Origin of the sequence: Nostoc sp. PCC 7524 (genome assembly GCF_000316645.1) — a bacterium.
GTDB lineage: Bacteria > Cyanobacteriota > Cyanobacteriia > Cyanobacteriales > Nostocaceae > Trichormus.
Window position 1 is genome coordinate 980,416 of sequence record NC_019684.1, and the last position, 57,671, is coordinate 1,038,086.

Annotated in this window: 39 protein-coding genes, 1 pseudogene and 1 CRISPR repeat array (1 of these 41 running past the window's edge); of the genes and pseudogenes, 22 read left to right on the forward strand and 18 right to left on the reverse strand. The window is 41.4% G+C overall.

The features are described 5' to 3' along the window. Together NOS7524_RS04135 and NOS7524_RS04140 are read right to left on the reverse strand one after the other, a co-directional pair. Positions 1–1,476: the 5' portion of a glycosyltransferase family 39 protein gene (locus tag NOS7524_RS04135; RefSeq protein ID WP_015137215.1), read on the reverse strand. Its footprint begins 231 nt before the window's first position; 1,476 of the gene's 1,707 nt are visible here — the first part of the coding sequence; its start codon is at positions 1,474–1,476; its stop codon lies beyond the left edge, outside the window. 100 nt (positions 1,477–1,576) lie between these two features. Then, positions 1,577–2,803 carry a glycosyltransferase gene (locus NOS7524_RS04140; protein ID WP_015137216.1) on the reverse strand — a complete coding sequence of 409 codons (1,227 nt, stop codon included), beginning with the start codon at positions 2,801–2,803 and terminating at the stop codon, positions 1,577–1,579. A 314-nt stretch (positions 2,804–3,117) separates the two neighbouring features. Between NOS7524_RS04140 and NOS7524_RS04145 the strand changes: the two genes are divergently transcribed. Next, positions 3,118–4,746 (forward strand): glycosyltransferase family 39 protein, encoded by a 1,629-nt coding sequence (locus NOS7524_RS04145; protein WP_015137217.1) that lies wholly within the window; start codon positions 3,118–3,120, stop codon positions 4,744–4,746. Between the two features lie 296 nt (positions 4,747–5,042). Here the strand turns inward: NOS7524_RS04145 and NOS7524_RS04150 are convergent, their stop codons facing one another. Next, on the reverse strand, positions 5,043–6,737 hold the full coding sequence (locus tag NOS7524_RS04150) for a glycosyltransferase family 39 protein (RefSeq protein ID WP_015137218.1): 1,695 nt from the start codon (positions 6,735–6,737) through the stop codon (positions 5,043–5,045). A gap of 655 nt (positions 6,738–7,392) precedes the next feature. On the opposite strand from NOS7524_RS04150, the gene cofH reads away from it, so the two are divergent. From cofH to NOS7524_RS04170, 4 genes are all read left to right on the forward strand, one after another. Further along, a complete protein-coding gene (gene cofH, locus NOS7524_RS04155) occupies positions 7,393–8,565 on the forward strand; it encodes a 7,8-didemethyl-8-hydroxy-5-deazariboflavin synthase subunit CofH (RefSeq protein ID WP_015137219.1) in 1,173 nt (390 codons plus the stop codon). A 106-nt stretch (positions 8,566–8,671) separates the two neighbouring features. Next, positions 8,672–11,179 (forward strand): CPBP family glutamic-type intramembrane protease, encoded by a 2,508-nt coding sequence (locus tag NOS7524_RS04160; RefSeq protein WP_015137220.1) that lies wholly within the window; start codon positions 8,672–8,674, stop codon positions 11,177–11,179. Between the two features lie 752 nt (positions 11,180–11,931). Further along, the gene (locus NOS7524_RS04165) at positions 11,932–12,282 is read left to right on the forward strand and encodes a Mo-dependent nitrogenase C-terminal domain-containing protein (protein ID WP_015137221.1); all 351 of its coding nucleotides are present in this window, start codon (positions 11,932–11,934) and stop codon (positions 12,280–12,282) included. A gap of 22 nt (positions 12,283–12,304) precedes the next feature. Beyond that, a complete protein-coding gene (locus NOS7524_RS04170) occupies positions 12,305–12,577 on the forward strand; it encodes a cupin domain-containing protein (RefSeq protein WP_015137222.1) in 273 nt (90 codons plus the stop codon). A gap of 255 nt (positions 12,578–12,832) precedes the next feature. Here NOS7524_RS04170 and NOS7524_RS04175 read toward each other — a convergent pair whose 3' ends face one another. Then, a complete protein-coding gene (locus tag NOS7524_RS04175; protein WP_015137223.1) occupies positions 12,833–13,051 on the reverse strand; it encodes a hypothetical protein in 219 nt (72 codons plus the stop codon). A gap of 646 nt (positions 13,052–13,697) precedes the next feature. Between NOS7524_RS04175 and uvsE the strand changes: the two genes are divergently transcribed. Both uvsE and NOS7524_RS04185 read left to right on the forward strand, forming a co-directional pair. Then, positions 13,698–14,645, forward strand: a complete 948-nt coding sequence (gene uvsE, locus NOS7524_RS04180; RefSeq protein WP_015137224.1) for a UV DNA damage repair endonuclease UvsE — start codon at positions 13,698–13,700, stop codon at positions 14,643–14,645. A gap of 58 nt (positions 14,646–14,703) precedes the next feature. Then, entirely contained in the window at positions 14,704–16,302 is a 1,599-nt protein-coding gene (locus tag NOS7524_RS04185) for an Hsp70 family protein (protein ID WP_015137225.1), read from the forward strand. A 231-nt stretch (positions 16,303–16,533) separates the two neighbouring features. Beyond that, positions 16,534–18,899: direct repeats of the CRISPR family, unit length 37 nt; unit sequence GTTTCAATCCCTAATAGGGATTAAGTGAAATTGCAAT. 251 nt (positions 18,900–19,150) lie between these two features. Here the strand turns inward: NOS7524_RS04185 and NOS7524_RS04190 are convergent. The 3 genes from NOS7524_RS04190 to NOS7524_RS04200 all read right to left on the reverse strand — a co-directional run bounded on the left by NOS7524_RS04190 (position 19,151) and on the right by NOS7524_RS04200 (position 23,520). Beyond that, on the reverse strand, positions 19,151–19,915 hold the full coding sequence (locus NOS7524_RS04190) for a class I SAM-dependent methyltransferase (protein ID WP_235622434.1): 765 nt from the start codon (positions 19,913–19,915) through the stop codon (positions 19,151–19,153). Between the two features lie 50 nt (positions 19,916–19,965). After that, the gene (locus NOS7524_RS04195; protein WP_015137227.1) at positions 19,966–21,537 is read right to left on the reverse strand and encodes a metallophosphoesterase; all 1,572 of its coding nucleotides are present in this window, start codon (positions 21,535–21,537) and stop codon (positions 19,966–19,968) included. Positions 21,538–21,699: 162 nt separating this feature from the next. Beyond that, positions 21,700–23,520 (reverse strand): ABC transporter ATP-binding protein, encoded by a 1,821-nt coding sequence (locus NOS7524_RS04200; protein ID WP_015137228.1) that lies wholly within the window; start codon positions 23,518–23,520, stop codon positions 21,700–21,702. A gap of 61 nt (positions 23,521–23,581) precedes the next feature. On the opposite strand from NOS7524_RS04200, the gene NOS7524_RS04205 reads away from it, so the two are divergent. The 5 genes from NOS7524_RS04205 (at position 23,582) to NOS7524_RS04225 (ending at position 28,490) form a co-directional block, all read left to right on the forward strand. Continuing rightward, a complete protein-coding gene (locus NOS7524_RS04205) occupies positions 23,582–24,670 on the forward strand; it encodes a serine/threonine-protein kinase (RefSeq protein ID WP_235622394.1) in 1,089 nt (362 codons plus the stop codon). Next, entirely contained in the window at positions 24,663–24,875 is a 213-nt protein-coding gene (locus NOS7524_RS04210) for a M15 family metallopeptidase (RefSeq protein WP_041555146.1), read from the forward strand. The genes NOS7524_RS04205 and NOS7524_RS04210 overlap by 8 nt, the downstream gene beginning before the upstream one ends. A 91-nt stretch (positions 24,876–24,966) precedes the next feature. After that, positions 24,967–25,806 carry an alpha/beta fold hydrolase gene (locus NOS7524_RS04215; RefSeq protein ID WP_015137229.1) on the forward strand — a complete coding sequence of 280 codons (840 nt, stop codon included), beginning with the start codon at positions 24,967–24,969 and terminating at the stop codon, positions 25,804–25,806. A gap of 90 nt (positions 25,807–25,896) precedes the next feature. Then, positions 25,897–27,588, forward strand: coding sequence for a serine/threonine protein kinase (locus NOS7524_RS04220; RefSeq protein ID WP_015137230.1), 1,692 nt, complete (start codon positions 25,897–25,899; stop codon positions 27,586–27,588). A 32-nt stretch (positions 27,589–27,620) separates the two neighbouring features. Further along, entirely contained in the window at positions 27,621–28,490 is an 870-nt protein-coding gene (locus NOS7524_RS04225; RefSeq protein WP_015137231.1) for a hypothetical protein, read from the forward strand. A 9-nt stretch (positions 28,491–28,499) separates the two neighbouring features. Here the strand turns inward: NOS7524_RS04225 and NOS7524_RS04230 are convergent, their stop codons facing one another. From NOS7524_RS04230 to NOS7524_RS04245, 4 genes are all read right to left on the reverse strand, one after another. Further along, a complete protein-coding gene (locus NOS7524_RS04230; RefSeq protein ID WP_015137232.1) occupies positions 28,500–29,288 on the reverse strand; it encodes an ABC transporter permease in 789 nt (262 codons plus the stop codon). A gap of 15 nt (positions 29,289–29,303) precedes the next feature. After that, a complete protein-coding gene (locus NOS7524_RS04235) occupies positions 29,304–30,284 on the reverse strand; it encodes an ABC transporter ATP-binding protein (RefSeq protein ID WP_015137233.1) in 981 nt (326 codons plus the stop codon). Positions 30,285–30,439: 155 nt separating this feature from the next. Next, positions 30,440–32,083, reverse strand: coding sequence for an ABC1 kinase family protein (locus NOS7524_RS04240; protein WP_015137234.1), 1,644 nt, complete (start codon positions 32,081–32,083; stop codon positions 30,440–30,442). Between the two features lie 178 nt (positions 32,084–32,261). Next, on the reverse strand, positions 32,262–33,326 hold the full coding sequence (locus NOS7524_RS04245) for a mannose-1-phosphate guanylyltransferase (RefSeq protein ID WP_041555148.1): 1,065 nt from the start codon (positions 33,324–33,326) through the stop codon (positions 32,262–32,264). Between the two features lie 116 nt (positions 33,327–33,442). On the opposite strand from NOS7524_RS04245, the gene NOS7524_RS04250 reads away from it, so the two are divergent. The 4 genes from NOS7524_RS04250 to NOS7524_RS04265 all read left to right on the forward strand — a co-directional run bounded on the left by NOS7524_RS04250 (position 33,443) and on the right by NOS7524_RS04265 (position 39,202). Continuing rightward, positions 33,443–34,954 carry an LCP family protein gene (locus NOS7524_RS04250; RefSeq protein ID WP_015137236.1) on the forward strand — a complete coding sequence of 504 codons (1,512 nt, stop codon included), beginning with the start codon at positions 33,443–33,445 and terminating at the stop codon, positions 34,952–34,954. A 105-nt stretch (positions 34,955–35,059) separates the two neighbouring features. Beyond that, positions 35,060–35,566 carry a pentapeptide repeat-containing protein gene (locus NOS7524_RS04255; RefSeq protein WP_015137237.1) on the forward strand — a complete coding sequence of 169 codons (507 nt, stop codon included), beginning with the start codon at positions 35,060–35,062 and terminating at the stop codon, positions 35,564–35,566. 58 nt (positions 35,567–35,624) lie between these two features. Then, positions 35,625–37,229 (forward strand): murein biosynthesis integral membrane protein MurJ, encoded by a 1,605-nt coding sequence (gene murJ, locus NOS7524_RS04260; protein ID WP_015137238.1) that lies wholly within the window; start codon positions 35,625–35,627, stop codon positions 37,227–37,229. Positions 37,230–37,564: 335 nt separating this feature from the next. Continuing rightward, positions 37,565–39,202, forward strand: coding sequence for an IS1634 family transposase (locus NOS7524_RS04265; protein ID WP_083882639.1), 1,638 nt, complete (start codon positions 37,565–37,567; stop codon positions 39,200–39,202). Positions 39,203–39,320: 118 nt separating this feature from the next. Here NOS7524_RS04265 and NOS7524_RS04270 read toward each other — a convergent pair. The 3 genes and pseudogenes from NOS7524_RS04270 to NOS7524_RS04280 all read right to left on the reverse strand — a co-directional run bounded on the left by NOS7524_RS04270 (position 39,321) and on the right by NOS7524_RS04280 (position 42,334). Beyond that, positions 39,321–40,131: pseudogene (locus tag NOS7524_RS04270) on the reverse strand (IS5 family transposase). A gap of 86 nt (positions 40,132–40,217) precedes the next feature. Next, positions 40,218–41,681: a multicopper oxidase family protein gene (locus tag NOS7524_RS04275; RefSeq protein WP_015137239.1), complete on the reverse strand. Its 1,464-nt coding sequence runs from the start codon at positions 41,679–41,681 to the stop codon at positions 40,218–40,220. Between the two features lie 50 nt (positions 41,682–41,731). Next, the gene (locus NOS7524_RS04280) at positions 41,732–42,334 is read right to left on the reverse strand and encodes a DUF411 domain-containing protein (protein WP_015137240.1); all 603 of its coding nucleotides are present in this window, start codon (positions 42,332–42,334) and stop codon (positions 41,732–41,734) included. A 334-nt stretch (positions 42,335–42,668) separates the two neighbouring features. Here NOS7524_RS04280 and NOS7524_RS04285 point away from each other — a divergent pair, with 334 nt between their 5' ends. The 4 genes from NOS7524_RS04285 to NOS7524_RS04300 all read left to right on the forward strand — a co-directional run bounded on the left by NOS7524_RS04285 (position 42,669) and on the right by NOS7524_RS04300 (position 46,331). Further along, positions 42,669–43,196 (forward strand): hypothetical protein, encoded by a 528-nt coding sequence (locus NOS7524_RS04285; protein ID WP_015137241.1) that lies wholly within the window; start codon positions 42,669–42,671, stop codon positions 43,194–43,196. A 53-nt stretch (positions 43,197–43,249) separates the two neighbouring features. Further along, positions 43,250–43,762 (forward strand): flavodoxin FldA, encoded by a 513-nt coding sequence (gene fldA / locus NOS7524_RS04290; protein WP_015137242.1) that lies wholly within the window; start codon positions 43,250–43,252, stop codon positions 43,760–43,762. A gap of 70 nt (positions 43,763–43,832) precedes the next feature. Next, positions 43,833–44,252, forward strand: coding sequence for a hypothetical protein (locus tag NOS7524_RS04295; protein WP_144050837.1), 420 nt, complete (start codon positions 43,833–43,835; stop codon positions 44,250–44,252). Positions 44,253–44,270: 18 nt separating this feature from the next. Then, a complete protein-coding gene (locus NOS7524_RS04300) occupies positions 44,271–46,331 on the forward strand; it encodes a copper-translocating P-type ATPase (RefSeq protein WP_015137244.1) in 2,061 nt (686 codons plus the stop codon). Positions 46,332–46,779: 448 nt separating this feature from the next. On the opposite strand, the gene NOS7524_RS04310 is transcribed toward NOS7524_RS04300, so the two are convergent. Further along, positions 46,780–49,902 carry a CusA/CzcA family heavy metal efflux RND transporter gene (locus tag NOS7524_RS04310; protein ID WP_015137246.1) on the reverse strand — a complete coding sequence of 1,041 codons (3,123 nt, stop codon included), beginning with the start codon at positions 49,900–49,902 and terminating at the stop codon, positions 46,780–46,782. A 57-nt stretch (positions 49,903–49,959) separates the two neighbouring features. Beyond that, the gene (locus tag NOS7524_RS04315; RefSeq protein WP_015137247.1) at positions 49,960–51,621 is read right to left on the reverse strand and encodes an efflux RND transporter periplasmic adaptor subunit; all 1,662 of its coding nucleotides are present in this window, start codon (positions 51,619–51,621) and stop codon (positions 49,960–49,962) included. 157 nt (positions 51,622–51,778) lie between these two features. Between NOS7524_RS04315 and rppA the strand changes: the two genes are divergently transcribed. Both rppA and rppB read left to right on the forward strand, forming a co-directional pair. Next, positions 51,779–52,483, forward strand: coding sequence for a two-component system response regulator RppA (rppA, locus tag NOS7524_RS04320; RefSeq protein WP_015137248.1), 705 nt, complete (start codon positions 51,779–51,781; stop codon positions 52,481–52,483). Beyond that, on the forward strand, positions 52,470–53,825 hold the full coding sequence (gene rppB / locus NOS7524_RS04325; RefSeq protein ID WP_015137249.1) for a two-component system sensor histidine kinase RppB: 1,356 nt from the start codon (positions 52,470–52,472) through the stop codon (positions 53,823–53,825). The genes rppA and rppB overlap by 14 nt, the downstream gene beginning before the upstream one ends. Positions 53,826–53,831: 6 nt before the next feature. Here rppB and dndD read toward each other — a convergent pair whose 3' ends face one another. After that, a complete protein-coding gene (gene dndD, locus NOS7524_RS04330; protein WP_015137250.1) occupies positions 53,832–55,817 on the reverse strand; it encodes a DNA sulfur modification protein DndD in 1,986 nt (661 codons plus the stop codon). Between the two features lie 418 nt (positions 55,818–56,235). Further along, entirely contained in the window at positions 56,236–57,312 is a 1,077-nt protein-coding gene (acsF, locus tag NOS7524_RS04335) for a magnesium-protoporphyrin IX monomethyl ester (oxidative) cyclase (protein WP_015137252.1), read from the reverse strand. Positions 57,313–57,671: the final 359 nt, after the last annotated feature.

Genomic DNA, 57,671 nt, shown 5'->3' on the forward strand with positions numbered 1-57,671 from the left:
TTTTACCTCCCAGGCAATCCCCATCATTTCGCCAGTTTGCACTAAGCTTTTGTGGGTTGTGGCAATGAGGACTGGAAGTGAGGAATTTTGTTCAATTAAAGGGACGAACAAATCAGGGCGGTAGTATTTGCGATACCCCAAATTGCTAGTAACAGTAACAGCACTAATTAATCCCATGACCCCAATGAGGATCACAGCTTTTTTACCATTTATACCCCATTTACCAATTTCTGGATTTTGATAACAAACTGCAAGGCTTGCCCCCAGTAGGATCATAACGGCAGGAAAATAAACAAAGTTGTAACGAGCGCCTCGTGTCAGGTCAATACCAAGAATATAAGTAAATATAAAGAATACAGCGATCGCTCCTAAAACTACCCCAGCCAATACCTGAGCGATCGCACCTGTTTCAGGTTGCTGTAGTTGGACTTTAATACCACGAAGTAAAATTGGTGTTGCCCAAATAAAGAAAATTAACATTACCAACCCAGAGGCAATTACAGTTGTTAACTCTGGTGCTTCTACTGGTAGTAAGGAAATCATGGTAATCCACGCTGCGAAAGCTTGGAAAATGGGGCTGACCCATTCCAGTCCAACACGTTCACCTTGAATCCACTCTGTTAAACTACTAAGATACCGATTTTGTAAAAAGCTCGGTAGCCAAACTAAACCTGCTACAGCAGTACCAGTGGACACAGCATAGATACGCCACCACAAAGGGGAGAAAAATACTAAAGTTTTTGTTTGTATAGATTGTTGCCAAGCTAAAATGATCAAAACTAGAGCTTCAGCACCGAGTGTAAGAACAAAGAAATAATGAGTAGCAATACCCAAAGCATTAATTCCTACCCAACAGATCATTAACCCAAGTGGTAATGATGTATGGTTTTGCAGGTAACGGGTGGCAATTACCAAACATGACAGGGAAGCTATCACCCAAACAATAGCTAAACTATAATGACGTGCTTCTTGTGCTAAGAAAATGCCGTATGGTGAGACTGCCATCATAGCAGCAGCTAGCTGTCCTACTAATGAAGAACGGAAGGCTAACCTACCTAATATATAAGTCAAAGGAATTGAGGCTGCACCCAGTAAAGCTGGAAATGAACGTGCAGCAAACAGGGAGACTAAGCTTTCCTGATTGGGAAACAGCCTCATCCATAAATGAACCAGTACAAAATACAGTGGGGGATGGGTATCTTTTGTCAGTATGTTATTAATTACATCCCCAATACCAGATGCAGGATTTGTTTGCAGTGGTTGCAATAAAATATTAGGTGCGATCGCTTGATCTAGGGGTACCCCTAAAAAACTGTTCCCCAGACTAAACACCAAGGTAGCAAATTCATCAGTCCAAGGAGGCTTGGCAGTTAAATTAGCAAAACGTAAGCCGAGGCCGATGATTAACCACATCAGCAATAGTAAAGGATGAAGCCAGCGAGCCGAAATGGTAGAGTGCCAATTATACAAACGCATCTATTCCTTGCTAGAAGCCAAGCGCCAGAACAAGTCAATCTGTATATATTAGACCTCAAATTGGCCATTTCATTTCGCTGCTGTGTTTCAATGAGACTGACTATTTTACGTCTGTAACTCGCCAGCTGAGTTTTAAGTTCACCCAAAAATTCCAGATGGTAGCCACTGCGATCGCAATTAGGTTGGCAATATAGCGGTTAGGAATCAGGAAATTAAACACCAAATTCAACACCAGCACGTTCAATACCAACCCAGCCAAGCAAATAATGTTGAATTTTACAAATCGCTTCAAGCGTTGATGCCATTCTTGCTGTCTCATGGAGACATCTGCAAATGTCCAAGCATCATTCCACAAGAAGTTATTGAAAATGGCAATTTCCCCGGCAATGATTTTACTACGGGTCAGAGGCAAAGCTAGAGTAGATGGATCACTAAGTAAATACAGCACTGCCATATCGACAAATACCCCGCTTAGTCCCACCAAGCCAAAGCGCAGGAATCGACCAATAGGGAAGCTAGAATTCTGACTCCAGCGCCCCAAGCGACCTGTAGATAGGCGCAACCTGATTAAATGATGTATGTATTCTACATATTGCTTCCAAGTAACTTTACTTTCACCTTCTTGGCGTTCGCAGAATACATAACCTACTTCGGCAATACTTTGGACATTACCCCGTCCAATCACCTCTAAGAGAATTTTGTAACCTACAGGATTGAGTAATGCCCCCACGATGCTGTTGCGTCGCACCATAAAATAACCACTCATGGGGTCAGAAACTCTTCCCAAAACTCCCGGTAATATCATCAATCCCAATACCTGAGCGCCACGAGATAAGAACCGTCTCACCACACTCCAACTACTAACACCACCACCATCCACATGACGGCTAGCTACTGCCAAATCTGCGCCTTGGGCAATTTGAGAGAGCAATTGTGTCAATATTTCTGGTGGATGTTGTAAATCTCCATCAATTACCCCTAAAACACTGCCATTGGCAACCTGCCAGCCACGAATTACGGCTGAAGACAGTCCCCGTTCTTGTTGTCGTCGCATCACTCGTAACTGTGGATATTCCTGCGTCAGAGATTGTGCTACTTCCCAAGTCAAGTCAGGACTATCATCATCCACCACAATCAACTCATAGTCTCCTGGAATAAATTCATCCAGTGTTTGACTTAATATCTTGACAACATTTTGGATATTATCCCGTTCTTTATAGGTTGGAATTACCAAAGAAAAATAGACATTATTGGTAGGCCGTAAGTCGGAAATCTGTAGCGGGCCAGTGGGAACTGTTAATAGTGTCTGAGATGAGTTGACGTTCATAAAGGAAATTATAAGTTGCGAAATAGGTTGTACAAAAGAAATCTGCTCATCGGCAGATAGCGTTTCTTTATATCTGATCTATAGTCAATCGCAATTCGCCAAATTTTAGCTTCTCATGTGAACTGTTCTAGTATCTAATCTTTGGATCAGTATGTGGCATGACATTATTAAAAATTTACCAGATTTTTAGATTTACTCGTGAATTACTGTTTAGTATTACTGCCATAAAATCCTTTATCCAAATAATTATTATGTCTTAAACAAACGGCAGCTTGAAAATTCATCATTTCTTTGAAAAGCAAGGTTATCATCATATGAAAAAAACATTATTTATTTCCGGACAAGATTTTTTCAGCTACTTAAGAATTTTAATTGTCATCATCCTAGCATTAAGTTTTACCTTTAGATTTATTAATATTGACCAGAAATCATACTGGGATGATGAAGCTTTTACAGCATTACGGGTTTCTGGTTATACAGAGTATGAAGTAGTTGATAAAGTATCTAGTTTTGCAAGAATTAGTGTTACAGATTTATCTCAATTTCAGAGTCCAAATACTGAAAAAACTTTAATTGATACTATTAACTCTCTAGCTTTAGAAGAAGCTCAACACCCACCACTATATTATGTTATGGCTAGGTGGTGTATGCAGTGGTTTGGTAACTCAATGGTATCCCTGAGAGGTTTATCTGCTGTTATCAGTCTACTGGCTTTACCTAGTATCTATTGGTTATGTTTGGAACTATTTGATAGTTCTTGGACAGCATGGATAGCTGTACAATTGTTAGCAATATCACCATTCCATGTACTCTATGCTCAAGAAGCGAGAGAGTATAGTTTATGGATAGTGACAATTTTACTATCAAGTGCCTCACTGCTAGGGGCAATTCGCACTCATAAAAAACTACACTGGGGAATCTATACAGCAACTTTAGCCCTGAGTCTTTACACATTTCCTTCTTCTGTCGCTGTTGCTGTGGCACATGGAGTTTATGTCATCGCCAGAGAAAGTTTCCGATTAACTAAGACAGTAATTGCTTATATTTTGGCATCATTGGCTGGGTTGCTAGCTTTTTCTCCTTGGCTATGGGTGATTGTGACAAATTTAAATCACCTCAAAAACATAGTTGGTGGTCAAGGCAATATGCCTGCTTTATCTTTAATCAAGACATGGGCATTTAACCTGAGCCGCATTTTTATCGATACCAATCACGAAAGGGCAGTCATAAATTTTGGGATTGAAAATAACTTTACTTATTTAATTCAAATCAGTTTAGTAGGACTAATAGTAGTATTGGTAGGCTATGCCATATATTATCTGTGTCGTCACTCATCTAAAAAAGCTTGGCTATTTATTTTGTCATTAATTCTAGTGACTTGCCTGCCAATTATGTTGAAAGATTTAATATCTGAGGGAACAAAGTCAATTATTCCCCGGTATTTAATTCCTGGCTATTTGGCTATTCAGGTATCTGTGGCTTACTTACTAGCAAATAAAATTAATGCGACTTCCTATAAACAAAAGTTTTGGAAAATTGTGATGTGTGCTATATTTTCTGGCGCAATCTTTTCCTGTGTGATGATTTCTCAAAGTAATTACTGGTGGACGAAGAGTCATAGTGATACAAATCTCCAGGCTGCTAGATTAATTAATCAAGTTGAGCGACCACTGTTAATTAGTGATGGTAGTATGGGCAGAATATTAGGTTTAAGCCATCAGCTTAAATCACAAGTTCAGTTACAACTTAAACCTTACTGTCACACCTGTCGTGAACTTCCTCCCGCAGTTGTAAATAAAGATATTTTAAAAATTCCCCATGACTTCGATGTGTTTTTATTTGCACCTTCTCTTGAGTTAAAAAATGCTATTGAGAAGGACAAAAATTATCAACTTCAGCCTTTGACTATAGACCTTTGGCGCTTGAAGAAGGCAGAGGGGTGAAATTTTTCAAGCTATAGCAGGTGACAGGTGACAGGTGACAGGTGACAGGTGACAGGTGACAAGTTACAGGTTACAGGTTACAGCTTTAAGAGCCTCTGATGGTAATTGTTTTATCAAGAGAGGCAGGAGGGAGCAAGGGTTTAAGACCCCCACTGAATTCTGATTCAGTGGCTTCAATTCAGGAGGGGTCGAATCCTATAGCTGAATTGCTCCTTCTGCCTTCTGCCTCCTGCCTCCTGCCTCCTGCCTTCTTCAAGATTTCCTGATGTCCTAATCTCATTGGCTACAGCTATAGTTCAGTTTGTGGAAGAGTGAGTATATAACTTCATAGTGAAGTTATCCATGTCCATCGTCCCCACAAGATTTTGGGTTTGTTGTAGCTGAAATTGGTGTGAGTGTAGAACTTGTTGAATTTTCTGCTGTGCTAATTCTACTTCTGCTTTTGTTTTCAAACGAGACCATATAGGATTAGCACTATCTAACCAGAGAATACGAGGATATTTGCTATCTTCAGCATTTAAGGCTTTTTCTAAATCAGTCGCTAGATTCTGAGGATGTTGCGCTAACAGCATCACCGGATTGCTGGGAGGTATGTAGTATGCTAATCGCATCACATGACCCCAAGCTTTAGAATTCATCGCAATCAGGGTTGGTTGATTGGCTGACTGTGATGCTACTTCTGCAACTGCATGAAAAACTGAGCGTTGTCGCAGGCTAAAATCACTGACACCAATAGTGAGATACAACAACAAGAAACCAGAAGCTACAAGTGTACGCCATGGCCAAGCAATTACTCGTTCTAGCCACAAAGTGAATAGTAATAGGCATCCAGGGAGAATCATAATCATGGTTCTGCCCCAGCCAAAACCCAAGGTATATTTTTGAGTGGCGATGTCTACTGCTAAAGCTAGTAATAGTGGGAAAATTCCTAATATTAAGGCTATGCCTAAGTTTTTTTGCTCACGCCGTCGCCAGAGGTGAAGACTACAGACGACGATGAACCCGATGATCAACCCACCAGCGATCGCCACACTAACTACTGGTATACTTGTTACCCAGTCTCCTAAAAGTAAGTTACTACCCAAGACTTGAGTTATACCTTGCAAATGGGCTAGTAATGCCGCACCAAATCCTTTACTGGAGCCAAAACGATTCAAGTCAGCATTGCGGAATTGTTTGAGCGCCCCCCAGAGTATCCAAGGCAGGGTAATTATCACTCCAGCCGCTAACGGCCAGATGTATCGCCACCAATGTCTGTGAGCTAGATAAAGAACTAAAGCAAATAAAGTGATTACCCAATATCCATACAAATAAAAGGTCAGTAAACCAGCTGCAACTGAGCCAATTAACAGGATGTTCCAGAACCATTGACTCCGACGGGTGGAGAGATTTGGAGTTTGTTGCTGCTCAATCAGATGTAGCAGTGCGGTTGCGCTTAGTGTTGTCCACAACGGCAAAGGTGCATACATCCGCACATTTAAAGAATGAAATAAATAAAAGGGATTAATTCCCACTAAAGCTGCTAAAAATAACCCACCACGATGTCCTATGACAACTTTACCCAAACTGTAAGAACTGAAAATAGCTGCAATGCTAAATAGTACATTCAGACTCCGCATCGCCGCTTCACTGTTGGCGAACAGACGCAGCCAAAAATGTTGACTCAAGAAAAATATGGGTGGGTGGGGTTCTCCTGCCAGCAAACTTAAAAGTAAATTTTTAAAAGTTAAAATCAGCTCACGCAGACTTGATTCAATCGGTAAACTCAGTAAAGGTGTATATTCTGCTAAAACTACTGGTGTATCACCTGGTGTTTGGTATGCAGCTCTTTGTCCAGTAGACAGCAACAAAGATAAAACTTCGTCGTACCAAAGTTCTCGGCTGCCTAAATTGACGATTCTTAATACTATAGCGATCGCGATCGCCACTAAGGCTAGTTTTTCTACTGACACCAACTTCTTCAGGTCAGTGACTGGTAAACCAGGGTTCATCAATATATCTGCTGGTATTGGTTTGTCCTTATGCTATCAGTGATATCCCTAATATATTATGATGTTTGTGTTAAATATGTCCTGAAAAATATTAAGCATTAAAAAATTTAGTTTCGTAGGCGAGACTTACGAAAGTGTCATCAACTTCTCATTGTGACAATCAATAGTCCCTAGTCCATAGTTAAAAGTCATAACTAATAACCATTAACCATCCGCACTCTTTTTTTATTTGTGTCAGTTGTGTAAACCCTAGTAGTTAATCTCTCTATAAAAAATATAGTTTGGTATTATTCTGTCTGCAAAATTGCAGCTTCTTAAATTAATATAATTTTTACCTTTTTTGACTGTGGTTAACGGTATATGCAATGGCTATTGGTCATTAGAAATATCTAATCTAATACCTAAAACTCACATCTATAGGAATCCGCATTGATTTCTGGCAATAGGCAAATAATTTCCAGAATCAAATCGGATTCCTATATTGCTAGAGATACAATTGATGACTGTAGTTTGTATAATTTAGAATATCACCCATCACAATTAAGTGATGATCTCAAAACATGAAAGTTGTATGATATTTCAGTTCAATTAGGAAAAAATTGATATTTTGAGAGTTGTTAGAGCAAATTTTGTAGTTGGTTGTTATTAATTTACTGTGAAGCATAAAACTATTGATGCTATTCTTGGTCGTGCTATGTTAGGGTGCGATTTATCTCCCAGTGAGGGAATGCTGCTGCTCACACAAACTGATTCAGAGGCGATCGCAGCCATTCGCGCCACATCTGACAAACTCCGTCAACAGCAAGCCGGAGAGACAGTTACTTACGTAATTAACCGTAATATCAACTTTACTAACATTTGTGAGCAGCATTGTAGTTTTTGTGCATTCCGTCGAGATGATGGAGACACTGGTGCTTACTGGTTAGACTGGGGGCAAATCCTCGAAAAATCCCAAGATGCAGTGCAGCGTGGTGCCACAGAAATCTGTATGCAGGGAGGATTAAACCCGCAAGCACAAATTAACGGTAAATCCTTGCCTTACTACCTCAAGCTAGTAGAAACAATCAAACAGGAATTTCCCCAAATTCATCTCCACGCCTTTTCTCCCCAAGAAGTAGAATTTATTGCCAGAATTGACGGATTGGAATACGCAAAGGTGATTGCGGCTTTACAGGATGCTGGTGTAAATTCTATGCCAGGAACAGCAGCCGAGGTTTTAAATGATCAAGTGCGGCGTGTCCTTTGTCCAGAGAAGATTAATACAGCTACTTGGTTAGAAATTGTGAGTACAGCCCATAAACTGGGTTTACCTACTACCAGCACCATGCTATCGGGACATATTGAAACCCCAGCACAACAAATTGAACATTTAGAACAATTGCGATCGCTCCAACAAACTGCCATTCAACAGGGATACCCAGCCCGCATTACAGAATTCATTCTCTTACCTTTTGTGGGGCAAGAAGCGCCGAAATCCTTGCGCCGTCGTGTCGGACGTGATCAACCAATATTAGCAGATGCCCTACTTCTAGGGGCAGTAGCGCGGATTTACCTGGGTAATTGTATTGCTAACCATCAACCAAGTTGGGTAAAACTGGGACTGGGTGGAGCAATAGCAGCCTTGCAATGGGGTTGCAACGATATTGGCGGCACATTAATGGAAGAACATATTACCACAATGGCCGGTGCTGTTGGTGGTACTTGTATGGATGTTGCCACCTTACAAAATGCGATCGCTTCCATAGGTAGACCGTTTCAACAACGGGATACTCTATATCACAAGATACAGGACTTACGCAACGAGACTCTGCGCTGTGGGAGGATGTAGGGAACTTCGGGGCAGGGGGTGGATTTCTGGTATCTGAATCAACCGAGAAACGCCACAGTACATTACACTGACTATTGCAGAAAGTCATGCTTGTTACTCAACAGTAATGCAGAATGAAAAACCGTCTAGCAGTCGGCAGTTGTGTCGCCCCAGAAGATGGCGATGGGGAGTGTTTGTTTTACTGCTGGTGCTGAGTGCGATCGCAGTCTGGCTGTTTTACCCACGCCCCCAGCCAATCGTCACCCAAGCAAGCAATTACGCTATTCATCAACGCCAAAGTTTTAATCAACCACAGTTTTATCCCCTCAGCCAAACTGTCAACCCCAATCTTTACCAACCCATAGATCAATGGGTAGGCAGATTAATCCTCCCAACGCCAGCACAAATCCCAGGGGGGGAAGATTGGGTATGGATGGAAGTACAACACGCACCTACAGAGTTACAGCGATTAGTTGGTAAAGTTGTCCGCTTGGAATGGCAAGACAAGCCACAGTTAAAGTCTTATGTCCAGGCTGTACAGCAAGATATCAACTTTACCCAAGACACAAAAAATAGCCAAGCTACAGGTATTATCCATCCAGCGCGGTTGGATGGTCGTCTTCAGGTGGGGCCTTTGCAATCCCTGGCTGGTGCTAGACCAGATGATAATGTGATTGTTACCTTAAACGATGGACAATTAGTAGAAGCAAACCCAGAACAACCACACCTGCAAATTGCCCATGAACCTGTTCTAGCCACTGGTAGATTTTACGGCTTAGTCAAAATCTTGCATCCAGAACCAAAAGTTTGTCAGGGAAGTTCTCCTTGTCCCAGTGACTTCTTCCGTGTGCGTCATTATAATCGGGTGTCTCGCCAATTCGATAGTGTGGCAGAAACTATCCGTATTCCTCAACAAGTATTGGACACGCGCAATATACCACCATCCACCCCCAAACAAATCGAAACCTCCCCAGCCGGGAAAGCTGGCTGGTATATCTATGGGGCTAAAGATACCCAAGGAATGTTTGTGGTGCAGGGATTAGTCCCGCGATCGCTTGTGCAACTCCAGCCAGATCAGATAGTTGCAGGGCAAGCAGCCGGATTAACTTATATTAAAAATCAGAATTGGCAGATTGCACCTCCAGATCAAGGCACAATTCAGACTGTTGTGCTTGATCCCACTGCCACCTCAGCAAATTGGCAAGCAGGCGATCGCGCCATCCTCTTACACAACTTCGGCGGCATTGGTGGTAAAAAAGCCGAAGGGTTTCCAGCATTTACAATCACCGGACACTTTGCCTTTGGCGTGGCGCAAGTTGTGCGCGAACCCATTACTCAAGAATTGCAATTTGCCATTGAATATCAACAAATTTACGCTAACAACTCTGACGGGATCATTGCTGGCACACATACCTGGGCTGACTACATGGGTAACTTGCAATGGGGATGGGCCGCAACCCGTCCTGTTTCCGATGTGCTGATCAAGTTTGCCCCTGTGACACAAGACTATGATTTTGCCGGGATCAAGCTTTCTCCCTTAACAGAATTTCAGCAACAGTTGCAAGTGATGATGGCGCGATATCGCACAGGTGATGGTACAGGTAGCGCCACCGTTTCCCCTGCTACTTCTTGTGTGCAGGATGCTAGTCAAGCCCTGTATACTGCCATTCAAGTCATGACTCAGCAAGTCGCCACCACCCCAGCAATTCAGCAATGGCTAAACAATCACCCAAATGATCCCCAAACCTTACGCTTTCAGGAATTAGTCAGCCTTGGTAAAGCCTTAGAGAGACAATTAACTCCTTTGGGGATCGTTCGTGCCGACTGGCAAAGTCATGCAGATTATTTAATGGGGACAGGTAAACAACAAGGCTTTCGCGATCGCAGTATTTGGGCTGCCTTCACCAGTTGGCGCACTATGGTACCTAGACAGGCACACGACGAACTAGCCGCCCTATTCTTCAGACATGGTGCAAAATTGTGGTTTCTCAGAACTAATCAAATTGGTGGCTGGAATCCAGATATTGCTCCCCTTGCGCCCACCTTGGGATTCGGGCATTTGACGATTCCGGGAACCAACATTGCACCTATCACCATTTTGCTGAATCGGTTACTTGCATCTCTCGTCTTACCCCGCACCCAAGACTGGCTAGTTATGGGGGGAACACTGTTGATTTATAGTGCGATCGCCTTGACTTTAGGCTTCCAGTCTGGCTTTTTGCGTTGGAGTCTTACCTCTCATCAAAGAATGCCGCAATTAGCGATCGCATTACAATCAGCTATTTCCCCTGCTATCACCGAAGAATTAGTATTTCGCGTCTTACCCCTACCTCATCCCATAGAAGTCATCAACTGGTACCAATGGGGATTGTGGGCAGCATTGATATTATTTCTGTTTATTATTTATCATCCCCTCAATGCCAAAACCTTTTTCCGGGCTGGATTTCCGACATTTTTACAACCAATTTTTCTGACTTTAGCAGGAATTCTAGGACTGTGCTGCACAGTAGCTTATGCACTCACAGGTTGTTTTTGGGTAATCGTCCTCATCCACTGGATTGTCGTGGTAGTTTGGCTTTTGGGTTTGGGGGGACAGCAACATCTGCTCGTTAATCAAACAAGGTGTAGAGAATAGGGGATAAGAAGAAGCAAGAGAGAGATTTTTCCCCAGTCCCCACTCCCCACTCCCCACTCCCCACTCCCCAGTCCCCACTCCCTATTTTCAAAAGCTACCTCTTTCGTAGGATGAAATCATCGAATAATTGGAAATTTTTGCTTTGAGATTTTCTTGTGTCTGTTTGATATTTTCAGACAGAAAAAGGGTATTTTACTTTGGAGAGAAGACAAGCTTCCTTAAGGTTTTGATGCAACAACTGACATCACTAGATTAGTTTGTGCTTATCAAAGGATCATCTGTAACTTATTAAATAATATTATGGTCTATTTATGTAGCGTATATGACAATTTAATTGATACTCCATAGCCTACAATCAATTGTCCGTAGGTGTTAAAACCTAGGGAATATAGCTGAAGCCTCACAAAAACTGCACCTTTACCAGTAAAAGTGCTGCTTCAACCACTGGGTACTTTAAGAACCGGAGATTTAAATTCATGATATGAAATTGCTATCTTCAATATCAGCAATCAATAAGTTAAAGAAATACCATTTTTACTTTTTCTTTGTTATTTTGTATTTAACGGGACAGTTCTAAAATATCTAGTCAGTTTAAATATCAATTAGTCCCACCCTTTACCACTCTTTTTCTAAGATTTAACTTAAATTTGTGCTGATCTTAATTTATTTGCACAGAACATAATATCTAGAAACAGATTGTATGGTAAGTTGCACAACTGCAAAATATTTCTTTACACAGGAAGCATTAGCTTATGAGTGTGCTTAAGAGCAAAAACCAAAATATTGTCATGTCTGCTTTTATCAAACCTCTAGATATTGCCCAAAAAGCAGGTAGTCAGCAAAAATTAGATTTACTACAACCCTTACGCCAATGGCTTGACGCGGTAGAAATCCACAATCGTAAATTAGCTTACTTTATTGCCAAATTGATCCCAGCCCAGTGTCCTTTTGAGCGCGACATTATGCTATTCGGTCGCAAAATAGCTCATATTCCTCCTATGTGCAAGCTCAATCCGCTATATGATCAATTTGTTGGCTTGCGTTTTCGCGCTTTATGTTATTTAGTAGATCAATGTGGAGAAGACATCCAGTCTTACTGCTAAATAAACATAGAGACAACGGTCAATGGAAATAAAAATTGAGCATCAACCAAGTCAAGAATTACTACACCAATTGGGTGTATTTAAGTGGGGAATTTGGCAAAAAGAAGTCTCTGTATTTCCCTGGACTTATGATACTCAAGAAACTTGTTATTTTTTAGAAGGTGATGTAATTGTTACGCCTGATGGCGCTCAACCAGTACAAATGGGTAAAGGAGATTTAGTAACTTTTCCCTCTGGAATGTCTTGTACTTGGGAAATTAGAAGTGACGTAAAAAAACATTATTCTTTTGATTAGCTCAGATTCAAGCATTTACATAATAGGGAATAGGGAATAGGTAGTAGGGAAAGATTAATAGTTAATGACTATTCCCAGTCAGATATTCGGATATTCTATATTGGGGTTCCTGAGATTTGCAAACGCGATCGCCATACCCGCAGAAAAGTCGGGGCGTAGCATCGTCGCAATTATATAGCAGTTCAACATGGGTAATTCTGCAATGTTTCAGAATTACCCTAAATTGTTAGCCATGTAGCAGAGAAGAATTATTGCCTAAACTCTAGATGTTGGCTTCAAAAATAGCCAAGCGACAAAGAACGTAGCAGCTGTAAATAGTTGCGTTAAATCCAATGCAGATAAATAACCATCAGCAAAAGATGCAATACTGCGATCGGTAATGCCAAATACCCAAGAAGAAAGGCCGAACAGCCAAATGCCATTCTTGAGATTGCCTAGGAATTCCTTGGAGTCTGACTGTTGCTGTTCTTTCATACTCTTGTTCTCCCTTGGTAAAGGATTGGGGATTGGGGATGGATGTGAGACTTCCAAAATAGAATTTATACTTATATTAATAAATATTTCATTGACTTGACAGCACTATCAAAAGGTACATATCCCTATCTTGACATTCCTACTTTAGTTCTGCCGCCTTTGATAGACTGTAATGCTGTAAGTAGCTCAGTGTTAAAAATTATCGCTATGGCAAGGCAGGAGGCAGGAGGCAGGAGGCAGGAGGGAAGAGGGTTTGAGCCTAGTTTATTTTTCTTAACATAGTTGTGTTTTTTCCCACCAACTTACTTAATTGATTACCTTCTGATTCTGGATTAGTGGCGTTGATTTACTGAAACTATAAATAGTTATACAAATCTTTACTTACACAATGCTAATTTACTCCTTAAGATAGATGCTTTTACGTAATCTATAATCAAGACCTAGTTATATCTAGGGTGCGTCAGTGTGAGTAATTTCTTGGTATGCCAAGGGTTTCTCTGACTGACGCACCCTACTAACAATCAATTTGGGATAATTTATTTTTTGGTATTCCCTAAATCTGTACAAAATCAAGCTGGAGATACTCGACATTCCTAAGAAAAATTAAGTTAAATAAAAAGGTGGTAAAAAAAAGACAGATAAGTTAATGGCTGCAACCCAGTTAAATCAACTGCCTAACACAACACAGTTACAAAACAATGAGCCGCCAGAGTTAGGGCTGGTTTGCATTACATTTGATAAACAAGTGCGTTTTCGGACAATGACACGCACACGATACTTACAACTTTCTCCGAGTCAACGTGAAAGTGCTTTACGGGAGATTTATCAGCACAACTTGCAGCGATCGCATGACGCTTTATCCTTTTGCGAAGCAAACAACATCAGACTGTATCGAATGTCTTCCGGTTTGTTTCCTCTCAGTGATATGGAAGACGAAATCGGGGCTAATATCTTAGAAAGCATGAGGGCTGATTTGGGTAAAATCGGTCAAAGAGCGCAAGCTTTGAACATCAGAATGGTACTGCACCCTGATCAATACGTAGTTCTGAGTTCCGATTCTCCCGAAATTGTACAAACAAGCATCAAGATTTTAGCCAGACACGCCCTTAACCTAGATTTACTCGGTTTACCTCGTTCAACGTGGTCATTAATGAATATTCACGGTGGTAAATCTCAACGCAGCGAACAACTCATCAAAGTCATCTCAGAATTACCACCAGCCATTAAAAACCGATTAACCCTAGAAAACGACGAATACGCCTACAGTGCTAGCGAAATTTTAGCAGTCTGCCAACAAGCTCAAATCCCTATGGTATTTGATGCTCATCATCACATTTGCCATGAAAAATTAGACAGCTACGATCATCCGAGTGTAGCAGCCATGTTGGAGGCAGCCAGAGGCACTTGGACAAATCCAGATTGGCAATTGGTACATATTTCCAACGGTGAAGAAGCCTTCCTAGACAGAAAACATAGTAATCTAATTACTGCTATGCCCAACATTTACCACCAAGCACCCTGGATAGAAGTAGAAGCCAAACACAAAGAAGCTGCGATCGCACATTTGCGCTCATGGTGGCTTATGGGACAATAGTTTCACTCAAACAAACACTTTGCGCCTCAGCACCTGTGCGTGAGAAAATCATCAGACTATGGCGATCGCAATTGATTTTGGTACCAGTAACACAGTAATTGCCCGTTGGAACCCAGTCACCCAACAACCAGAAACTATCAATCTCCCTAGCTTATCTGTTCAACAAAGCCTCAACCCACCATTAATTCCCAGCTTGGTGTATGTTGAAGATGCTAACCAGAGTAAAGTTATTGTAGGTCAACAAGTACGCGATCGCGGTTTTGATCTCAAGAGTGATAGCCGATTTTTCCGTAGCTTCAAACGGGGGATTGGGGCAGATATTCAAGGCTTTCTCCCAGAACTAGATGGGCAGATGATCACCTTTGAGCAAGTCGGGCAATGGTTTCTCACTCAAATTATTACCCAACTAGCACCCCAAGAAGGTGGCTTAGATTCCCTAGTTTTAACCGTACCCGTAGATAGTTTTGAAGCTTACCGCCATTGGTTAGGTACAGTTTGTCAAACCCTTCCTGTGGAACAGGTGCGGATGTTAGACGAACCCACAGCCGCCGCCTTGGGTTATGGTTTAGCTGATCAAGAAATTCTCTTAGTCGTTGACTTTGGTGGGGGGACATTAGATTTATCCCTGGTACAGTTGAATAAAAGCACCCAAGCCAACACTAAACCTGTAGGCTTTCTCTTGAAATGGGGTAACAAATCTCTAGCAGAAGACTCCAAACAAAAAGTCAAAACAGCCCGTGTACTGGCGAAAGCTGGGCAGAATTTAGGCGGCACAGATATCGATAATTGGTTAGTAGATTATTTTGCCAAAACTCAAGGATTGGCGGTTAGTCCTTTGACAACTCGACTGGCGGAGAAAGTGAAAATTCAGCTATCCACTCAAACCCAAGCCAGTGAAGTGTATTTTGATGATGAGTCTTTTGAAAGCTATGAATTAGAACTGAACCGCGACACCTTAGAAACTATCCTCAAAGAACACGCATTTTTTGAGCGATTAGATGAGTCCATGACTAATCTTTTACAGCAAGCACGCCGCCAAGGTATTGAAATTACAGATATTAATGCTGTGTTGTTAGTGGGTGGGACTGTGCAGTTACCTGCTGTGCAAACATGGATAAGGCAGTATTTTGAGGCGGAAAAAATTCGTTATGAACGTCCTTTTGAAGCGATCGCCCAAGGTGCATTGCAACTATCCCAAGGTGTAGAAATTAAGGATTTTCTTTATCATAGTTACGGTGTGCGTTACTGGGATCGTCGTAATCAGCGTCATAGTTGGCATCCGATTATTAAAGACGGGCAAGCATATCCTATGAGTCAGCCTGTGGAATTAGTCTTGGGTGCTTCCTTGGAAAATCAACCGAGTATTGAGTTGATTATTGGGGAATTAGGGGCGGAAACAGGTGGTACAGAGGTGTATTTTGATGGCGATCGCTTAATTACTCGCCGCCTAGATAGTGGTGTCACCAGCGTTAAACCTTTAAATGATCAAGAAGGCGCTAGAACCATCGCCCAACTCACACCCCCAGGCTTTCCGGGAAGCGATCGGATTAAAATTCAGTTTCAAGTTGATGAACAACGGTTTTTAAGAATCTCTGTTGAGGATTTATTTACTAATGAAACGCTGTTAGAAAATCAACTCGTCGCTCAGTTGAGTTAAGGGGTGATTTATTCAGTTAGTAGGGTGTCTTAGAGGTTGTTTGAAAAGGGGTTAACTGCGATTTTAGAGACTTATTGATCCCCCCTACCCCCCTTAAAAAGGGGGGAAAACTGAATCAAAGTCCCCCTTTTTAAGGGGGATTTAGGGGGATCTAAAAGTATTGGAGACACCATTAGGGACTTTTCAAATATCCTCTAAATTGCCGATAAATTTGTCGGCGAGTTCTTCTACGTTTCAATCCCTAATAGGGATTAAGTGAAATTGCAATTTCCGTGTGGGTTCCCGTGGAAGGAACTATCACCTTAGTTTCAATCCCTAATAGGGATTAAGTGAAATTGCAATGCAAACATCGTATGGTGGACATCGGGATTTACGCTCAGTTTCAATCCCTAATAGGGATTAAGTGAAATTGCAATAACATTATATACTACTAAAGTTCAGTACAGTATGAGTTTCAATCCCTAATAGGGATTAAGTGAAATTGCAATTACCACCTTTCGTCAAGCCATCCATAATTTAAAGTTTCAATCCCTAATAGGGATTAAGTGAAATTGCAATCTTCTTACTTCGTTTCAACTGCTGGCAATATCTCGTTTCAATCCCTAATAGGGATTAAGTGAAATTGCAATCCTATACTCGTCTGAGATAAAACTAGCCATTAATTAAGTTTCAATCCCTAATAGGGATTAAGTGAAATTGCAATCATTAACTTTGGGGTCAATTCGGTATTTTTCATCGTTTCAATCCCTAATAGGGATTAAGTGAAATTGCAATAATCAGCATCTCAGCCCTCATCTGTCCACTACTGGTTTCAATCCCTAATAGGGATTAAGTGAAATTGCAATTATTTACTGCTGTTGCTCAAGCTGCCCGTGTTTACGTTTCAATCCCTAATAGGGATTAAGTGAAATTGCAATTACCGCATACTACATCTGCATGAGTGCCTCTACAAGTTTCAATCCCTAATAGGGATTAAGTGAAATTGCAATTTTACCTGATGCTGATTTGTTTGCTTCCCTAATAGGAATTGTTTCAATCCCTAATAGGGATTAAGTGAAATTGCAATGCCATTTACGCAGCTAGGCAGAGTTTGTACAGCAAGTTTCAATCCCTAATAGGGATTAAGTGAAATTGCAATGCCAAAGGTAAAGTAATGGTGTCTGCCATTGAGTTTCAATCCCTAATAGGGATTAAGTGAAATTGCAATGAAAAAATCAAATTCCAGTCAAGTACCTTTCGTTACGTTTCAATCCCTAATAGGGATTAAGTGAAATTGCAATTGAAAAAGAGGGGAAAGGAGTGGACGATTTTATTGTTTCAATCCCTAATAGGGATTAAGTGAAATTGCAATACCCAACCTAAGCAATTATCTCTGTTTTAGCCGTTTCAATCCCTAATAGGGATTAAGTGAAATTGCAATAAGGGTGAGCAGTTATGCGATCGCTCAAGGGTACAAAAATGTTTCAATCCCTAATAGGGATTAAGTGAAATTGCAATCGAACCCAAAAACACGACGCAAGGCAGGCCAGACCCCAGGTTTCAATCCCTAATAGGGATTAAGTGAAATTGCAATAAGCGATCGCCTGAGTGCGATCGCTCTAAATTAGTTTCAATCCCTAATAGGGATTAAGTGAAATTGCAATTAGCCCATAAAACGGGCATATTGAGCAATTTTATTGTTTCAATCCCTAATAGGGATTAAGTGAAATTGCAATGGAGTGTCAAAGTTGTGTAAAAGTTCAAGCTCTCGTTTCAATCCCTAATAGGGATTAAGTGAAATTGCAATGTGAGGGAATTATTGGTAATGACAATGATTTTTTGTTTCAATCCCTAATAGGGATTAAGTGAAATTGCAATTAGGGATTAGCTAGGGGTGACAACCATAGAAGTGATGTTTCAATCCCTAATAGGGATTAAGTGAAATTGCAATTGAAACCCCCGATGGGGTTGGTACTGCTGGAGGGAAAAGTGTTTCAATCCCTAATAGGGATTAAGTGAAATTGCAATAAAATCGGAACTGTCAGAAATTGTAATAGATTCTAGTTTCAATCCCTAATAGGGATTAAGTGAAATTGCAATAATACTAATAATATTATTAAGACTAGAAAAAATATTGCTGTTTCAATCCCTAATAGGGATTAAGTGAAATTGCAATTTGGGGTTTTTCCCTGTCAACGGTTGAAAAATTTCGTTTCAATCCCTAATAGGGATTAAGTGAAATTGCAATGTGTAATTCTCACGGGGTTAACAAAGGTACTAAAGTTTCAATCCCTAATAGGGATTAAGTGAAATTGCAATGTTATCTTTTGCGGTCAAATTGTTAGCTAAAAATCTTGTTTCAATCCCTAATAGGGATTAAGTGAAATTGCAATTTTACTGATGCAATAGGGCGATCGCTACCCACACCTAGTTTCAATCCCTAATAGGGATTAAGTGAAATTGCAATGATCATCATCCTAATCAGATCATGGCTAAATCCCGTGTTTCAATCCCTAATAGGGATTAAGTGAAATTGCAATCTGAAACACCTTCTGGCTATACTTTCACACTACCCATACAAGTTTCAATCCCTAATAGGGATTAAGTGAAATTGCAATCGCGATCGCCTGAAAGCTAATCTGTATTTGATTTTCAAGGTTCAGTTTCGCGGATGGGTAGATTATAACATGGTGACACATCAGTTGATTTAACAAAAATAACTAAAACCCCTGCTGTGTAAGGTGCGCGGATAGCTTTAATTTAATTTAACTGCAAAAGCTTGTGTGAGAAGGAATACAGCCGTTTCTCCTCAAGAGCGATTTTCTACACCTACCCATCCGCGCATTCCATATACCGAGTTTTAGTTAGGCTAGGAGTGGGAAGATGAAGAAGATGAGGGAGAATTGCTACTTTCCAATCCCCAGTCCCCAGTCCCCAGTTCCTTTTCAAATATCATGAGATGTTGCTGCGGTAAAAGGTTCTTAGTTTCTTTCCACACTAAACCAACAGCTTGCATTTCCTGACGGACTTGCTTTTGCGTCATTTTGTGCAACCGCTTAATCATAATGAAGGGATTTTCACCCCGGTATTCCACCAGCACCACTCTACCACCGGGTTTTAACGCTTTCACAATTCCTTGCATCACTTCTTGGGGATACTCAAACTCATGGTAAGCATCCACCATCAATGCTAAATCTACACTTTGAGGTGGTAAGTTGGGATTAGTGAGTGTAGCTAACACAGGCTCAACGTTAGTGATATGCTTTTCTTGCTGGAAAAACTCAATAATATCTAACATTTCTGGCTGAATATCTACCGCTAACACCTTGCCCACTGTCAGTATAGATGCAATGGGAAAGCTTAAGTAACCTGTACCAGCGCCAATATCGGCGACTACACTATCAGGCTTTAAATCCAGTGCGTTAATAATTTTACTCGGTTGTTCCTCAACTTCGCGGCTAGGTCGTTCTAGCCAACCTGCGCCTGTGTGTCCCATAACTTTGGCGATTTCTCGCCCCATGTAATACTTACCTATACCATCAGGGCTGTGAATGGCTCGCTGTTCATAAACCGCAGTAGTTGCAGGGCTAGCTGCTACAACATCGACATCTAGCAGCCAACACCCTAACATCATCCCCATCATCACTAGCAAACGCAAAACTTGATTTCTCATCTGCGGTTTAACTAAATTACAAACTTTGCTAATTCATGCTGCAACCACTCATTACCAACGCGTTCTGCTACCAAAGGACTGACAATAAACTTCGGTGGCTTGCCATCTTTGACATCAATTCGCACGCAGGAGTATGATAGCCGCTTTTCTACACCAGAACCACTGCGACCGACATAAAGCAGGGAATCTGCAACTTTACGGAGAGATTTCGGGGAATTATCATGAAAAATTTCCATTAATTCTGTCCCTTCTGGACGCTGACGACGGGGACGGCGACCACTACCACCAGAGATAATACAGTTAAGGTGAGAATCGGCGTATCCTGTATCCACGGTGCGGAGGTATTCTAAACAGTGAGCATGGCCGTTGAAGATTAAATCAACTATGGGGCGTTCTTGTACCAGAGAACCGAGAGTTTCCGCCACTTGGTTTAACACCCAGCGCAAACGGTGACGCACTGCTAAAGTTTGGGCTTGATCCCATTTGGTGGCTTCGGTAACGTAGGGGGGATGATGGAAAAAGAGGATTCTGCCCCGTACCTCAGCAGAATGCCAAGATTCGATTAATCCCTGGCGTAACCAGTCTAATTGTTCCCAGTCGATGACAGGGGTGTTGTGAGAGGCTAGTTGTTTTTCGATGTCAAGTTTGATTTCATTAATTTGGTCTAATTTGGCACTGAAGTCATCTAGTTGTTCTGCGTCGGCTGGTTGATTGGGGTTGAGTTTGTCGCATTCTGCTAAGATGAGTTCTTCTTGTTTATCTATTTCTTGACGACGCTTTTGTAATTCCCGGCGGTAAATATCGCCAGCTTGGTTTGTGGGTAAAGGCGCAGGTGTATTCCAAGTATTAGAATCTAGGGCAAAAAAATCAATGCCGCCGTAACGAAAACTGTAATAACGATTGGGTACACGGGTAAACTCTCCTGGTAGGTAATTGAGACACCGCCCTTTGTCAGTTTTACCGTTGTAGTGATTGTCTAAATGTTGGTGTAATTCTTCTGGTGTGGGAATTGCTGCGAGATAATCAATAAAAGCCCGTGCGTAAGCATCCCCTTGGTTAGAACCGTGCCAACCAATTTCAAAATCTTTGTAGCGTAGCATCCGCCGCAATCGCAGTGTACTACCTGTGAGCAACCGATACATGAAAGGTACATCATAGTAATCGTGATTGCCTAGGACTGGCAAAAACGGTAGATTAAATACCATGCGATCGTAGGCGATATTTTGAGGATGTTCACCACCTACAAGCAATTCCCGGTAAGGTTCGATAAAATTTGCCGGGTAATATTCATGGGAACCTACGACATAAATCACATCGCCAGTGTGCAGCACAAAACGGCAATCATCCTGATGAGCTAGCATCAGTTCCGCCACTAGCCTTTGGGGATGCGCCCCATAGTGAGATTTTGTCCCACTATCCCCAATTACTATAAACGAAAATTCGGGATGATCATCCAGGCGATCGCCTATTACCATCCGAGTTTGGTCAATACCTCGTTCTAAAATACTAGGATGCTTCCATCGCACCCTCTCCTTCATCTTTTGAATTTTTACAGGAATGGATGGTTCAGAAATCAATTTCATTGGTGATTGTCTCCCAGTGGTTGGTAGGTGTGTAGGGGGATGAGCTTTAGCTTCTCTTACGATGGCGTAAGCCTACCCGCAGGGTGGGGGATGAGGGGGATGAGGAAGATGAGGAAGAAACAGAAAACTATTGCCTATTGCAAGAGTGCCTATTGCCTATTCCTACTGATAGCCAGCCGCCTGTAACATAAATAATCTGGCATAAACTCCATCTTTTGCTAACAATTCCTCATGGGTTCCCTGTTCTACGACTTCCCCATTGTCAATTACTAGAATTTTGTCAGCCATCCTGACTGTTGAGAAGCGGTGAGATATCAAAAATACCATCTGATTTTGGGTGAGAGCGCGAAAATGATTAAAAATCTCAAACTCGGCTTGGGCATCTATGGCTGAGGTGGGTTCATCTAAGACTAAAATATCTGCCTGAGTCCGCATAAATGCACGGGCTAGGGCGATTTTCTGCCATTGTCCCCCGGATAATTCCTGTCCACTTTTGAACCATTTGCCTAGTTGTGTTTGGAACTGTTGGGGTAAGCGTTCAATAAAACTATTTGCCTTACCTTTTTGAGCAGCCGTTTGCCAATATGTTGTGTTGTTGATGTTGTCTACATCTCCCACACCGATATTTTCACCAACGGTGAACTGATAACGCACGAAGTTCTGAAAAATTACCCCAATGCGTCGGCGCAGCGCATCTACATTCCATTCTTGCAAATCTACGCCATCTAATAAAATTCTGCCGGAGTCTGGGGTATATAGTCGCGTCAGCAGTTTAATTAAGGTTGTCTTCCCAGAACCGTTTTCACCGACAATTGCTAGTTTTTCGCCGGGTTTTAAATGTAGGGAAATGTTTCTTAAAGCAGATTGGGAATTACTAGGATAGGTAAATGAGACATTTTCAAACCGGATACCATCTGCGGGATTGATACCTTTGGTGGCTTTACCTCTAGGTTTAATAACTTTTTCTTCTAGAAAATCGTAGAGGTTAGATAGATACAAGTTATCTTCATACATTCCCCCAATGGAAGTCAGGGCATTAGCAAAGGTAGATTGTCCTTGGCGAAACACGGTAAGATACATCGTCATGTCGCCTAAAGAAATTCTGCCCATCACTGTTTCTATAACAATCCAAGCGTAAGCGATGTAAAAAGCCGTGGTACTTACCAAACTTAACAGATATCCCCAGATTCCCCGGCGGATGGTTAAATCTCGGTCTTCGTTATAAAGTTGACTAAATACATGATGGTAACGTCCTAACAGCATTTCCCCCAGTTGATAGAGTTTGACTTCGGTGGCAAAGTCTTCTCTCGCCAGGAGATTTTCTATATAGTGCTGTTGGCGGGTTTCTGGCGCACGCCAACTAAATAGACGAAAGGCTTCCCCTGCAAAGCGTGTTTCGGCAATGAAGGCTGGCATAGCTGCCACAATTAAGACAACTACTGCCCAGACGGAGAAATTCACTAGCAACACACCATAGGTGATGAGAGACAGGGCATTCTGCACCAAGCCAAAGGTACGGTTGACTAGAGAGAGGGGACGGATTGATGCTTCGCGGCGGGCGTTAGTTAATTTGTCATAGAATTCGGAATTTTCAAAGTGTGCTAAGTCCAAAGTCAGGGCTTTTTTCAGGATTAACACATTTACGCGTTGCCCAAGTAACACCCGCAAGAGTGACTGACAGATAATTAAACCCCGTTGACTACCTGCTAATAAAGCTACTGCGATCGCCTCTAAGCCGACATACAATAAAGGTCGGTAAATATTACTCTCGACATTCCCCTGTGATGCTAAAACTACAGCATCTACAATTAATTTACCAAGGTAGGCGATCGCCGCAGGTAACAAACCAGCCAATAAAGTTAAACTAGCCAGAATCATCGTCAAAGTGTGGCTAGTCGTCCACACCAAATTTATTGCCCTTCCGCTATAACGGAAAACTGCCAGTGATTGACGCAGGGGGTGACGTTGCTTTTTACTCTTCATTATTCTTTTTATAGCGCGAGAGTCACCACCCCTGTGCGAAATTTACAATACATCTAATTTCTTGTCAGCTATATTTACCCACTCCTATACTACAGGTGTAGTTTCCTTGCTGCTACTTATAAGTTATTGCATCAATCCTCACTGTTCCCAGCCACAAAACACCGATATGTCACTGTTTTGTGCAGCTTGCGGTTCTGATTTGCTTCTGCAAGGATGCTATCGAGTCATTAAACCATTGGGTAGCGGTGGTTTTGGCAAAACCTTTGAAGTTGAGGATAATGGTACACGCAAAATTTTAAAGGTTCTGCATAATACTCATCCCAAAGCAGTAGAACTGTTTCAACAAGAAGCAACAGTCTTACAACAACTGCATCATCCGGGTATTCCCAGAGTTGAATCGGATGGTTATTTTATTTTTCAACCTAAAAATAGCTCTTCTCTGCACTGTCTCATTATGGAAAAAATCGAGGGGATGAATCTAGAAACATGGATGCAAACCCGCAACAATGAACCCATCATTGAACGTGCAGCCATACGTTGGTTAAAACAACTATTAGAAATCCTCCAAACAGTTCACCAAAAACAATATTTTCACCGAGATATCAAACCCTCCAATGTCATGTTAAAACCAGACGGGCAACTGGCATTGATTGATTTTGGTACAGCGCGGGAAGTTACCCAAACTTTCATGCAAAAGTTAGAAGGGCAGCAAGTTACAGGTATTATTTCCGCAGGTTATACACCTTCAGAACAAATGAATGGTAAAGCGGTACCACAATCAGATTTTTTTGCTTTAGGGCGCACATTTGTTTATTTGCTTACAGGCCAAACTCCTACAACATTTACCGAAGAATACCATACAGGTCAGTTGATGTGGCGCACTAATATTCATAATATTTCCCCAGCCTTAGCAGATTTAATTGATGAAATGATGCAGCCATTTCCTGGCAACAGACCCCAAAATGTTACAGAAATTTTGCAGCGTTTGCAAAGTATTGAACAGTCTTTATCTACATCCCAACCGTCAACTCAAGCACCGCTAATTCCCGACACAGTTCCAGTTGTTAATGTGTCACAATCATCACCTGCTAAAATGCCAGTTAGATTGCTAGCTAGTGTTGGTCAAGGGGCAAGAATTAGAAATGCCTAGTGCATTTGATGCTTTTACACCAGCAGCCCATAGAAATTATCTTGGCGGTAGCACTCAAGCCCGCAAACATCGCCAGTTACTTGAAGATGTGATGAAAAAACAAGGATTTATTGGTTTATCTACAGAATGGTGGCACTTTGATGCCCCTGGTTGGGAAAATTTTCCTGTGATGGATATACCTTTTGAGCAAATCCCACGTAGTTAAATAGGACATCTAGCTCCACCCTTGGTAGCTCCAGACTTTCGCAGTACCATAATAAGCGCCAAGCTATCTCTCCCAGGATGGATGTCATCAGATGCAGCCTGTACGTCACACCTTATCAACACCTGATATTCAATTGTCTTACTTGGAGTGGAACCAAGGTAAAGAACCTTTACTGCTGCTACATGGTTTAGCTGACCATGCTTTAGTGTGGTTGAGTTTAGGAGAATATTTAGCGGCAGACTATCATATAGTTGCGCCGGATATGCGTGGTCATGGTGAGAGCAGTAAGCCAGAAACAGACTATACTTTTGACAGTGCGATCGCAGATCTAGAAGCACTCATGAATCATTTGGGGTGGTCATCTGCTCATATCGTCAGTCATTCATGGACAGGTAAATTAGCCGCCATTTGGGCGAGAGTCAACCCCCAACGCTTGCGGAGTATAGTTCTAGTAGACCCCATCTTTATCTGGAAAATGCCCAGCGTCTTGCGGTTAACTTTCCCTTTGTTGTACCGTTACTTATCCTTTCTCAAAGGCATGGGGCCATTTACCAGCTACGCAGACGCAGAGCAACAAGCACAGCAATTAAATCAATATCAGGGTTGGAGTCAATTACAACAGCAAGTCTTCCAAACTGGACTAGAACAAAAACCTGATGGTAGTTGGGGGAGCAAATTCACCATCGCCGCCCGTGATGGCATTTTTGAAGACGTGATGCGCGTACCTGGTTTTACTATCCCCCTAGAAACCCCATCCCTATTTATCCAGCCAGAAAAAGGACTAAATCGCCTAGATTGGCAAATCAAACCCTATAAAACCTATCTAAAGAACCTCCGGTTATGTCAAGTTCCTGGAAATCATTGGCCTTTCTTGACTGCACCAGAAACATTTAACCACGCGATCGCAACATTTTTAGCAGAATTTAAGTAAAACCAATTTCATGATTAACAGACAGCAGCAAAAGAGTAAAGCTCAATTTTATTCTTTTGACTATTGACTCTTGACTATTGACTCCCTAACATGAGCCTTTGTATCAATCCAGCTTGTCCCAAACCTAATCATTCCCACAATGAAAACAACCGCTTTTGTCAAAGTTGTGGTTCCCCATTGGAATTAGTGGGACGCTATCGGGTGATGCGTTTATTGAGTGATACAAATGGATTTAGCCAAGTCTATGAAGTATACGAACAAGAAACAACAAAAATTCTTAAGGTACTACGAGCAAATCTCACCAACGATACTCAAGCAGTAGAACTGTTTCGCCAAGAATCAGTTGTCTTGGGACAAATAAATCATATAGGTATTCCCAGAGTAGACGCGTATTTTCAGCATCAAACTAGAAACGGTTTGATTCTGTACTGCATTGTCGAAGAAAAAATTGACGGACTGAACTTAGAAAAGTTGTTAGAAAAACAACAAAAACCGACTTCTCAAGCACAAGCTATAAATTGGTTGAAACAGTTAGCAGAGATTTTAGATTTAGTCCATAGCCAGCAATATTTACACTTAAATATTAAGCCATCTAACATCATCATCAGGCCAGATGGACAATTAGTTTTAATTGACTGTGGTACAGCCAAAGAAATAGCCAGAAATTATCTAAATCGCAGTACCACACCTACCATGTCTTCTGGTTATAGCGCCCCAGAACAAATACAGGGCAAAGTAACACGACAATCAGATTTTTTTGCATTGGGACGCACCTTCGTTTTCTTACTCACAGGAAAACACCCATTGGATATGTATGATGCACACCATAACTTATTAAATTGGCGTAATTATGCCAATCAAATTGCACCGCCGATATTAAATTTAATTGATTGGTTAATGAACTCAGACTTAACTAAGCGTCCCGTCAATGCCAAAGAAATTTTGCAACGCCTCAATGAAATTGCACAGCCAAAAACTATTCTGGAAACTAAAAACATCAATATCCCAAAAAAGCCCCAAACCTTAGAATTCCCCCAGCCAAAAATTCCATCACAGCCATTATCATCAGTCAAGCAGACCACAAAAATTCCGTTAATGGCGCTATTTGTTGCCTTGTTAGTTTCATTAGGTTTGCTCAGTGTAGTTGCTTTTATGGCAGGTTATCCAAAATTCACAGCCTTATTGCCATTACCAACGCAATCGCCAGAAAGAAAAGGTAAAATTGACTATTTTCCCTATGAAGCAGGTAGGGATAGTCAAGGTAGAATTGCTGAATTTAATATAGCTGTTTTATCAATAGAGTATAAATGGCTGGCAGAAAGTAATTTTCAAATTACCAATAATAATCAAATTATTAGTCTCGATGTTTTAAAGTTAATGTTAGAGCAAGAAGGCATACAAGAAATAATGCAAGAACCTAATGAAATTATTTCTGTAGGCATAGCTTCTTGTAATAGTAGATTACAAACTGCACAACGTAGAGCATTTGAGCGTTCCCAAAACATCCAAATATTAGCTAAAAAATTATTTCAAAATATTCCTAGCGTTAAAGTTTATCGCCTATTAAATTTAGGTCAATTTCAACGAAGCGGCTGTCAACCCAATCAAGATGTCACAAGATATCAAAGTAGTGTGATTATTATTGGAGTGAAAAATAAATCTCCAGGTGTAATTCTAGATGAAGCCCTCCGCGATAGATTAGAAAACAAACCTTTTGCTGATTTTAAATTAGAAGATTATTCTTTAGGTTCAGTAGATAAGTTTAGGACAATTATTAAATAAATGTTAATATAATTTATCTTTTTCAGGTGCATATGACTAAAAAATCAGATATCAGCACTAAAAAGTTAATTGGCCTTGCACCTAAAAACTGGGTTAGATGGGTGACAGAAATTGATGATATTCTCGCTGGAGAAATTATTAATTCTGAATTCCAATGGATTAGCCGTGAAAATGATGTATTAGTTCGTGCGACAAGCCCCAGATATGGAGAGTTTCTAGTCCTCAACGAGATACAATTACGATACAAGCCTGAAATGCCTAAAAGAATGCGGGCTTATGCAGCACTAGCCGAAGAGAAATATAATTTACCTACCTATCCAGTATTAGTTAATCTTCTTAAAGAAAACGATACACCAATTCCTACCCGCTATGAATCAGAATTTGCTGGCTTACAGACGCGTCAAGACTACCGAGTTATTAATTTTTGGGAAGTAAATGTAGAAATAGCTTTTACTAAGTCTTTAATATCCTTGCTTCCCTTTGTACCCATACTCAAGGGTGGTGCAGAAGAATCGACAATACAGCGAGCATTGCAAATGCTTCGCGCTGATGAGCAATTGAGCCAATTAGAAACAGTGATGGCTTTTTTTGCTACCTTCGTATTAGATAGTGCATTAGTTCAACAAATCATGAGGTGGGATATGGCAGTATTAAGTGAATCTCCTTGGTATCAGCAAATTTTGAGAGAGGGTAGAGAACAAGGAAGAAAAGAAGAAATACTCTCAGGTATTGAACTGGGATTAGAAATAAAATTTGGATATGAGGGTTTACAACTGATTTCAGAAATCTCTCAGATATCCAATTTAGAGCAACTTAAGACAATTCAACAAAGCATCAAAACTATCAATACTGTAAATGAATTGGGTGAACTCATTCAAAGTTTTCAAACTTCTCTAACTTAATCTATTTACTCACGCTCCCATGCCAGAGTATCTTTTCAACCCCGCACGCCATAGCCAGCGATTCGCAACTAAAAAGATTAATATCCAAGCTATTAGTGACAAAAACCCTCGTGCTACATCCACAGGTATTCCTATCAACAGACTAGCAGGAAAATTAATCAAGTAAGGGAAAGGAGTAAATACAACTATCTGCCTTATAGGTTCAGGAAATACTTCTAATGGCGCGATTAAACCAGATAAAAACAAATAAAACAACAACCAAAAATTTTCTATAGCGTTAGCCCTTTCCGTCCAAAAGGCGAACATGGCAAAGGTGTACTGAATCACAAACCGCAAAACAAATGCTAGCACCACTGCCACAGAAAATAATAATAATTGCCTCAAACTTGGCAACCAAAAAGCCTGGGGATAGAGGAAAAAAAACAACACTATGAGTAAAACCGCAAACGGTATGCGAGCAACCCGTTCAGAGAGATGGGATGCAACATGGTGCCATACTGGGTCTAGAGGTTGCAATAGTTTAGGTGATAGTTTACCTTCTACTACTTCCCTTTCAAACTCATATATTACCCAGACAACTGATATTTGTCTGACAACAAAAACTGTGAGAAAGTAACGGGCAAAATCAACTGGTGTTAAACCAAACTGCCCACTTTGTGATGCTTTTATCCAAACTCCCATCAAAATAATTGGTAAAGAGCCAGACAAAACCCATAAAATTAGTTCTGCTCGATACTCCACCATATAGGCGTAGTAAACTGTCAGGAAAGTTAGAGCTTTTCTAATAGTTCTTTTCATTTACTTTTGAATTATTTAAACGACTCCTGCTTGAAAAACTCGTCCAATCACTTCTTCCACAGGCGGTTCAGTTACGGTTAAATCTATGACTTCCAAATCAGCCAAAATCTTTGATACTGTGCGGGTGAGTAACTCTTGCTGCACCATAAAATGCACGGCTCGTCCTTCCACAAGTTGCACATCACCATAGGCTCTGAGTTTTTCCATTGGTAGAGGTTGGGCTAACTCTACATAGATTTCTCGGTAGGGAGCAAACCGTTCTAACAGTCCATCTAAGCTACCGTCATACATCAGCTTTCCTTGGTGAATCAACAGCACTCGTTCACATAAAGCTGTAATATCTGCCATGTAATGGCTAGTTAATAACACTGTTGCCTGATAACGCTGATTGTACTCACGCAGAAAATCCCGTACTGCTACTTGAGCATTGACATCTAACCCTAGTGTGGGTTCATCTAAAAACAACACATGGGGACGGTGTAAAAGTGCTGCTAATAATTCAGCTTTCATGCGTTCACCTAAAGACAGTTTCCGTACTGGCTGATTCAACTTCCCTTCTAAAGCCAGCATTTCTGTTAGTTCCCCTACCCGGCGGTGAAATTCTTTATCCGAGATGTTGTAAACAGCTGCGTTAATCTTTAAAGAATCTATGGCTGGTAAGTCCCAGAGTAATTGTTGTTTTTGCCCCATAACCAAGGTGATTTTTTGCAAAAATGCTTCTTGGCGTTTAAAGGGGACGTAACCAGCTACTTTGACTACACCACTGGAAGGATGAATTAACCCTGTGAGCATTTTGAGTGTGGTAGTTTTCCCAGCACCATTTGGCCCTAGAAATCCTACTACTTCACCGGGAGCAATTTCAAAGGAAACATCCTGAACGGCTTTAATTGAACGGTAGGTGCGGCGGAAAAAGTGGGTGATTGTGCCTTTAATTCCTGGCTCTTTCACCGCCACCGGATAAGATTTACTGAGGTTTTCGGCAATGATAATTGACATATATATATATGTTAAAGCCGTAGATCACCTTTATGGTCGAGTTAGTTAACCACAGTCGGTAGGGTGCGTCAGTATGAGTAATTTCTCGGTATGTTAAGGGTTTCTGTGACTGACGCACCCTTGTATATTAAATATTTTTTTGTTTGAAAGTTCTTTTATTTCAAACGACCCGATCGCAATATACTGATAATCAACCACAATCCCAACAAACTCGCCGCCGCAAACAGAACGCTGCTTAAAAATGACAACTGAGTTGTCTGGGCTTTAGTTGTAATAATTGCTGCCCCCATAATCAGGGAACCTACTAAGATACTAAAGGAGAGGCGATTGGCTGCATCGTCCATTGTGCGGCGTACACCGTCTAAACCATGCAATGAAAAATTCCAGCGTAGGGTTTCGGATGTTACTCGGTCTAATAACAGTTCAAGTTGCCGGGGAGATTGTAATGAGAGACTTTTGATATCTAAGGCTGTTCTGAGGAGCGATCGCACTGGATTATCCCCTACTAATTGCCGCCGAAACAAGTCTGTAATTAATGGCTGGATTTCTTCAAATAAATTTACCTCTGGGTTAAAAGTCCGCGCTACCCCTTCTAAATTCGCCAAAGTTTTAGCGTACAAGCCCATGTTACTGGGTAAGCGAATTTTATTATTTCGCGCCACTTGCAAAATTTCATAAAAAATTTGACTAAAATTCATCTCCGTCAAACTGACGTTATAATACTTCCGCAGCATCCGGTCATAATCACTTTCCAACCGTGCCACAATTACAGGCTGTGCGGAATCTGCCAGTTGTAGAGTCAATTGGGCGCACCTCCCCGCATCTAAATCCACAATCGCCAATAACATTTCTGTCAATATCTGCTGAGTGCGGGGATCAAGTCTGCCTACCATGCCACAATCTATCAGGGCAACACGACCATCGTTAAGATAGAAGATATTGCCAGGATGGGGATCAGCATGAAAAAAGCCATCAATATATAACTGTTGAAAGAAAGCGCGAAATAGTAGGGTGGTGATGGCTTGCCGTTCTGCTACTGGGTCTTTCCCATCATTGTTGCTGAAATTCGCCGATAGAATTGGCACTCCCTCTAGCCATTCCATCACCATTAATTTTTCTGTAGTTAAGTGCCAGTATATTTCCGCTACTACAATTTGTTGGGGATCAAACCAGCGACTGTGCGATAAATTACGCCGTAGTTGGTCTGTATAACCGGCTTCTCGTGTAAAATCTAACTCAGCTTCTAAAGCTCTGGTAAATTCTTCGGCAATGGATTTAATTTCATAGTTCTGCCCGAAATCGGTACGCGCCACCAAATCAGCAATCCCTTGAATTAAAGCGATATCTTGAGCCACTGTAATATCGATCCCCGGTCGTTGCACCTTCATGGCAACTTCCCGTCCATCAGCCAATGTAGCGCGATGGATTTGGGCAATTGATCCCGCCGCTACAGGGATAGGATTAATATTCTGGAAAGTCTCTTCTAAAGGGCGTTTGAGTTGTTGGCGGATGACAATTTCAATTTCTGCCCAAGGAACAGGCGGCACTTCATCTTGCAGCGTGGAAAGTTCTTCAATATAGGGGGCGCTGAGTAAATCCGGACGGGTAGACATTAGCTGACCGAGTTTGACATAAACTGGCCCCAAATCCACGAGAATATTTTTCAAAACCGCCGGGGTGGGTAGCTGGGGTTCATCGGCTTTACCCCCTGTCAGCAGTCGCCGCATATAATCCCAGCCGTTACGGAGAACGACTTCAATAATTTCTCGTTGCCGGGGAACAGTTTGAGTCAGGAACATGGTGGGGGATATGGAGTAGGGAGTGGGGAGTGGGGAGTGGGGGGAGATGGGGAAGACAAGGGAGAATCTTCTGCCTTCGGCCTCCTGCCCTCTGCCCCCTGCCTCCTGCCTTCGTTAGTTATAATAAAAACCCCGCATTTCAGCCTCTGCCACGGGTTTTAACTTTTCCAGTTAATGGCTATAGCAAGTCGCTAAATCGGGGATCGTTTTGCAGATTTTTGATCACCTGCTTAATTTCTTGAGTACGTTCTTTATTGACGATGAGAGTGACATTGCGATCGCGCACAATCACCACATCCTCTAAACCTATAGTAACAATTACATCTTCTGGATTAGTAGCATATACTATAGCCCCTTGCGTATCTAGTCCTACATGGGTAGCAAGTTCAACATTGGGACTATCGGGTTTTTTCAGTAGGCGTTCAATCGCATTCCAATCACCTAAGTCATCCCACCCAAAATCTGCCGGTAAGACATATGCTAAATTAGTCTTTTCCATGAGTGCATAGTCTATACTTTTTTTAGGTAACTGGGGATAAATATCAACACCCTGTTTTACCAATGGCTCGATGATTTCAGGTGCATGAGTATATAGTTCATTGAGAACAACACCAGCCCGAAACACGAACATCCCGCTATTCCAGCTAAATCTGCCCGTAGACAGAAATGTTTCTGCTTTACCACGGTCGGGCTTTTCAGTAAAGCGGTTGACGTGATAAGCTGGCAACTCATTAAAGCTACCAATTTTTTCACCTTGTTCAATGTAGCCGTAACCAGTTGATGGGAAAGTAGGCTTAATTCCTAAAGTGACAATCGCTGCTGTGTTTGCCGCTAGTTGGGTAGCAGCATCCAATGTACGCTTAAATGCTTGTTGGTCAGCTATCCAATGGTCAGAGGGAAAAAAGCCAATAATAGCGTCATCTCCGTAACGCTTTTGAATTTCTAAACTTGTCCAAGCTACGGCGGCGGCTGTGTCCCTCCCCTGCGGTTCAATCAATAAATTTGGCGATGGTAATTCGGGTAGTTGTTGTTTCACCCCTTGTCCTAACTGACTAGAGGTGATTACCCACAAGTCATCCCAACTGCCTGCGAAGGTTAACAGTCGCTCGGCGGTTGCTTGTAATAGACTTCTAGAGCTACCATCAAGACTTAAAAATTGCTTGGGTCGGTCTTGGCGACTGAGGGGCCAAAAACGCTCACCTTTGCCACCTGCCAGGATTACTGGGAACAATGAACTACTCATGTTGTCATACACACCTACGGTAGAACATTTCAAGTTTACAGTGTGGTCTGACACTGGCAAGATTGGGGGCATGGATTAACATAACTTTTAGGGAGTGGTTGAGTGGGGAGATAATTGTGATTAAACAGGTTCAATTTTCAGATAATCAGGTCACGCCGCAACAAATACCAGATTTGGAACTGGGGCTACAACCTTCGCAACTGCAACGCTTAGATCATCAGGTGATAGCTCAACCAGCTACAACAGGAGAAATAGAAGTTAGACCACAACAGCAGAGTGCGATCGCTTCTCGTAATGTCGTCGAGTCTGTAGGCGCAATCCCCAATGAGCTGTATGAGCGTTTGGGTTTGGCCATGCCTCGCTGGCTATTGTGGATTTTGACCGTTGTTTTGGGGATCATCCTCTCAGGTCTTTTGGCATCTACTTTGGCATTGTGGACTCCTTTATGGAGCAACCTAGACCGCACCGACGAAGAATTAGGTTTTTCTGGTCAAGATGAACAGAAAATGCCTTTACCTGGGGAATTATGGAGCAAAATCTCCCAGTATCAACTCTCCAAACCGATGAATATTCTCATCATGGGGATTGAGCCAGTCAAAGGTGCTGTGGATGGTTCGGCGGAGAGTTTTTCTGGCAATAGCGATACTATGATGCTAGTCAGACTCAACCCCGCTAGTAAAACCATGAGGGTATTGTCAATTCCTAGGGATACAATGATTGCCATCCCAGAGCAGGGATTGACTAAGGTGTCAGAAGCTAACGCCCAAGGTGGGCCAGTGTTGGCAGCTAGGGTAGTCAGCCGCACCTTAAATAATGCCCGGATTGACCGCTACATTCGCATTTCTACCAGTGGCTTAAGACAGGTAGTTGATCAGTTGGGTGGGGTGGAGGTATTTGTACCCAAAGCCATGTCCTATCAAGACCCCAACACTCGCTCTACAGTCAGTTTAGTGAGTGGCTGGCAAACCCTCAACGGTGAACAAGCAGAATTGTTTGTTCGGTACCGGGAGGAAGGATTAGGGGATCTCACACGAGTACAGCGACAACAAGCAGTGGTAGCAGCATTGCTACAACGGCTCAATAGTCCGACTGTATTACCCCGATTGCCCCAATTAACCCGCCTGATGCGGAAATATTTTGATTCCAATTTGAAGATAGAAGAAATGATGGCTTTGGTGAATTTTTCCGTGAATTTAGAACGGGATAATTTCCAAATGACCATGTTGCCTGGGACATTCAGCAAATTTAGTAAAGATCCCAATAGCTATTGGCTAAATTTGACTGGTCAGCAAAATCTATTGAACAATTATGTTGGCGTAGATATTCCTGGACTGAAGTCTGATTCACGCCCAGTTTCTAAGTTCAGAATTGCTATTCAAAATGCTTCCAATCAACCTCAACTAACTGAAAAAGTTATTGCTTACTTGAAACAGAAAGGTTTTACAAATATTTACACTACACCAGAGTGGCCTGATACTCAACGTCAGACCCAAATTATTGTGCAAAGGGGTAATCGAGCCGCAGCAATTGAACTACAAAACATCTTAGGATTGGGTTTAGTCCAAGTTAAATCCACTGGGGATTTAGAATCTGACATTACCATCCGCATTGGGAAGGATTGGAAGTAGTTCAGTAGTGCTGATTAATGAGTGCTGAGTGATCGGAAATTCTCTATAATTCACTCAGAACTCAGGACTCGCAACTCAGGACTCAGACCTGAGTTTGATAAATTTATGAAGAAGATTTGGCTGAGATTATTTAGTTTAATTGTAATTTTGTTGCTGGCTTGGTTTTGGCTCATCATCAATCCCAAGCCAGCTTTTGCTCAACTGAATACAATTAATTACAGCAATATAAATTTAGAAAATCGTGACTTTGCTAATACTGATTTAGCTGGTGTAACATTTGTGGCGGCGGAAATGCGAGGTACGAATTTTCAAGGTGCGAATTTAACTAATGCTATTTTTACTAAAGGCGTTTTATTAAACGCTAATTTATCAGGGGCTAATTTAACAGGTGCTTTAGTAGATCGGGCAACTTTAGACAGTGCCAATTTAAAAAATGCGATTTTCACAGAAGCAACTTTAACCCGCAGCCGTTTTTATGATGCGGATATTACTGGGGCTGATTTTACAGATGCTATCATAGACCGCTATCAAGTGTCTTTGCTGTGCGAACGAGCAGATGGTATCAATCCTGTCACTGGTGTTGCTACACGCGAAAGTTTGGGTTGTCGTTAGTGCCAAGTCATTAGATTATTGACTATTGACTAATTTTAAAATTTGTCGGTTATTATTTGTGACTAATCAAGAGCCAAAACCCACTCGTTCTTTTGCTGGGATTGCTGGCATTGTTGCCGCAGCCACGTTAATTAGTAAAGTATTTGGTTTAATTCGGCAGCAAGCGATCGCAGCTGCCTTTGGTGTAGGTGCGGCGGCTACGGCTTATAGCTACGCCTACGTGATTCCTGGGTTTTTATTAGTATTATTGGGCGGTGTCAACGGGCCTTTACATAGTGCGATCGTCAGCGTTTTAGCCAAGCGCAAGCAGGAAGAAGCCGCCCCCCTAGTGGAAACGGTGACTACTTTAGTGGGTAGCATCCTGTTATTGGTGACGATAGTGCAGGTTCTCTTTGCTGGGAACATGATTGATATTGTGGGTTATGGCCTGGATGCTCAAACTAGAGCGATCGCCATTCAACAGCTGCAAATCATGGCCCCAATGGCTCTATTTTCCGGCTTGATTGGCATTGGTTTCGGCACTCTCAACGCAGCTAATCAATATTGGTTACTTTCTATTAGTCCTCTGCTATCTAGTATCACAGTGGTAGGTGGTATTGGTGTATTAGCTTTACAACTAGGCAAAGACATTATCAAGCCAGAATACGCCTTCATCGGTGGTGTGGTTTTAGCCGTGGGAACTCTAGCTGGGGCAATTCTTCAGTGGTTGGTGCAGTTAGTTGTGCAGTGGCGTTTGGGACTCGGTACATTACGGCTGAGGTTTGATTTTCAAGCCCCTGGAGTACAAGAAGTAATTAAAGTCATGACTCCAGCCACAATTTCCTCTGGAATGATGCCGATTAATGTGGCGACTGACTTATATTTTGCCAGTCCCATTCAGGGGGCGGCGGCTGGTTTTAACTACGCTAATTTATTAGTCCAAACTCCCTTGGGGATTATTTCTAATATAATTTTGCTGCCGTTATTACCCATATTTGCCAAGCTAGCCGAACCGGAAAACTGGCCAGATTTGAAGTTACGCATTCGTCAGGGACTATTACTCACTGCTGTGACGATGCTACCGCTAGGGGCGCTGCTAGTAGCTTTATCTGTGCCAATTGTGCAGGTGGTGTATGAACGGGGTGCGTTTAAACAAGAAGCTACGCAGTTGGTTTCATCCCTACTCGTCGCCTATGGTATCGGGATGTTTGCCTACTTGGGTCGTGATGTTTTAGTCAGAGTATTTTACGCCTTGGGGGATGGACAAACACCGTTTCGCATCAGCACATTTAATATATTGCTCAATGCAGTTCTAGATTGGATTTTAGTTAAACCTTTTGGTGCGCCTGGTTTGGTGTTAGCTACAGTCGGTGTTAATTGTAGCTCGATGTTAATGCTGTTATGGCTACTGCACCGCCGACTCAATGGTTTACCCTTACGTGAGTGGAGTGTCCCCATTTTAGGACTAACGGCTGGTAGTGTAGTCGCTGGGATTGCCAGCTTTGCAACTTTGGTTGGTTCTCAGCAAGTCTTGGGTAAAGAGGGTTTATTAATTCAAATCTTGCAATTGTGCGTATCTGGTTTGGTAGGGATTACTGTATTTGCTGCGATCGCCTCTTTGATGAAAATACCAGAGGTGAATATTTTTGTAATCCGTATGCGTCAACGTTTTCTTAAAAGATAAGCATCCCAAACACTTCAAATCTAACATTTGGAGACGTTGTATTGTAACGTTTCCAAATATTAATAACCCACCTTCCGCACCCTAACTGTCACACATCAAGCAAAGCCAGCAAAGTAGTACACAAGAACTAAAGTCAATTCAATTGCTAAGAGAGGTAATGAGAATAAGTTGCATTAAAATCGACAGGGGGAGTGAGAAAGTGAAGTTTTGCCGCAGAGATAAAAGAAAGGAAAAGAAAAGTTCAGAGAAAAAAATTAATTGCTCATAAAAAGATAAATGAGAAAATCACAACAGAAGCTGTGGAGAAATCTGTTGTGCAATTGCCACCCCAAGAAATGGAAATTCAGAACATAGACCATCTAGGGATAGTAGCAGGAATAATAGATAGGATAGGATTAGTAGAAATAATCAATGAATTAATAGGAGTTGAAAAAGGAGAAAAAATCAGTTCAGGTCATGTTGTCAAAGCCATGATATTGAATGGGTTAGGATTTGTATCCAAACCTTTATATATGTTTCCCAAATATTTTGAAACAATAGCCTGTGAGCATTTAATGGGAGTAGGAGTAAAACCAGAATATCTCAACGACGATAAGCTGGGAAGAGTCATGGATAAACTATTTATCAAAGGACTGGATACAATATTTTCTATCATTGCCTTAAAAGCTGCCCAAAAATTTGGTGTATCTCTGTCATCATCACATTTAGATTCGTCATCAATGCACGTACATGGGCAGTACAACACCAGATTACCAGAAGTAATATTTGAGAATCAACAAATAGGAAATACCCAAGAATCAGAAGAATTAGTAGTAAAATCACCAAAAGAGATTACCATCACCTATGGCTATTCCCGTGACCATAGACCAGACTTAAAACAATTTATCATAGAACTAATATGTTCGGGAGATGGAGATATACCAATATTTTTAAAATTAGCATCTGGAAATCAAGCTGACTCATCCTGCTTTGGTCAAATAGCAGTAGAGTATCAAAAACAATTAGAAGTTGATAGTCTCATAGTTGCAGACTCGGCTTTATACACAGAATCAAATCTGAAATTAATGTCGGATTTACGTTGGTTATGTCGAGTGCCATTAACCATTAAAGCAGCACAATCATTAATATCAACATTAGCAGCATCAGAATTTATTGATAGTAACTTACCAGGATATAAATTTGCTGCAAAAATTGTAAGTTATGCAGGAATAGAGCAAAGATGGTTGGTAGTGCAAAGTCAAGAGCGAAAAGCATCAGACCTGCGTAAACTTTCACAAAAAATTACGAAAGCTGAATCGAAAGCTGTTCTTGAGTTAAAAGAATTATCAAAAGATAAATTTGCTTGTGAGGTTGATGCTGTCAAGGCATTAACCAAACTATCAAAACAATTTAAATACCATCAAATTCAGTCGAGCCAAGTTACTGAAATCAAGTTCAAAAATCAAGATAATCAAGTAGAAACAGCATACCAAATATCAGCGACAGTTTCCCAGGACGAAAGTAAAATTAACACAGAAGTTCTGGGTGCAGGACGTTTCATTATTGCCACTAATGTTTTAGATTTAAATGAACTTAGCAATGACTCGATGTTGAATGAATATAAAGCCCAGCAGTCTTGTGAAAGAGGATTTGCTTTCCTGAAAGACCCATTATTTTTTGCCGACAGTATTTTCCTCAAAAGTCCAGAGAGAATAGAGTCATTGGCAATGATTATGGGTTTATGTCTGCTAGTTTATACCTTGGCTCAACGTCAAATCAGGACTGCACTCAGAAAATCTCAATCAACAATTAAGAATCAGTTAGGTAAATCGACTGACCGCCCCACTTTACGCTGGATTTTTCAATGCTTTCAGTCTATTCATTTAGTTAAATTTAAGAATGAAAAACACATCTCTAATTGGAATCCCGAAAGAGACTTTATCTTAAATCTTTTACCTGATGATTGTTTAATTTATTATCAATTAGCCAGCTAACTCTTCTCTCTATTAATTTTATTTCTCCAATATCATGAGCTAATCTCTTTGATTCATAGCTCTTTTTCTTTTTGCCAATAATTTAGAGGATGTTTGAAAAGTTTTAGGGAGTCAAAAATTAAGCCAATCGCTTCACCATAATACGGATCATTGCAAGATAGATAAAAGTTTCTGAGGTTTCGGGCAATAATTCATAATCTCTGACCAATCGCCGACATCCCATGAACCAGCCAAAAGTGCGTTCCACCACCCAACGTTTTTTGAGTAAAACAAAGCCCTTGCTTTGCTCTGGTCGCAGCACCACCTGTACAATCCAGCGACAAAAATTCATGACCCACTGCATGAACGGTTCCCCATCAAAGCCACCATCAACCCAGATGGTGGTTAACCGAGATTGTGGCTGAGACTGTTTAACTCGTTGGAGAACTTGTTTGCCTCCTTCTCGCTCACCGACATTGGCTGCTGTTACCAAAACCCGCAGCACTAACCCCAAGGTATCAACGGTCATAAATCTCTTGCGTCCTTTGATTTTCTTGCCAGCATCAAAGCCTACTGATTGACTCACCATTGCCGCACTCTTGACGCTTTGGCTATCAATTATCGCTTCCGATGGACTCGGATGACGTTCAATTTCGATTCTCGTCCACTCTCGGAGACTATCGTGAATGTGCAACCATGTCCCGTCTTTACGCCAGTTTCGGAAATATGTGTACACTGTTTGCTCTCGTAGGAAAGTCCCCAGGTAGCGTAGGCGTAGCCCGCCGTAGGCATCGCCATCTCACTCCTTCTAGCAGGATGTAAAAAATTGCATTCAGGACTTCCCACATATCGACTTCACGCTTACGACCACCCGGTTTCCCTTCTGGAATCAAGTCGCTAAGAAATTCATATTGTGCGAGGCTCAGGTTACTGGGGTAAGCTTTACTCATGTCGCTCTCTCGGTGCTGTTGATTATCTATTCACAGCGTATACTGAGAGAGCTTTTTTACAACATACCTGACTTTTCAAACACCCTCTAAGCTTGAATCATCAAATTTCCCATCATACCCAAATCTTCATGGTCGAGAATATGGCAGTGATAAACTGTCTTACCTGCAAAATCTTTAAAGGGAATACGAATACGAACTGTTTCGCCTCTGGGAACTAAAACTGTATCTTTCCAGGCGCGATAGGGTTCGGGTTGATTATTGCGACTAATGACTTGAAAATGATTAACGTGAAGATGAAAAGGATGATCCATCACTCCTGTATTCACAATCTCCCAGTCTTCTACTGTATTGAGTTGGACTTGTGTATCAATGCGATCGCGAACGAAAGGCTTACCATTAATTAGAAACATCATACCCATACCAGGAGCCATACCATGATTAAGTTCAAACCGACGTACTTGTTTCGGTTCTGGTAAAGCTGATATTGCAGAGAGTTGTTTGGGTAAAGCAATAGGTTTTACAGGTGCATCATAGTTAACGGTGGCTAAAACTGTTGGTGTGTTGGGATTTCCTCGCATCATACCCCTACCGCCCATCATACCCATACCGATTGCACCTCGATTGTACGGCAGATTAAGCAGACGGTATTTTCCGGGTTGGCGATCGCCTTTTACTAGCACTTCTACCCGTTGTCCTGGTGTCAGTAGTAATTCACGGACTTCTACAGGTTGTTCCAACGCACCCCCCTCAGTCGCAATCAGGTAAAACGGGTGTTTTTCCAACGCCAGTAGATAAAAGCGAGAAGTCGAAGCATTGAGAATGCGCCATCGGACTAAACCCTGAGCAGGGAGTGAAAAAGAGGGGTTAGACTGACCATTAACCGTAATGATGTCTCCTTCACGTCCCGTCATCATTGACATATGTGCAGAAGACATCAGCCTTCCCTCGCCGTCCAGCGCAAAATCTTGCAGTACCAAAAATTCCTCTTTAGCGGCTTTAATTTCGGGAATTTCATCTAATTCACCCCGCACCACAAATAAACCAGCCAAACCCCCAAATAACTGTTCCGCCACAAAGCCGTGGCGATGGGGATGATACCAAAACGTGCTAGCTGGATGATTAGCAGGAATAGTAAACTCGTAGTTAAAATTCTCTTCTGGGTCAATGCTGAGAAAAACATTATCCGCACTACCTGTAGGTGGAATGTGTAGTCCGTGATAGTGCAGGTTAGTTGATTGAGCAAGGTTATTAGTAAAACGAATGCGAACGGTGTCGCCTGGTTTTGCTTCCAAACGAGGCGCAGGTATTTGTCCGTTATAAGTTAATAGATATGCTTGTTGATCACCCAACTTCACAGCACGGTTGCTAGCTTCCAGGTTAATTTCTAATAAACCATCAGTGCTTTTGTGCAACTTAGGTAGGTCAATTTGTGGCTGTGCTGCAATTTGAGAAGAATGAATTTTTTGCCATACCCAACTAGCAGCTATAGCCGTTCCAGCACTAGCCGCAGTTAAGGTAATAAACTGACGGCGATTTAACTTTTTCATCATCGTAATTAATCATGACTCTGATTGTTTAACCCCTCACCTCTTTTTCTAACTTAGTAAGATTGATACTCTTTGAAAGCTGTAACTGCACCTGTTTTATCAAATGCCATGATGGTAAATGGCTGTTTTTTATTTCCTGATTCCATCCCTGGAGTTCCTAAAGGCATTCCTGGTACAGCTAAACCTGCAACTTGAGGCTTTTGTTGCAGAAAACGCTTAATATCGTCGGCGGGAATGTGTCCTTCCATGACATAGCCATCAATAATTGCTGTGTGACAAGATGCTAAATCTTGAGGCAAGTTGTACTTTTGTTTAATTCCCTCCATGTCATCAGTTTTGATATCTGCTTTGATATTAAATCCGTGCTTTTGCATATGTTCCACCCAAGCACCACAGCAACCACAAGAGGGACTGCGATAAACTGTAATATCTTTTATTCCTGAATAGGATACGGTTGGCTTGTCCCAAGCACTAACATTGAGCAGTGATGTAGAATTGTTCGCTAATACTTGTGGATGATTACTAGCTGTAACACTCTCTTCTTTGCTCATTAATTGGAATGTTGCATAGGCAGTTGCTACAATCCCAGTGGTAACAATCACTGCCAAAAAATAACGTGACCATTGATTAATCCAAACAGAAAAACGTTTGTGCATTGTTCACACCTTATCAGAGATTTTTGGTATTGAGATGTTCAATACATTTTTGCTAGTTTATACTCTCTAGTTGAGTGGAGAGTCAACAGTAAGGTTTTAAGATGTAAAGAAGTATTTAGTTTGTCATCAACAAATACTGTCTACATTTTTAGCTAAACATACAAAAATGAAAATCAGATGAAATTTGGTATATGACATCAGGTATAAGTTTCTTTACCTCATGCGGAAGATGTTTGAGCAATAGGAAATTTTTAAGGTAAAGCCAAGGAGCAAGGTAACTTCAAAGTAGAGTGTACCATCCTTAAGTAGTATCAGAATTACACAGATAAGACAGATGAATCTCAGCTGGACTCACATACATCTGATACTCAATCACTTCCCAATTGTGGGGGCTATTTTTGGGCTTTTACTGTTTATTTATGCCATTTTCAAGAATAATCAGGATTTAATGCAAGCTACTTATTGGGTGTTTGTCATTATTGTACTGCTTGCAATACCTGTGTTTTTTTCGGGTACGCAAGCAGCTACAGTGGCTCACCATCTACCCAATGTCTCAGAATCTATTATCCATCAACATCGAGCCATAGCAGAACAGACATTAATAGTATTAGGGATGTTGGGAGTGCTATGTTTTATAGCTTTGCTTGTCTTTAGAGTTCCAAGAAAAGCTCCGACTTGGTTCACTATATTATTGTTGGTCTTAGTAATTATTGCTACAGCTTTGGTGTCATGGACTGGTGTACGTGGGGGTGTGATTCGTCACACTGAAGTTAGAGGAGAATTAGAATTTTTAGCTCCCATCAATGAAACTAAACCTCAAGATAACAAGGCTTCGGAAACCGAGACTGAACACTCTCATTAATCTCATAAATGTTCTTGTAATATATTTAGTTCTCAGATTTACAAGGAGTAAGTATGGCTAAGATAGGGTTATTTTTTGGTACTCAAACAGGCAATACCCAAACCGAATCTGAAACGATTCAACAAGAGTTTGGTGAGAAAAATACTGTGGAATTACATGATATTTCTCAAGTAGAGCCAAGTGATTTTAATGAATATAGTTATATCATTATTGGCTGCCCTACTTGGAATATTGGGGAATTACAAAGTGACTGGGAAGGTTTTTATGATGAGCTAGACAATATTGATTTTTCTGGTAAAAAAGTGGCTTACTTTGGTGCAGGAGATCAGGTTGGTTATCCTGATACATTTCAAGATGCAATGGGCATTCTGGAAGAAAAAATTGCAGAACTAGGTGGTGAAACTGTAGGTTATTGGCCTACAGATAACTATGAGTTTACTGAGTCTAAATCACTTCGTGATGGGAAATTCGTAGGTCTTGCTCTCGATGAAGATAATCAATCGGATTTGACAGAGGAAAGAATCAAAACTTGGGTGGCTCAACTAAAGCAGGAGTTTGGTTTGTAGAAGAGTATGTTACTTGCTGTTCTAGATTGGTGTTAAAAACTTGAATTTTAAAAATGAGCAAAAAATGATTATGAAAAATACAACTAGAAATACAACTGTTGCTAATTATGTGGTTTCTATTCTTACTCTATTAGGATTGAGTGCTGTCCCGTCTATTGCTCAAACTAATCCTTCTCAGCAAAGCTCAAAAATAAACTTACAACAGATGAAGCAGCATCATCAAGAAATGATGGTACAGATGGGACAGATGCAGCAAATGATGGGACAAATGCAAATTAATATGGGTCGAATGCAGCAGAGAATGTCTCAGATGACACCTGAACAAATGCAGCAAATGATACAAAGAATAACTCCACAACAAAGAGAACAACACCATCAAAAAATGATGATGCAAATGCAAGAAATGATGAGAAATATGCAGCAGATGAATCAAATGATGGAAAGGATGAACCAAATGATGGGAACTGGTAATGCAATACCAAAACAATAATAATGAGTGCTATTGATCATGACAAATCATAATAGGCGAACAGCTACACATCCGGTTAACGAACATCAACACCATTCTGAGCATCAACCAGGGCATTTACAACATGGTGGACACGCTGGACATGGCAAACACGCCGGACATAGCCCAGAAATTTTTAAACGTCGCTTTTTTATCTGTCTGCTGTTAACTTTGCCAATCTTGTATTTTTCTACTCAACTACAAGATTGGTTAAATTATGAAGCGATCGCCTTTCCTGGTTCGCAGTGGATTAACCCAATTTTAGCTATCATCATCTATTTTTACGGTGGTTGGGTATTTCTCAAAGGTGCTTGGAACGAACTGCACAGCCAAATCGGGATGATGACGCTAATTGCACTGGCAATTACGGTTGCATTTGCCTATAGTTTGGCTGTTTCTTTCGGTTTGCGGGGAATGCTTTTTTATTGGGAACTAGCAACCCTAGTAGATATTATGCTGCTAGGTCACTGGATTGAAATGGCTTCTGTACAAAGTGCTAGCCGAGCTTTAGAAAATTTAGCCCAATTGCTACCTGCCCAAGCCCATCGCCTAGTTAACGGTAAAGTTGAAGATGTGCCGATAAGTGAAATTCAAGCAGAAGATATTGTTTTGATTCGTCCAGGTGAGCAAGTTCCCAATGATGGCATTGTGATTGAGGGAGAAACCAGCATAAATGAATCCTTTCTCACAGGTGAATCTCGTCCGGTTGCTAAACAGGAAGGGGATGAAGTAGTAGCTGGTTCGGTGAACGGTGAAGGTTCAGTTAAAGTTAAAGTTACTCGTGTGGGTGGCGAAACTACGATTAATCAGATTATGCGCTTGGTGGAAGAGGCGCAGGGTTCTAGAAGTAGATATCAAGTTTTAGCAGACCGGACAGCTTATTGGTTGACTATAATTGCGATCGCCGTCGGTACTCTCACATTCGTGATTTGGCTATACTTCAGTGATTTAATCTTTGCTGTCAACCGTAGCGTTACCGTATTAGTAATCACCTGTCCCCACGCCCTTGGTTTAGCCATCCCTTTGGTAATTGCCAACTCTACAGCTTTAGCTGCTAAAAACGCCATTTTGGTGAGAAACCGAGATGCTTTAGAACGGGCAAAAGATATTAAAAATATGGCATTTGATAAAACGGGAACTCTGACAGAAGGACGTTTTGCTGTGCAAAGAATTGTCAGCGACCCGTTAGCAGAAGAACAAGCCTTAGCCATCGCCGCAGCTTTAGAAACTTCTTCCGAACACCCCTTAGCGCAAGCTGTGGTAGAAGCCGCAGAACGCCGTCAAGTGAATTTACCCCAAATGTCTGATTTTAAGACTGTCACAGGTCGGGGTGTGGAGGGTAAAGTTAACGGTCAAACTTATCGGATTGGTCGTCCTGAGTGGGTAACAGAACAAAGTCTGAGATTGCCATCATCTCTGCGTCAAGGATTAGATATGGCAGATGAACGCGGTGAAAGTGCGGTAGTTTTAATGACTGATAAAAATGCTGTGGCTGTGATTGCAATGGCAGACAAAGTAAGGGAAAGGGCTAGACAAGCAGTTAATCAACTCAAAGAAAAAGATATTCAAGTAGTCATGATTACCGGAGATGCGGAAGCTGTGGCGCGGACAGTGGCTCAGGAGTTAGGTATTGAGCGTTATTATGCCCGTGTTGTACCGGAAGACAAGGTGAGTATTATCAAACAATTGAAACAGGAAGGTGCAACTGCTTTTGTTGGTGATGGAATTAATGATGCGGCTGCACTTTTAGAAGCTAATATTGGAATTGCGATTGGTGCAGGAACTAATGTAGCAATTGAATCTGCGGATTTAGTCTTAATTGAAGATGATCCCTTAGACGCAGTTAAAGCCCTCAATTTAGCACAAAAAACCTACAGCAAAATGATTCAAAATCTTGCATGGGCGACAGGTTACAACGTGATTGCTATTCCTCTGGCGGCTGGTGTGCTTTATACTTGGGGAATTTTACTTTCCCCAGCAGTGGGAGCATTATTAATGAGTTTATCAACCGTGATTGTGGCAATTAATGCTGTAATGTTGCGTCGGGCGAAGTTGGCTTAAATCCAATACAGTTCAGTTCAGAAAATAGTTTGTAGTGTACCCCTGTGGGGAAGCAAGCTACGCGTAGCGTCTCGTAGAGAGGACTTTAGTCCTCATCTAAGGACTGTACCGCAAGCGGAACCCGTTCGCGATAGCGTTGCGTAGCAAAGGGTAGTCCTTACTACGAACTCTTCCTTACTTCACAAACCCCTCTCCAAAGACGCGGAGCAGCTTCTCGCTAGAGTAACTGTCAGGCGTTGCATTGGCAATGTTAGGCGTTGCATTAACAATGTCAAGTGTTGCATTGGCAATGTCAGGCGTTACATTAACAATGTCAGGTGTTGCATTAACAATGTCAAGTGTTGCATTGGCAATGTCAGGTGTTGCATTAACAATGTCAGGCGTTACATTAACAATGCTTATAAAGCAACTTGTGTGTACACCGTAGCCCCTTGACATAGAATTGGGATTACTCAAAAATTGATATCATTTTCTTTCCTGATTCAACATCTGTAAGTGGTTTTTTAGGCATTAATAATTTACTGAACTGAGCATATAAAGCAGGTAAAACTAATAATGTTAAAGCTGTAGAAGTAAACAAACCTCCCAGTACCACAACAGCTAGAGGCTGGAGAATTTCTTTACCTGCACCTGTACCAATTACCAAAGGTATCATTCCCAAAGCTGAAGTTAAAGCTGTCATTAAAATAGCCACTAAGCGTTCCATTGAACCTTCAAAAATCACTGTTCTTAAAGGCATTCCCTCAGCTAATTTATTATTGTAGTTGTCTACTAATAAAAGTCCGTTGCGTGTGGCTACTCCAAACAGAGTAATGAACCCGACTAAGGAAGCTACAGAAATAATGCCGCCACCTAAAGCTATGGAAAATATACCGCCTACCAATGCTAAAGGTAAGTTAATCATAATCATCAGCATGGCAGAGACGGATTTAACTGCGAAGTACATTAAGACAGCAATAATTACAACTGCTAACCCTCCAAAAACCAATAAGTTTTGTGTGGCGCGTTGTTCTGATTCAAATTGACCACCATATTGAATAAAATAACCTGTGGGTAACTGAACTGATTGCTTGACCTTGGTTTGAATTTCATCAACCACAGAACCTAAATCTCGACCGGAAACATTAGCAGAAACTACAATTAAACGTGAGACATTTTCTCGGTTAATCGTGTTGGGTCCTGTGCCATAGTCAACATTGGCGACTTGAGCTAAGGGGATTTTCTGCCCTGTGGGGGTATCAACTAACAAGTTGCGGATAATGTCTAAATTATTGCGTGCTTCTGGCTGCAACCATACTACTAAATCAAATAATTGCTGTCCTTCCAAAACTTGTGAGACAACACGCCCATTCAAAGCAGTTTCGGTCATTTCTGCTAGTTGACCTATTGTTAAACCATAGCGAGCTGCGGCTTCTCTGGAAAATTTAATTTGTACCTGCTTAATGGGGACTTGGGGTTCAAGTTGTAAGTCTACCAGTCCGGGTATATCTTTGATAGCAGCTTGTACTTCCGTCCCCATTTGACGCAGTTCGGCTAATTCTGGGCCAAAAATTTTGATAGCGATCGCACTTCTCACTCCTGATAATACCTCATCCATGCGGTGCGAAATAAAGCCGCCAATACTTGCAGCAATTCCCGGTATCTTGGCAAATTCTGCCCTTAGCTTTTCTATACTGGCTTTCCTATCTTGTAATCCCTCCTTAGTCAATTCCACATCTAAATGTCCTAAATTTACACCCCCCGCATCTGCATCACCAGGGGCGCGTCCGGCTCGTAACTGCACTGTACTAAATCGCTTGTCATCTTTTAAAGCCTCTTGCATAGCGAACCCGACTTGATTTGTTGCTGACAGAGAACTTCCAGGATAAAGTAGCACAGCATTAACTAAAGATGGTTCTTGAAACTCAGGCAGAAATACCCTGCCCAAACTCGGTAAAATCACCAAAGAAGCGACTAAACTAGCTCCTGCTATTGCCAAAATAATCGTCGGGAAGCGCAGAGAAAAATTTAGCAATGGTTTATAAAGTCGCTGCGATAAAGCATTTACCCAAGTATCATCTGAGGGTAACTTGCGATGAGCTAATAAAATCGCGCACAGTGCAGGTGAAAGCGTCATGGCCACAAAGGTAGACGCAAAAATTGATACCAAATAAGCCACACCCATCGGGGCAAATATCCGCCCTTCCACACCTGTGAGTGTAAATATGGGGGCAAAGACTACGGCAATAATGACTGTAGAAAAAATCACGCTGACTCTAACTGCAACGGAAGTATCGTAAACCACCTTAAAAGGATGCTCAGGATTACTTGAAGCTTGATTCTTGCGTAAACCCCGGTAGCAGTTTTCCATATCAACAATTGAATCATCCACTACCGAACCGATAGCCACAGCCAAACCACCCAAGGTCATAGTATTGATTCCCTGACCCAATAAATTGAGAATCAACATCCCAATTAAAACTGATAGGGGAATCGCGCTCAGAGTAATAATAGCTGTGCGCCAGTTCATCAAAAACATCAACAGGATGACAGCAACGATGATAGTACCATCACGGAGAGAACTGGTAACATTTTCAATAGCTGCTGCAATAAAACTTTCTTGACGAAAGGTTTCTGTCACCTTCACATCTGGGGGTAATGCTAATTTTACCTCAGCGATCGCCTTTTCAATTGCTTTAGTTACAGTCGGTGTATCATACTGCGGCTGTTTATTCACCATCACCACAATTGCAGGCTGACCATTCAGACTACCATCACCACGCTTTAAAGCTGCCCCGATTTGCACAGATGCCACATCTTGGAGTAACACAGGCTTACCATCACGGGCTGTAATTGCCGAATTAGCCAACTGTTCAATAGAATCAACTCGTCCCAGTCCGCGAATAATAATTTCTTGTTCAGGATTAATTAAAAACCCACCAGCCGCATTCACATTAGCCGCCTTGGCTGCTGCTGTCACCTCATCCAAAGTGACATTAAATGCTTTCAACTTTCCTGGGTCAACTAAAACCTGATACTGACGGACATCACCACCATAAGCAATCACTTGCGATACCCCAGGTACAGCCAACAGTCGGTTTGCCACATCCCTGTCAACCAAACGCCGCACTTCCATCAGTGGCGTTGTGTCAGCCGTGAAAGCATACTGCAACACCGTCCCAATAGGTGAAGTAATCGGCGAAATTTGCGGATTTTCTACACCTTCAGGTAACTTTTCCTGCACCTGTTGCAATCGTTCCGTCACCAACTGACGAGCCTGATAAACATTAGTCCCCCACTTAAAAATCACCTTCACCACAGAAATTCCCACCGCCGACGAAGAACGTACCGTTTCCACTCCCGGCGTACCATTCACAGAACTTTCAATCGGTAGAGTCACCAGTGATTCTACTTCTTCCGGTGCTAATCCTGGCGCTTCCGTTTGAATCTCAACTTGCGGCGGTGCAAAATCAGGAAACACATCCAATGGCATCTGAGTCAGATTGTAGACACCCAAAAACGTCACTACAACCGCGCCCAAAACCACCAACCACCGTTGAACAATCGACCATTTAAGGATGGCATTTAGCATTGACAAACTCCAGACACCAGAATTGCAGAAAGGCAAAGGGCAGAAGGTAAAAATGGTTTACCCCTGATAATCTTCTTGTTTGCCATTTTTCAGGCTGGATTCAGCAAGTGGTTGATGTTGAGCGTTATGCTCAAAATGAGTTTCCATTTCATACCCAAAAATCGGTGCTGGAGATAACTGAGATTTAGCCCGCCGACTAGACCAAACAGCACCTCCAACAAAAGCTACTGTAGTTAATAAACTTCCTCCGCCAATGCCTAATAACCATAGTGGTACAGGCAACTGAGATGTTACTGCTGTAGTAGTTTCTCCGTGTTCATGTTCGGCTGTACTAGATTTACTATCCCCTCGTAATGACTGCGCGTACAATTGCGGCGCACGCTGAGTCACCACTAAATCTCCCTCAAATAAACCCGTCTTCACCTCCACCATATCCCCAGAGGTTTGGCCCAAAGTCACATCCACTGCTTGATAAGCGTTACCGTTTTGGATATAAACCTGTTGCTTACCATTGACATCAACAATGGCTGTAGTGGGAATAGCTAACATTGGTGATGATGTTTGGTCTGTGAGAACTTCCAATTGTGCAAACATTCCTGGTTTCAGGACACCACCAGGATTATTGATTTCTGCTTTCACTGGTATAGTTCGCGTCTCCCCTACTACCACCGAATCAATCACAGTAATCCGCCCTGTAAATGTGCGGTCAGGTAAAGCAGCGATTTTGACATTAACCCGTTGACTTTGGCGAACTTTATCTAAATCTTTTTCATAAATATTAGCTGTAGCAAACACCCGACTATCATTAACAATCGTCATTAATTTGCCACCTGCATCATTGAAGGTTTGACCGATAGTAGCTTCTCTATCTGCCACCTTACCGACAATTGGGGCTGTAACTGTCACAAGTCCTTTGTTATTACTACGGATGCCTAGTTGTTGCAAGCGAGTTTCATAGTTTGTACTGCTGAGACTAATGCGAGACTTAGCGACGGTGACAGCCGCCTGGGCGCGTTTGAGTTGATTTTCTGCGGCGATAACTTCCCGCCGACTATTAGCTTGAGTAAGTTGTGCTTTCGCCTGTGCTAGCTGAGTTTGAGATTCTAAAGCATTACGTTGGGGTAACGCGCCAGCCTCAGCTAAATCTTTGTCTTGATTATATTTTTCTTGAGCAAATGCTAATTGACTTTCAGCTTCGGCAATTTCCGCAGCCGCAATTTGTTGATAGCGTTGATAGTTTTGTTGCGCTAACTTTAAATCTGCTAAAGCTTGTTGTAAATCTGCTTGACTTTGGGCTAGTTTCTCTTGTGACTCTACACGCAGTGCAACTAAATCTGGACTGGTAACAACAGCAACGGGTTGACCTTTCTTGACTACACTACCCGGTTCTACTAATAACTCAACTACTTTTGCCCCTGGAATGGGTGTAGTAACTTCCGCTTGTTGACTAGGTAGGGTTTCTATTTGACCTGTAGTTTTGATGCTAATAGTCAATGGCTGTAGTTTGACCGGTGCAACTTTTATCCCTAACCTTTGAGCAGTTTCAGTATCTACTTGAACCGAAGTATTAGCAGAGGCTTCACCACCTCCCTGAAATTCATTTCCGTGTCCAGCATGGGCTAGAACTACTGCGGGACTTACCATGAGTAGTAAGCCTGCTAGTGTACTATAGACACTACGCATAATTAAAAGTGTTTGGCATCGCAGAGAGTGTGACATCGCTATCAGAAATCCTGAATTACGGGGAAAGGGGATGTGCTATACCTCATCCCAGTGTTTCACCTCAAAATGAAATTAGGATGAAATTGAGTAGAGATTTTTTGTGTTGTCACAGAGACAGGAATAAAAAGTTACCAAATGAGAAAATATTAAGTTTATGCGTGTTTTATTAGTCGAGGATGAACCAGATTTGGGTATTGCTATTAAGCGAACTCTTACCCAACAGAAATATTTGGTTGATTTGGTAATGAATGGTGATGAGGCTTGGGCATATTTAGAAAGTAGTTGGACACAATACACATTAGCTATTTTTGATTGGATGATTCCCGGTATTTCTGGGTTGGAATTATGTAAAAAATTACGTTATCGCCATAATCCTCTGCCTGTATTAATGCTCACAGCTAAAGACAGCATGGAAGATAAAGTTATGGGGTTAGATGCTGGTGCTGATGATTATTTAGTCAAACCATTTGGCATGGCGGAATTGTTAGCAAGATTGCGGGCTTTGCAAAGGCGATCGCCTCAATTTCAGCCCCAGGAATTAACTGTAGGAAATCTCACTTTAGAGTATGGCAATAGTAAAGTGATCAGTAAAGATGCTATAGGAAATAAACAGGAAATTACTTTAACTAATAAAGAATTCCAACTCCTAGAATATTTCATGAAACACCCCAATCAAATAGTGACTTCTGAACAACTCCGCTATCAACTTTGGGAAGTAAACTCAGAACCTGTTAGTAATGTAGTGGCAGCACAAGTCAGGTTACTACGGCGCAAGTTAGCTAATAGTGGCTGTGAAAATATGATTGAAACATTACATGGTATGGGATATAGACTAAATCTCACTCATGAATCAAAATAAATTATTTCAGCGCACCCGTCTACAGTTGGCGTTTTGGTATGCGCTGGTGATGGCTGTAATTTTAAGTCTTTGTGGAATTGGTATTTATAAAGCTGTGTCTCATGCTCATTGGATGACATTAGACCAAGAAATAGAATCAGTAGCAGGAACATTGCATGATACTATTGAACTAAAATTGCAACAACCCGGTCAATTAGAACCAGTCATAAAAACACTTTTACCCAATATTTGCATAGTAGAAACAAGATGTATTTCAGAGTCAATAAATTCTCAACGTCATACCCTCAGTGCCATTCACCAAGGACATTATTATGTACGTTTTTTTGATAAAAATGGACGATTAATAGCCACAGCAGGTGCTTATCCACAAGGATTCTCATCAGAATTTAATCAAGAATTATGGCAAACTCTCAAAGATAGAAAAGGAAAGGTTTATCACCAAATTTCTTTAACATTGCATACCCAAAATAATCGTGATTGGGGTTATCTTCAAGTCGGGCGGAGTATTGAAGATTTCAGTAATTATTTAGATGCAGTTAAAATAACTTTAGGGTTGGGTTCGCCAATTGTGATTGGTTTAGTTGGTTTTGCTAGCTGGTGGTTAGCAGGATTAGCAATGCAACCAATTTATAAATCATACAGACAAGTTCAGCAATTTACAGCAGATGCAGCCCACGAATTACGCACACCGTTAGCAGCAACTCAAGCAACTGTAGAATCAGCACTTTTAATGTCACAACTGGATGAATTAGAGGCGCGGGAAATTTTACAAACTATACAACGTCAAAATCAACGCCTGACTAATCTGGTAGCAGATTTATTATTACTATCTCGCTTAGATCGTCAACCTGTCCCAATACTGCGTGAAATTTGTTGTTTAAATGATATTATTAGCGACTTAATAGAAGAGTTTGCCGCATTAGCGATCGCCACAAAAGTCACCCTCAAATCTCAGATTCCGGTGTCTGCTCCTGTCAATATTATTGGTAATCAAGACCAGCTTTATCGTTTGATTTCTAACTTAATTATCAATGCCATTCAATACACGCCATCAGGTGGTGAAGTAACGGTTTGTTTAAACCGTAGTGAACACTATGCTGTGATTCAAATTCAAGATACAGGTATTGGGATTCCCCAATCAGAATTATCGCGGATTTTTGATCGCTTTTATCGAGTGCATAGCGATCGCTCTCGTAAAACTGGCGGTTCTGGATTAGGACTCGCGATCGCTCAAGCAATTGTCCAAGCACACCACGGTAGCATAGATGTACAGAGTAAATTAGATCAAGGCAGTATTTTTACGATTAAGTTACCCCATAAGTCTGAGGAAGTACAAACATAAAAGCCTTTACCAGAAATACCCAGGTTCTATAGTAGTTTGGCGGGTAGAGGAGTCATATTTGAGAAGATATTCACGGGCGATCGCTTCGTTTTGGCGCAGGGTTTCTACTTCTGGTTTGCCGATTTCCGTATCGGTAGAAAGTAAAATGACTTGATGACTGGCGGCGGGAAAATAACGTTCTACTAAGTTGTTGCGGTGGGAGGAGTCGAGTCTGCCAAGGGGTGTGTCAATCGCTACAGGCAAGCGGCGGCCGGAAACTTTGGCGAGTCCCCAAAGGAATGCGATCGCCAGTAGTTGTTTTTCCCCGGCTGACAGGCGATGTTTGGGTACTGGTTTACTTTTCAAATCATAAAGCGACAGGCTGAAAGTTTCAGTATCTATGGCGATACGATGCACCAAATCAGATTTATGTAATAAATAGAGGAAACAATTCTTGACTTCTTCCTCTAATTTATTAAGTTTTCTCAGAGTTAACTTTTCCCGAAAAGTCTTCAGAGTTTCTTGAACTCTCGTCACAGAATTAATCAGATGTTCTCGATTTTTGTAATCAATATTTTTATCTGTATATTCTTTTAACTCTTTCTTAGTCTGTTCAATAATATTTCCTAAGACTGTGAGTTTGTATTGAGTTGTTTCATAATTAGCTTTAGCTTCCGCCAGTTGATTTTGAGCTAATTTCACAGCATCCTGTAGCTTTTTATAAGCTTCTGGTTCGGCTGCTGTTTGTACTTGTCTTTCTAAAGTAATAATTTCTTCTTCCATATTTTTGAGAATATCTAACTGTTGCCTTAGAGAATTTTGGATATTTTTTAAATGATATTTAGCATTATCTAATTGACTTAAACTTTCTTCGTCAGCGAGTAACCAGGGAGATTCAGCTTGTGCATAACCTGTATATAAATTATCCACATCTTCAGCTAAAAAAGACTGAATTTTATCAACTTGTTCCCCTGGCATAGCTAAGTTACTTAGCCAATCAATCAAGCGTTTATCTCGCTCTAAAATTACATCTCTCGCTAATTGTACTTGTTGATAACGAAATTCTTTTTCCCCTTGTGCTTGTACCTGACTCAGTAACTTAGAAATAAATGCCAACGGTAAGATATCAGTAGCCAACTCAGACATTGACTGCCGAATTTTTTCGGCGGCGGCGATTTTTTCATTTTTGAGCCTTTCTAGTTGATTGCGTTCAGCCGCAATCTTACCACCTTCGGAAATAAATCTATCTAAAGCTTCTTGCTGATTAGTTTCTAACTCTTCTAGTTTGTTCTTAATAATTGCTAATTTTTCTTCTAAAGCTTGGTATTCTTCTTGCTGCTGTTGTAACCTTTGCTCAATTGCTTCTAAGTTAGCTAAATCTTTTGTATTAGCAATCTCTTTCCGTTTACGGTTGACTAAAATATCTAAATCAACTGCTAATTTATCTGCTAACTCTAGTCCTAAAAGTCCGCGAATGGCTTCAATTACGATTTGCGGTGGTGTCTCTTGTTCTGCAAGTTCTTTAACTTGTTCGCCATCAAACAAAAATAAGTTAGAAATCCCTAATGGCAGAATATTTTCTATATAGTCATCCCAAATATTAGACAGAGAATCAACTGGCCAAGTATCATCATCACCTAAAATTCCCAGTGCATCTTTACCGTCTTTCGGGTTTTTTTCCCAAACTCGAACAATACGATATCTTATTGGTTTGTCATCTTCAATATGTTCAAATAGTAATTCAATACGTGTTTTTTCAAAAGGGTCAGTGTTACTGTTAACGCATTGAGTTAAAAAATCAGCATAACTCAAGTTACCACGAGTAGAACATTGGGCGCGTTGTCCATATAAAGCTAGGCGTATCGCATCCATGAGGGTGGTTTTTCCACCACCATTCATCCCACCTAATAGGATAATTGGATGATGTTCTTCGTTTTTCCTGGGGTCAAGATTGATTACTTGTTTCCCGGCGTAGGGACCAAAATTTTGTAATATGATTTCTAGAAATATCATTTGTTTTTAAGAATTAAGAATAGAATTTGATTTATTAAGGCTAAGATGATTTCTGGAAACTTTTTAGTGTTGTATTCGAGATTTGTAGATCCCCCTAAATCCCCCTTAAAAAGGGGGACTTTAAGAGATTTTCCCCCCTTTTTAAGGGGGGTTAGGGGGGATCAGACGAAATATAATACTTCCCCGACATCCTCTAAGGCTTTACTCCAAACTTATAATTGTAAACCACAGAGGCACGGAGACACAGAGAAAATTTATAGCAGTCGCCATCTAGATTAGGACATCCAGCAATCATAGAACCGTTACACTAAGAGGCTTTGCAATCTGTCACCTGTCACCTACTATAGTTTTATATTTCCATGAAAAAGTGGTTCTGTAGTTAACAGAACCACTTAATTTATTGTATAAATTTGATGATTTAGCGAGCTAAACCTTGGGCAGAAACTGCATCAATTGGTTTCATGAGGTACAGTTTTAATAATTGCCAGCCACTGGAGACGTAAACTGGTAGCTTCTGGAAGAATTGCAAGAATTTCGGAGTGTTGGAGTTAGCGATCGCACTCAATTTTTCGTTATTCTTGATACATATATCCAAACGTTCGTAGAACTCTGGATTATCTACATCTAGAATTACTGGGAAGACTCTACCTGCTGTTTCGTTGGTCTTCTGAATTACATAGATGTCATATTCCCGCGCATCTAGACCAATGGAAGCGTAGAAGTCTTGACGCTGGATGTCATTGAGGTACATCGTCACAAATACTGACAACAAGAAGAAGCGGCTCCAAAGTTTCGCTCTCCAGTCGTTCAACATTTGTGGCTGGGATTTCATGATGGCATCAAAGAAGTCACCATGACGGTTTTCATCCTGACACCAGTTTTCAAAGAACCGGAAAATTGGATAAATTCTGTCTTCAGGATGTGATTCTAAATGGCGGTAAATGGTGATGTAGCGCCAGTAACCAATCTTTTCAGAAAGATAGGTAGCGTAGAAAATAAATTTGGGTTTAAAGAAGGTGTAATTGCGGCTCTTGGTTAAAAACCCTAAGTCCAGAGACAAGTTAAAGTCGGACATCGCTTTGTTCAAAAAGCCCGCATGACGCGCTTCATCCCGTGACATCAGGTTAAAGCATTCTGCTAAAACAGGACTTTTATCTTTCAAACGACGACCGAGTTCTTTGTATAGCAAAAAGCCAGAAAATTCTGCTGTACAAGACCGTTCTAGAAACTCCACGAACAAGCGGCGAGTTTCCCCATCAATGTGATCCCAGGATTGTTCAAACTCGGCATCCCGAACAAAGTGATGGCGGTTATAGTCAGCACGGAACTCTTCTAAAATGGCTCTTAACTCGTCTTCATTGACGGAGATGTCCATCCGTGCCATCTCATCAAAGTCAGTGGTGTAAAACCGGGGTGTTAATAGAGTTTCTTTTGCCGGGACTTTAATCCCTGGCCGCATTTCTTCAAAGCCTGGCTTCTTTAGGGAATCTACCATGTCCTAATTGCAATGAGTGTTTTTATTATCTTGACTACGCCAACAAAAGCACAAGATGTGCGATCGCACGACGCAACAGCCAACAATAATTAATTTGTATAAATTTCAGTCTACCAAGGTGCAGAGGGAAACTGGTAGGCAAAACGTTAAGAGTTGCAACAAAAATTCAACAATATTCCATAGTCCATAGTCATGAGGTCTTGGCTATGAGTTACTTTCCCCATATCTCCCACCCTACGGGTAGGCTTACGCCATCGTAAGAGAAGCAAGCTACATCTTCCCCCACTCCCCACTCCCCACTCCCCAGACAGTAAAATTGAAATTATGACTCTCCAGTTCTAGCAAGCTGCTGTGAAACA

What these genes read in the sequence shown, in the direction of transcription:
- NOS7524_RS04140 (WP_015137216.1), bottom strand. Translation starts at nt 2,803, where the DNA reads ATGAACGTCAACTCATCTCAGACACTATTAACAGTTCCCACTGGCCCG.
- NOS7524_RS04145 (WP_015137217.1), top strand. Translation starts at nt 3,118, where the DNA reads ATGAAAAAAACATTATTTATTTCCGGACAAGATTTTTTCAGCTACTTA.
- NOS7524_RS04150 (WP_015137218.1), bottom strand. Translation starts at nt 6,737, where the DNA reads ATGAACCCTGGTTTACCAGTCACTGACCTGAAGAAGTTGGTGTCAGTA.
- NOS7524_RS04160 (WP_015137220.1), top strand. Translation starts at nt 8,672, where the DNA reads ATGCAGAATGAAAAACCGTCTAGCAGTCGGCAGTTGTGTCGCCCCAGA.
- NOS7524_RS04165 (WP_015137221.1), top strand. Translation starts at nt 11,932, where the DNA reads ATGAGTGTGCTTAAGAGCAAAAACCAAAATATTGTCATGTCTGCTTTT.
- NOS7524_RS04170 (WP_015137222.1), top strand. Translation starts at nt 12,305, where the DNA reads ATGGAAATAAAAATTGAGCATCAACCAAGTCAAGAATTACTACACCAA.
- NOS7524_RS04175 (WP_015137223.1), bottom strand. Translation starts at nt 13,051, where the DNA reads ATGAAAGAACAGCAACAGTCAGACTCCAAGGAATTCCTAGGCAATCTC.
- uvsE (WP_015137224.1), top strand. Translation starts at nt 13,698, where the DNA reads ATGGCTGCAACCCAGTTAAATCAACTGCCTAACACAACACAGTTACAA.
- NOS7524_RS04185 (WP_015137225.1), top strand. Translation starts at nt 14,704, where the DNA reads ATGGCGATCGCAATTGATTTTGGTACCAGTAACACAGTAATTGCCCGT.
- NOS7524_RS04190 (WP_235622434.1), bottom strand. Translation starts at nt 19,915, where the DNA reads ATGATGTTAGGGTGTTGGCTGCTAGATGTCGATGTTGTAGCAGCTAGC.
- NOS7524_RS04195 (WP_015137227.1), bottom strand. Translation starts at nt 21,537, where the DNA reads ATGAAATTGATTTCTGAACCATCCATTCCTGTAAAAATTCAAAAGATG.
- NOS7524_RS04200 (WP_015137228.1), bottom strand. Translation starts at nt 23,520, where the DNA reads ATGAAGAGTAAAAAGCAACGTCACCCCCTGCGTCAATCACTGGCAGTT.
- NOS7524_RS04210 (WP_041555146.1), top strand. Translation starts at nt 24,663, where the DNA reads ATGCCTAGTGCATTTGATGCTTTTACACCAGCAGCCCATAGAAATTAT.
- NOS7524_RS04215 (WP_015137229.1), top strand. Translation starts at nt 24,967, where the DNA reads ATGCAGCCTGTACGTCACACCTTATCAACACCTGATATTCAATTGTCT.
- NOS7524_RS04220 (WP_015137230.1), top strand. Translation starts at nt 25,897, where the DNA reads ATGAGCCTTTGTATCAATCCAGCTTGTCCCAAACCTAATCATTCCCAC.
- NOS7524_RS04225 (WP_015137231.1), top strand. Translation starts at nt 27,621, where the DNA reads ATGACTAAAAAATCAGATATCAGCACTAAAAAGTTAATTGGCCTTGCA.
- NOS7524_RS04230 (WP_015137232.1), bottom strand. Translation starts at nt 29,288, where the DNA reads ATGAAAAGAACTATTAGAAAAGCTCTAACTTTCCTGACAGTTTACTAC.
- NOS7524_RS04235 (WP_015137233.1), bottom strand. Translation starts at nt 30,284, where the DNA reads ATGTCAATTATCATTGCCGAAAACCTCAGTAAATCTTATCCGGTGGCG.
- NOS7524_RS04240 (WP_015137234.1), bottom strand. Translation starts at nt 32,083, where the DNA reads ATGTTCCTGACTCAAACTGTTCCCCGGCAACGAGAAATTATTGAAGTC.
- NOS7524_RS04245 (WP_041555148.1), bottom strand. Translation starts at nt 33,326, where the DNA reads ATGAGTAGTTCATTGTTCCCAGTAATCCTGGCAGGTGGCAAAGGTGAG.
- NOS7524_RS04255 (WP_015137237.1), top strand. Translation starts at nt 35,060, where the DNA reads ATGAAGAAGATTTGGCTGAGATTATTTAGTTTAATTGTAATTTTGTTG.
- NOS7524_RS04265 (WP_083882639.1), top strand. Translation starts at nt 37,565, where the DNA reads ATGGAAATTCAGAACATAGACCATCTAGGGATAGTAGCAGGAATAATA.
- NOS7524_RS04275 (WP_015137239.1), bottom strand. Translation starts at nt 41,681, where the DNA reads ATGATGAAAAAGTTAAATCGCCGTCAGTTTATTACCTTAACTGCGGCT.
- NOS7524_RS04280 (WP_015137240.1), bottom strand. Translation starts at nt 42,334, where the DNA reads ATGCACAAACGTTTTTCTGTTTGGATTAATCAATGGTCACGTTATTTT.
- NOS7524_RS04285 (WP_015137241.1), top strand. Translation starts at nt 42,669, where the DNA reads ATGAATCTCAGCTGGACTCACATACATCTGATACTCAATCACTTCCCA.
- fldA (WP_015137242.1), top strand. Translation starts at nt 43,250, where the DNA reads ATGGCTAAGATAGGGTTATTTTTTGGTACTCAAACAGGCAATACCCAA.
- NOS7524_RS04295 (WP_144050837.1), top strand. Translation starts at nt 43,833, where the DNA reads ATGAAAAATACAACTAGAAATACAACTGTTGCTAATTATGTGGTTTCT.
- NOS7524_RS04300 (WP_015137244.1), top strand. Translation starts at nt 44,271, where the DNA reads ATGACAAATCATAATAGGCGAACAGCTACACATCCGGTTAACGAACAT.
- NOS7524_RS04310 (WP_015137246.1), bottom strand. Translation starts at nt 49,902, where the DNA reads ATGCTAAATGCCATCCTTAAATGGTCGATTGTTCAACGGTGGTTGGTG.
- NOS7524_RS04315 (WP_015137247.1), bottom strand. Translation starts at nt 51,621, where the DNA reads ATGTCACACTCTCTGCGATGCCAAACACTTTTAATTATGCGTAGTGTC.
- rppA (WP_015137248.1), top strand. Translation starts at nt 51,779, where the DNA reads ATGCGTGTTTTATTAGTCGAGGATGAACCAGATTTGGGTATTGCTATT.
- rppB (WP_015137249.1), top strand. Translation starts at nt 52,470, where the DNA reads ATGAATCAAAATAAATTATTTCAGCGCACCCGTCTACAGTTGGCGTTT.
- dndD (WP_015137250.1), bottom strand. Translation starts at nt 55,817, where the DNA reads ATGATATTTCTAGAAATCATATTACAAAATTTTGGTCCCTACGCCGGG.
- acsF (WP_015137252.1), bottom strand. Translation starts at nt 57,312, where the DNA reads ATGGTAGATTCCCTAAAGAAGCCAGGCTTTGAAGAAATGCGGCCAGGG.